The 57,671-nt window shown below is 39.5% G+C and carries 65 protein-coding genes and 1 pseudogene (2 of these 66 only partly in view); 59 read left to right on the top strand and 7 right to left on the bottom strand.

Translation table 11 applies throughout. From position 1 onward, the window contains the following. The 8 genes in view from paaA to FILTAD_RS11085 are tightly spaced (at most 53 nt apart) and all read left to right on the top strand, a layout consistent with a single transcriptional unit that may run on beyond the window. On the top strand, positions 1-414 hold the 3' portion of the coding sequence (gene paaA / locus FILTAD_RS11120; RefSeq protein ID WP_124070832.1) for a 1,2-phenylacetyl-CoA epoxidase subunit PaaA. 540 nt of this gene lie to the left of the window's left edge; 414 of the gene's 954 nt are visible here — the last part of the coding sequence; its start codon lies beyond the left edge, outside the window; it ends in the stop codon at positions 412-414. 16 nt (positions 415-430) lie between these two features. After that, positions 431-778 (top strand): 1,2-phenylacetyl-CoA epoxidase subunit PaaB, encoded by a 348-nt coding sequence (gene paaB / locus FILTAD_RS11115; protein WP_124070831.1) that lies wholly within the window; start codon positions 431-433, stop codon positions 776-778. Continuing rightward, complete coding sequence (gene paaC, locus FILTAD_RS11110; protein ID WP_415579182.1) at positions 775-1,587, top strand: 1,2-phenylacetyl-CoA epoxidase subunit PaaC; 813 nt, start codon at positions 775-777, stop codon at positions 1,585-1,587. The genes paaB and paaC overlap by 4 nt, the downstream gene beginning before the upstream one ends. Positions 1,588-1,606: 19 nt before the next feature. Continuing rightward, a complete protein-coding gene (gene paaD / locus FILTAD_RS11105) occupies positions 1,607-2,107 on the top strand; it encodes a 1,2-phenylacetyl-CoA epoxidase subunit PaaD (RefSeq protein ID WP_124070830.1) in 501 nt (166 codons plus the stop codon). 17 nt (positions 2,108-2,124) lie between these two features. Further along, positions 2,125-2,427, top strand: coding sequence for an EthD family reductase (locus tag FILTAD_RS11100; protein ID WP_124070829.1), 303 nt, complete (start codon positions 2,125-2,127; stop codon positions 2,425-2,427). Continuing rightward, the gene (locus FILTAD_RS11095; RefSeq protein WP_124070828.1) at positions 2,427-3,203 is read left to right on the top strand and encodes an enoyl-CoA hydratase/isomerase family protein; all 777 of its coding nucleotides are present in this window, start codon (positions 2,427-2,429) and stop codon (positions 3,201-3,203) included. The genes FILTAD_RS11100 and FILTAD_RS11095 overlap by 1 nt, the downstream gene beginning before the upstream one ends. 12 nt (positions 3,204-3,215) lie before the next feature. After that, positions 3,216-3,989 (top strand): enoyl-CoA hydratase-related protein, encoded by a 774-nt coding sequence (locus FILTAD_RS11090; RefSeq protein WP_124070827.1) that lies wholly within the window; start codon positions 3,216-3,218, stop codon positions 3,987-3,989. Positions 3,990-4,042: 53 nt separating this feature from the next. Continuing rightward, positions 4,043-5,521 carry an aldehyde dehydrogenase family protein gene (locus tag FILTAD_RS11085; protein ID WP_415579214.1) on the top strand — a complete coding sequence of 493 codons (1,479 nt, stop codon included), beginning with the start codon at positions 4,043-4,045 and terminating at the stop codon, positions 5,519-5,521. Between the two features lie 79 nt (positions 5,522-5,600). Here the strand turns inward: FILTAD_RS11085 and FILTAD_RS11080 are convergent, their stop codons facing one another. Further along, positions 5,601-6,128: a gamma carbonic anhydrase family protein gene (locus FILTAD_RS11080; protein WP_124070825.1), complete on the bottom strand. Its 528-nt coding sequence runs from the start codon at positions 6,126-6,128 to the stop codon at positions 5,601-5,603. Between the two features lie 82 nt (positions 6,129-6,210). Between FILTAD_RS11080 and FILTAD_RS11075 the strand changes: the two genes are divergently transcribed. Then, a complete protein-coding gene (locus tag FILTAD_RS11075; RefSeq protein ID WP_124070824.1) occupies positions 6,211-7,185 on the top strand; it encodes an NAD(P)H-dependent flavin oxidoreductase in 975 nt (324 codons plus the stop codon). Positions 7,186-7,285: 100 nt separating this feature from the next. Here the strand turns inward: FILTAD_RS11075 and FILTAD_RS11070 are convergent, their stop codons facing one another. Then, on the bottom strand, positions 7,286-7,558 hold the full coding sequence (locus FILTAD_RS11070; RefSeq protein WP_124070823.1) for an alpha/beta-type small acid-soluble spore protein: 273 nt from the start codon (positions 7,556-7,558) through the stop codon (positions 7,286-7,288). A 290-nt stretch (positions 7,559-7,848) separates the two neighbouring features. On the opposite strand from FILTAD_RS11070, the gene FILTAD_RS11065 reads away from it, so the two are divergent. From FILTAD_RS11065 to FILTAD_RS10955, 23 genes are all read left to right on the top strand, one after another. Then, the gene (locus FILTAD_RS11065) at positions 7,849-8,607 is read left to right on the top strand and encodes a cytochrome c biogenesis CcdA family protein (protein WP_124070822.1); all 759 of its coding nucleotides are present in this window, start codon (positions 7,849-7,851) and stop codon (positions 8,605-8,607) included. Between the two features lie 14 nt (positions 8,608-8,621). Continuing rightward, entirely contained in the window at positions 8,622-9,215 is a 594-nt protein-coding gene (locus FILTAD_RS11060) for a peroxiredoxin family protein (protein WP_124070821.1), read from the top strand. A gap of 61 nt (positions 9,216-9,276) precedes the next feature. Next, positions 9,277-9,960 carry a response regulator transcription factor gene (locus FILTAD_RS11055; RefSeq protein ID WP_124071213.1) on the top strand — a complete coding sequence of 228 codons (684 nt, stop codon included), beginning with the start codon at positions 9,277-9,279 and terminating at the stop codon, positions 9,958-9,960. Next, positions 9,947-11,053 (top strand): sensor histidine kinase, encoded by a 1,107-nt coding sequence (locus tag FILTAD_RS11050; protein ID WP_124070820.1) that lies wholly within the window; start codon positions 9,947-9,949, stop codon positions 11,051-11,053. Before FILTAD_RS11055 ends, FILTAD_RS11050 begins: the two co-directional genes overlap by 14 nt. 561 nt (positions 11,054-11,614) lie before the next feature. Beyond that, positions 11,615-12,010 carry a thioesterase family protein gene (locus tag FILTAD_RS11045; RefSeq protein ID WP_124070819.1) on the top strand — a complete coding sequence of 132 codons (396 nt, stop codon included), beginning with the start codon at positions 11,615-11,617 and terminating at the stop codon, positions 12,008-12,010. Positions 12,011-12,050: 40 nt separating this feature from the next. Next, entirely contained in the window at positions 12,051-13,196 is a 1,146-nt protein-coding gene (locus FILTAD_RS11040) for a Leu/Phe/Val dehydrogenase (RefSeq protein ID WP_124071211.1), read from the top strand. A gap of 15 nt (positions 13,197-13,211) precedes the next feature. After that, on the top strand, positions 13,212-14,267 hold the full coding sequence (pdhA, locus tag FILTAD_RS11035) for a pyruvate dehydrogenase (acetyl-transferring) E1 component subunit alpha (protein WP_124070818.1): 1,056 nt from the start codon (positions 13,212-13,214) through the stop codon (positions 14,265-14,267). Between the two features lie 2 nt (positions 14,268-14,269). Then, positions 14,270-15,286, top strand: coding sequence for an alpha-ketoacid dehydrogenase subunit beta (locus tag FILTAD_RS11030; RefSeq protein WP_124070817.1), 1,017 nt, complete (start codon positions 14,270-14,272; stop codon positions 15,284-15,286). Positions 15,287-15,298: 12 nt separating this feature from the next. After that, entirely contained in the window at positions 15,299-16,519 is a 1,221-nt protein-coding gene (locus tag FILTAD_RS11025; protein WP_124070816.1) for a dihydrolipoamide acetyltransferase family protein, read from the top strand. 1 nt (position 16,520) lies between these two features. Next, positions 16,521-17,954, top strand: a complete 1,434-nt coding sequence (locus FILTAD_RS11020; RefSeq protein WP_124070815.1) for a dihydrolipoyl dehydrogenase family protein — start codon at positions 16,521-16,523, stop codon at positions 17,952-17,954. A 185-nt stretch (positions 17,955-18,139) separates the two neighbouring features. Beyond that, a complete protein-coding gene (locus tag FILTAD_RS11015) occupies positions 18,140-19,138 on the top strand; it encodes an ABC transporter substrate-binding protein (protein WP_124070814.1) in 999 nt (332 codons plus the stop codon). A gap of 17 nt (positions 19,139-19,155) precedes the next feature. After that, positions 19,156-20,205 (top strand): ABC transporter permease, encoded by a 1,050-nt coding sequence (locus FILTAD_RS11010; protein WP_124070813.1) that lies wholly within the window; start codon positions 19,156-19,158, stop codon positions 20,203-20,205. Beyond that, positions 20,183-20,980, top strand: a complete 798-nt coding sequence (locus FILTAD_RS11005; protein WP_124070812.1) for an ABC transporter ATP-binding protein — start codon at positions 20,183-20,185, stop codon at positions 20,978-20,980. The genes FILTAD_RS11010 and FILTAD_RS11005 overlap by 23 nt, the downstream gene beginning before the upstream one ends. A gap of 190 nt (positions 20,981-21,170) precedes the next feature. Next, on the top strand, positions 21,171-21,962 hold the full coding sequence (locus FILTAD_RS11000; RefSeq protein ID WP_238988229.1) for a fumarylacetoacetate hydrolase family protein: 792 nt from the start codon (positions 21,171-21,173) through the stop codon (positions 21,960-21,962). Further along, positions 21,959-22,726: a fumarylacetoacetate hydrolase family protein gene (locus FILTAD_RS10995; RefSeq protein ID WP_124070811.1), complete on the top strand. Its 768-nt coding sequence runs from the start codon at positions 21,959-21,961 to the stop codon at positions 22,724-22,726. The genes FILTAD_RS11000 and FILTAD_RS10995 overlap by 4 nt, the downstream gene beginning before the upstream one ends. A 13-nt stretch (positions 22,727-22,739) precedes the next feature. Continuing rightward, on the top strand, positions 22,740-23,129 hold the full coding sequence (locus tag FILTAD_RS10990) for a 5-carboxymethyl-2-hydroxymuconate Delta-isomerase (RefSeq protein WP_124070810.1): 390 nt from the start codon (positions 22,740-22,742) through the stop codon (positions 23,127-23,129). A 175-nt stretch (positions 23,130-23,304) separates the two neighbouring features. Continuing rightward, a complete protein-coding gene (gene hpaB / locus FILTAD_RS10985; protein WP_124070809.1) occupies positions 23,305-24,789 on the top strand; it encodes a 4-hydroxyphenylacetate 3-monooxygenase, oxygenase component in 1,485 nt (494 codons plus the stop codon). A 40-nt stretch (positions 24,790-24,829) separates the two neighbouring features. Beyond that, positions 24,830-25,333: a flavin reductase family protein gene (locus FILTAD_RS10980; protein ID WP_415579179.1), complete on the top strand. Its 504-nt coding sequence runs from the start codon at positions 24,830-24,832 to the stop codon at positions 25,331-25,333. Between the two features lie 86 nt (positions 25,334-25,419). Then, entirely contained in the window at positions 25,420-26,343 is a 924-nt protein-coding gene (hpaI, locus tag FILTAD_RS10975) for a 2,4-dihydroxyhept-2-ene-1,7-dioic acid aldolase (RefSeq protein WP_124070808.1), read from the top strand. A 284-nt stretch (positions 26,344-26,627) separates the two neighbouring features. Then, positions 26,628-28,139: a 5-carboxymethyl-2-hydroxymuconate semialdehyde dehydrogenase gene (hpaE, locus tag FILTAD_RS10970; RefSeq protein WP_124071205.1), complete on the top strand. Its 1,512-nt coding sequence runs from the start codon at positions 26,628-26,630 to the stop codon at positions 28,137-28,139. Positions 28,140-28,159: 20 nt separating this feature from the next. After that, a complete protein-coding gene (gene hpaD, locus FILTAD_RS10965) occupies positions 28,160-29,143 on the top strand; it encodes a 3,4-dihydroxyphenylacetate 2,3-dioxygenase (protein ID WP_124071203.1) in 984 nt (327 codons plus the stop codon). A gap of 255 nt (positions 29,144-29,398) precedes the next feature. After that, positions 29,399-30,166: a SurA N-terminal domain-containing protein gene (locus FILTAD_RS10960; protein WP_124070807.1), complete on the top strand. Its 768-nt coding sequence runs from the start codon at positions 29,399-29,401 to the stop codon at positions 30,164-30,166. 232 nt (positions 30,167-30,398) lie between these two features. Further along, on the top strand, positions 30,399-32,072 hold the full coding sequence (locus tag FILTAD_RS10955) for a ribonuclease J (protein WP_124070806.1): 1,674 nt from the start codon (positions 30,399-30,401) through the stop codon (positions 32,070-32,072). Between the two features lie 129 nt (positions 32,073-32,201). Here the strand turns inward: FILTAD_RS10955 and FILTAD_RS10950 are convergent, their stop codons facing one another. Then, positions 32,202-33,017 carry a S1C family serine protease gene (locus FILTAD_RS10950; protein ID WP_124070805.1) on the bottom strand — a complete coding sequence of 272 codons (816 nt, stop codon included), beginning with the start codon at positions 33,015-33,017 and terminating at the stop codon, positions 32,202-32,204. Positions 33,018-33,270: 253 nt separating this feature from the next. On the opposite strand from FILTAD_RS10950, the gene FILTAD_RS10945 reads away from it, so the two are divergent. From FILTAD_RS10945 to FILTAD_RS10935, 3 genes are read left to right on the top strand one after another with little or no spacing between them, the layout of a single operon-like run. Further along, positions 33,271-34,047, top strand: a complete 777-nt coding sequence (locus tag FILTAD_RS10945) for an amino acid ABC transporter substrate-binding protein (RefSeq protein ID WP_124070804.1) — start codon at positions 33,271-33,273, stop codon at positions 34,045-34,047. Positions 34,048-34,093: 46 nt separating this feature from the next. Beyond that, positions 34,094-34,753 (top strand): amino acid ABC transporter permease, encoded by a 660-nt coding sequence (locus FILTAD_RS10940; protein ID WP_124070803.1) that lies wholly within the window; start codon positions 34,094-34,096, stop codon positions 34,751-34,753. A gap of 16 nt (positions 34,754-34,769) precedes the next feature. Further along, complete coding sequence (locus tag FILTAD_RS10935) at positions 34,770-35,537, top strand: amino acid ABC transporter ATP-binding protein (RefSeq protein WP_124070802.1); 768 nt, start codon at positions 34,770-34,772, stop codon at positions 35,535-35,537. Positions 35,538-35,694: 157 nt separating this feature from the next. Here FILTAD_RS10935 and FILTAD_RS10930 read toward each other — a convergent pair whose 3' ends face one another. The 3 genes from FILTAD_RS10930 to FILTAD_RS16295 form a co-directional block, all read right to left on the bottom strand. Continuing rightward, positions 35,695-36,516, bottom strand: a complete 822-nt coding sequence (locus tag FILTAD_RS10930; protein ID WP_124070801.1) for a squalene/phytoene synthase family protein — start codon at positions 36,514-36,516, stop codon at positions 35,695-35,697. 378 nt (positions 36,517-36,894) lie between these two features. Continuing rightward, entirely contained in the window at positions 36,895-37,848 is a 954-nt protein-coding gene (locus FILTAD_RS10925; RefSeq protein WP_124070800.1) for a nucleoside hydrolase, read from the bottom strand. 222 nt (positions 37,849-38,070) lie between these two features. Continuing rightward, entirely contained in the window at positions 38,071-38,211 is a 141-nt protein-coding gene (locus FILTAD_RS16295; RefSeq protein WP_415579178.1) for a hypothetical protein, read from the bottom strand. Positions 38,212-38,433: 222 nt separating this feature from the next. Here FILTAD_RS16295 and FILTAD_RS10915 point away from each other — a divergent pair, with 222 nt between their 5' ends. From FILTAD_RS10915 to FILTAD_RS10890, 6 genes are all read left to right on the top strand, one after another. Beyond that, on the top strand, positions 38,434-38,763 hold the full coding sequence (locus tag FILTAD_RS10915; protein ID WP_124070799.1) for a hypothetical protein: 330 nt from the start codon (positions 38,434-38,436) through the stop codon (positions 38,761-38,763). A gap of 423 nt (positions 38,764-39,186) precedes the next feature. Further along, positions 39,187-40,989 carry a glutamine--fructose-6-phosphate transaminase (isomerizing) gene (gene glmS, locus FILTAD_RS10910; protein WP_124070798.1) on the top strand — a complete coding sequence of 601 codons (1,803 nt, stop codon included), beginning with the start codon at positions 39,187-39,189 and terminating at the stop codon, positions 40,987-40,989. Between the two features lie 353 nt (positions 40,990-41,342). Next, a complete protein-coding gene (locus tag FILTAD_RS10905) occupies positions 41,343-41,786 on the top strand; it encodes a GNAT family N-acetyltransferase (protein WP_238988243.1) in 444 nt (147 codons plus the stop codon). Positions 41,787-42,067: 281 nt separating this feature from the next. Beyond that, on the top strand, positions 42,068-42,385 hold the full coding sequence (locus FILTAD_RS10900) for a PadR family transcriptional regulator (protein WP_124070797.1): 318 nt from the start codon (positions 42,068-42,070) through the stop codon (positions 42,383-42,385). Continuing rightward, the gene (locus tag FILTAD_RS10895) at positions 42,372-42,941 is read left to right on the top strand and encodes a DUF2812 domain-containing protein (protein WP_124070796.1); all 570 of its coding nucleotides are present in this window, start codon (positions 42,372-42,374) and stop codon (positions 42,939-42,941) included. Before FILTAD_RS10900 ends, FILTAD_RS10895 begins: the two co-directional genes overlap by 14 nt. Positions 42,942-43,125: 184 nt before the next feature. Then, positions 43,126-43,443 carry a hypothetical protein gene (locus FILTAD_RS10890; protein ID WP_124070795.1) on the top strand — a complete coding sequence of 106 codons (318 nt, stop codon included), beginning with the start codon at positions 43,126-43,128 and terminating at the stop codon, positions 43,441-43,443. Positions 43,444-43,570: 127 nt separating this feature from the next. Here FILTAD_RS10890 and FILTAD_RS10885 read toward each other — a convergent pair whose 3' ends face one another. After that, a complete protein-coding gene (locus FILTAD_RS10885; RefSeq protein ID WP_160117606.1) occupies positions 43,571-44,446 on the bottom strand; it encodes a helix-turn-helix domain-containing protein in 876 nt (291 codons plus the stop codon). 149 nt (positions 44,447-44,595) lie between these two features. Here FILTAD_RS10885 and FILTAD_RS10880 point away from each other — a divergent pair, with 149 nt between their 5' ends. The 18 genes and pseudogenes from FILTAD_RS10880 to FILTAD_RS10795 form a co-directional block, all read left to right on the top strand. After that, entirely contained in the window at positions 44,596-45,948 is a 1,353-nt protein-coding gene (locus FILTAD_RS10880; RefSeq protein WP_124070793.1) for an amidohydrolase family protein, read from the top strand. Between the two features lie 235 nt (positions 45,949-46,183). Then, positions 46,184-46,573, top strand: a complete 390-nt coding sequence (locus FILTAD_RS10875; protein WP_124070792.1) for a hypothetical protein — start codon at positions 46,184-46,186, stop codon at positions 46,571-46,573. A 117-nt stretch (positions 46,574-46,690) separates the two neighbouring features. Further along, a complete protein-coding gene (locus FILTAD_RS10870) occupies positions 46,691-47,011 on the top strand; it encodes a hypothetical protein (protein ID WP_124070791.1) in 321 nt (106 codons plus the stop codon). A gap of 488 nt (positions 47,012-47,499) precedes the next feature. Next, entirely contained in the window at positions 47,500-47,829 is a 330-nt protein-coding gene (locus FILTAD_RS10865; protein WP_238988228.1) for a hypothetical protein, read from the top strand. 132 nt (positions 47,830-47,961) lie between these two features. After that, the gene (locus FILTAD_RS10860; protein WP_124070790.1) at positions 47,962-48,447 is read left to right on the top strand and encodes an NUDIX hydrolase; all 486 of its coding nucleotides are present in this window, start codon (positions 47,962-47,964) and stop codon (positions 48,445-48,447) included. A gap of 81 nt (positions 48,448-48,528) precedes the next feature. Continuing rightward, positions 48,529-49,311 (top strand): MBL fold metallo-hydrolase, encoded by a 783-nt coding sequence (locus tag FILTAD_RS10855; RefSeq protein ID WP_124070789.1) that lies wholly within the window; start codon positions 48,529-48,531, stop codon positions 49,309-49,311. Positions 49,312-49,539: 228 nt separating this feature from the next. After that, the gene (locus FILTAD_RS10850; protein WP_124070788.1) at positions 49,540-49,923 is read left to right on the top strand and encodes a hypothetical protein; all 384 of its coding nucleotides are present in this window, start codon (positions 49,540-49,542) and stop codon (positions 49,921-49,923) included. Positions 49,924-50,195: 272 nt separating this feature from the next. Beyond that, entirely contained in the window at positions 50,196-50,741 is a 546-nt protein-coding gene (locus FILTAD_RS10845) for a GNAT family N-acetyltransferase (RefSeq protein WP_124071197.1), read from the top strand. A gap of 132 nt (positions 50,742-50,873) precedes the next feature. Continuing rightward, a complete protein-coding gene (locus tag FILTAD_RS10840; RefSeq protein ID WP_124070787.1) occupies positions 50,874-51,326 on the top strand; it encodes a GNAT family N-acetyltransferase in 453 nt (150 codons plus the stop codon). A 132-nt stretch (positions 51,327-51,458) separates the two neighbouring features. Beyond that, entirely contained in the window at positions 51,459-51,821 is a 363-nt protein-coding gene (locus tag FILTAD_RS10835) for a VOC family protein (RefSeq protein ID WP_124070786.1), read from the top strand. Positions 51,822-51,916: 95 nt separating this feature from the next. Then, positions 51,917-52,327 carry a nucleoside 2-deoxyribosyltransferase gene (locus FILTAD_RS10830; RefSeq protein WP_124070785.1) on the top strand — a complete coding sequence of 137 codons (411 nt, stop codon included), beginning with the start codon at positions 51,917-51,919 and terminating at the stop codon, positions 52,325-52,327. Positions 52,328-52,425: 98 nt separating this feature from the next. Further along, on the top strand, positions 52,426-52,821 hold the full coding sequence (locus FILTAD_RS10825) for a VOC family protein (protein WP_124070784.1): 396 nt from the start codon (positions 52,426-52,428) through the stop codon (positions 52,819-52,821). Between the two features lie 95 nt (positions 52,822-52,916). Further along, positions 52,917-53,348, top strand: coding sequence for an NUDIX hydrolase (locus tag FILTAD_RS10820; RefSeq protein WP_203229696.1), 432 nt, complete (start codon positions 52,917-52,919; stop codon positions 53,346-53,348). A gap of 302 nt (positions 53,349-53,650) precedes the next feature. Continuing rightward, a complete protein-coding gene (locus FILTAD_RS10815) occupies positions 53,651-54,088 on the top strand; it encodes a GNAT family N-acetyltransferase (protein WP_345788900.1) in 438 nt (145 codons plus the stop codon). Between the two features lie 496 nt (positions 54,089-54,584). Then, entirely contained in the window at positions 54,585-55,811 is a 1,227-nt protein-coding gene (locus FILTAD_RS10810) for an MFS transporter (RefSeq protein ID WP_238988227.1), read from the top strand. Between the two features lie 337 nt (positions 55,812-56,148). Next, entirely contained in the window at positions 56,149-56,559 is a 411-nt protein-coding gene (locus FILTAD_RS10805) for a GNAT family N-acetyltransferase (RefSeq protein ID WP_124070781.1), read from the top strand. 177 nt (positions 56,560-56,736) lie between these two features. Further along, positions 56,737-57,282: a GNAT family N-acetyltransferase gene (locus FILTAD_RS10800; RefSeq protein ID WP_124070780.1), complete on the top strand. Its 546-nt coding sequence runs from the start codon at positions 56,737-56,739 to the stop codon at positions 57,280-57,282. A 44-nt stretch (positions 57,283-57,326) separates the two neighbouring features. Next, a pseudogene (locus FILTAD_RS10795) lies at positions 57,327-57,671 on the top strand (DUF2332 domain-containing protein) (it continues 694 nt past the right edge of the window).

Raw genomic sequence — 57,671 nt, 5'->3', positions numbered from 1 at the left:
GCATTAGCTGAAGGAACAGACGAACAGAAAGCAATGATTCAAGAAGCGCTAAATCGTTGGTGGGAATCACTTCTTATGTTTTTCGGACCTGCGAGCAAAGAAACGACAGGTTCATCAAAACAGGATTTAACGATTAAATACAAGATCCGTACAAAAACAAATGAAGACTTCAGACAGATATTTTTCGACAAATACATTCCGCGTATTCTAGCGCTTGGATTGACAATTCCAGACCCTACAATCCGCTTTGATGAAGAGAGCAGATTATGGACGTACCAACAACCCGATTGGGAGGAATTCAAGAAAATTATTAAAAACAAAGGCCCTCGTTCTCAAGCAAGATTGAATTTACGTAAGACTTCTTATGAATATAATGCATGGGTGCGCGATGCGCTAAGTGCAACGGTTACGTAAAGGAAGGAGGATATCAATGGCCGGAGAGAAAACGTTCTATCAGGAATATGAAGTTTTCAGCAAGCGAACGCAGAACTCAGCGTTTCAACATCAATTCAGCTTACTGGCTCCAAATGAAGACATGGCACTCATTATGGCACAAGAGAATTTCATGCGTCGTGAACCGGTTGCGGATATTTGGATCGTCAACCGTAGAGATGTAAGGAAGATGGATAGAGAGGAAAAAAAGACGCTCGCAAGGCTAGATAACAAAGAGTATCGTTTGACAAAAGGATATGGCTACTTAAAGAAAAAGTGGCGTCACTACGAACAGCAAGTCTTGGATGAAAAAGAAATCCTGTCGTGGGGAGGGGATCGTAAATGAACATGACAGAATCCACCTTGGATAAAGATTACAAGGAAGCGGTCATAAGTTTGTTATTCCAACTGGCGGATGACGATTTTTTGTATGCGTATCGAGGATCTGAATGGCTCGGTCTTGCACCTCACATCGAAGCAGACGTTGCTTCCTCTTCGATTAGTCAGGATAGTATGGGGCATGCGGCTATGTACTATAAACTGCTTGAAGAGTTAGGGGCTGGAAAAGCGGACGACCTTGCACATATACGTCCTTCATCCGAAAGGAAAAACAGTATTTTGACCGAGCGGGCGAACGGAGAAGGCTTTTACATGGAAACACCACTTTATGACTGGGCATACGAAGTGGTCAGAAGTTACTTCTATACGCAAGCGAAAAAGGTGAAAATCGATTCATTATGCCAAAGCTCGTATAGACCCATTGCAGAAGCGGCGGTAAAAGTGAAAATGGAACTTTATTATCACAAATTGCACTGGGAAACATGGTTTAAGCAACTATTGAATTCAACTGATGTTGCAAAACAGAAAATGACTGAAGCAATTGCACGCGTGATGGTAGACTTCGGCGATGTATTTTCATATGGAAACCAAAAACAGTTGATCGAAAAATGTGCGCTTATAGATACCGAAGAAGAACTAAAGAGTAACTGGAAGATGAATCTGGATCCTGTGTTTGCCGTTCTTCACGTGGAAGTTCCGGCGATTCCTGAAAAAGCTGTGAGAAATGGAAGAAACGGCGAGCATACAAAAGATTTGGATGAAGCACTACTCACACTTTCTGAAGTGTATAACGAAGACCCAGTGGCTATTTGGTAACTGGAAAGGGGTGATGGGGATGAATACATCAGTCTATGTTTCTACCAAACGTGTAAATGAAATTTTAAAGAATGTTAAAGATCCGGAAATCGATTCGGTCAGCATTATTGACCTAGGCATGGTAGAAAAAGTCACAACCATCGGCGGTAACGTGAAAATAGTGCTACTTCCCACGTTTCTAGGTTGTCCCGCCCTCGAAATCATAAAAAAGAACACGATGAATGCTGTAAAAGAACTTGCGGATGTAAAAGCAGTAGAAGTGGAATTCGTCTATCACCCGCCCTGGACATCGGACCGAATCACGCAACAAGGGCATAAGGATCTACGGGCGTTCGGAATCGCGCCACCGCCCCGCCATATGAAAGAGGACGGCTCCTGGCATGTGGACTGTGCATATTGTGGATCTACCTACGTCACAATGGAGAATATTTTCGGACCCACCGCCTGCAGAAGTATTTTGTATTGCAAGAGCTGTAAAAATGTATTTGAGGCAATGAAACCCGTATCTACACTACTATAGAGTGAGGAGAATGCTAAATGGCCAAGCTAATCGCATTATACAAACACCCTGAAAATAAAGAGGAATTTGATGAACATTACTTCAATGTGCACGGACCGATTACGGCAAAAATACCAGGTCTCCGTGAAATGAAAGTAACAAAAATGACAGGATCACCAATGGGAGGAGAAGGAAAGTACTATCTCATGTGTGAAATGATTTATGACAATATGGAATCGTTAAACGCTGGATTACGCTCGCCAGAAGGGAAAGCGTCGGGAAAGGACTTAATGGGCTTTGCGGCCGATCTCGTCACAATGATGATTGGCGAGGAGGCATAATGTCCGGTTATGAATTCATTGAAACGTCCATAAAAGAAAACATAGCGGTTATCGAGTTGAACCGTCCGCGCCAATTGAATTCATTGAATCGGAAAATGATTGGTGAATTAGTTGTTGCGATGGAAGCGTTTGAACGGAATGATGACGTACGTGTCATTGTATTAACTGGCAAAGGACGCGCATTTTCGGCTGGAGCTGACATTGATGAAATGACAAACACGGATCCCATTAGCCTAGAGCTGATGAATCAATTTGCTGATTGGGATCGCCTGGCGCTCATAAAAAAGCCGATTATCGGTGCGGTGAAAGGGTTCGTATTTGGCGGAGGATTCGAACTGGCCCTTTGCTGCGACATTTTAATAACTGCGTCAGGTACTGAATTCTCATTTCCTGAAGTAGGCCTTGGTGTGATGCCGGGTGCTGGGGGTACGCAGCGCCTGACGAAACTTGTAGGACGTACGAAAGCGTTGGAATGGTTATGGACAGGAGAGAGAATTTCAGCAGAAACAGCACTCGAACATGGGATTGTTAATCGGATTGTTTTGGCGGAACTACTGATGGAAGAAACGATGAAATTTGCAAGTAAACTGGCTAAGCAACCCCCATTATCCGTACGGCTTATTAAAGACTCGGTTAACAAGGCGGTCGATTATCCTTTGTATGAAGGCATGCAATACGAACGGAAGAATTTCTATTTATTATTCGCCACGGAAGATCAAAAAGAAGGCATGAACGCGTTTCTTGAAAAGAGAAAACCCGATTATCAAGGGAAATAGGGGGGGAGCCACATGTTTGAAACGATTCGTTATGATGTCTCGGACGGTGTCGCGTACCTGTATTTAAATCGACCTGACAAATTGAATGCATTTATCGCTCAGATGAATAAGGAAGTGAAAGAAGCTGTTAAAGCCGCTTCATCTGATGAGCAAGTTCGGTGCCTTGTCATATCGGGTGAAGGACGGGCATTTTGTTCCGGACAAGATTTAGCGGAAGTCGATGAAAAAATGGACCATGGACAGGTGTTAAGAAATCATTATGGTCCAATGATTAAGCAAATCAGACAATGTGAAAAACCAATTATCGCCGCGGTGAATGGTGTTGCAGCTGGAGCCGGGTTCAGTCTCGCACTTGCATGTGACTTCAGACTTGTATCAGAAAGAGCAAGTTTCATAAATGCCTTCATACATGTAGGGCTTATTCCGGATTCAGGAAATCTCTATTATTTAACACAATTGGTTGGTCAAGCTAAAGCTGCAGAACTATCCATTCTCGGTGAAAAGGTGTCGGCAGCTTCAGCTGTGGAAATAGGTCTTGCCAACCAATTGATTGGCGAAGACAACTGGGGAAAAGGGGTAAATGATTTCGCTACTCGTATTGCTTGTTTGCCAACAAAAGCAATTGGATTGATCAAACGCTCATTGAAGGCGGCTTCAACACTTTCATTCGAAGAGTATTTGGAACAAGAAGCGCAAGGGCAACGAATAGCGGGCCTGACAAAAGATCACCGTGAGGGTGTCACAGCATTTATGGAGAAAAGAAAACCTGTTTATTCAGGCCGATAGGGAGAGTGAAGCAATTGACTAGTATTAAGGAAAATGAACTTCAACAAGAATCGATGAAACGGAAATTCTACCATCTGATTATTAATGGTGAAAAGATGAAAGGTAGTACAGATGGGACGATTAAAACCTATAATCCGGCAACGGGCGAGCTCGTGGCGGAAGTTGCAAAAGCTTCAATTGAAGATGCAGAAAAAGCAGTGGCAGCAGCTCGTGAGGCGTTTGACAATGGAAAGTGGAAGAAGTATCCGGTTGGACGACGTGCACAAGTGTTAAACAAAATTGCTGCAATCATGCGCTCACGCTTCAACGAATTAGTAGAGCTGGAGATCTTAGACACAGGTAAAACAATTCATGCAGCGCAGGGTCAAATCATGCAAGCAATTGAGGACTTTGAATTCTATGCTGGTGCAATCGTTGGTCATCGTGGTGCTGTAAACAATGTTCCGGGCCAATTTCACAATTATACGGAGAAAGGGCCGGTTGGTGTTTGTGCACAGATTATTCCGTGGAACTATCCATTGATGATGGCGGCCTGGAAAGTTGCCCCTGCCATTGCGGTTGGCTGTTCGGTTATTTTAAAACCTGCTTCATTTACACCGCTGACAGCGATTATTCTGGGAGAAATTTGTCTTGAAGCGGGCGTTCCTGCCGGTGTAGTAAACGTTGTTCCAGGTTCAGGGACAGAGATTGGAAATCATTTAGTGGAGAATCCGAAAGTGGATAAAGTGGCGTTTACAGGCTCAACACCTATCGGTAAAGATATCATGGGTAAAGCGTCTCAGACGTTGAAACGGGTCACCCTTGAACTTGGCGGGAAATCACCAAGCCTTGTATTTGGAGATGCAGATATTGACGCAGCGGTTGATGGTTCTTTGTTTGGTATTTTTTATAATTCGGGTCAATCTTGTGAGGCGCGTTCCCGTTTATACGTACATGAAGCAATTTATGATGACTTTATGAATAAGTTTGTAGAAAAAACAAAAAAACTTCAACTTGGCGATCCGTTTAACAAAGCAACCCATGTTGGTGCAATCATCAATCAAGAGCAACTAGATACAATCGACGGTTATGTACAATCCGCCCGGACAGACGGTGCGGAAATCCTGACGGGTGGTAAGGTAGCTACTCCAGAAGGATGCGAAAACGGTTTCTGGTATGAACCTACCGTACTCGCAAATGTTACGCACGACATGAAGGTAGTCAATGAAGAAATTTTTGGACCCGTAGTCGTAGTAATGAAATTTAAAGACGAAAAAGAAGCAATCCGACTTGCAAATGATTCCGATTTCGGACTCGGATCAGCTGTATGGTCGAAGGATGGTGCGCGGGCAACGCGGGTTGCTAATCAGATCCAAGCAGGAATCGTAATGATTAACTGCCCATTCTCGGCATTCCCTGGAACACCTTTCGGCGGCTATAAACAATCCGGCTTTGGACGTGAGCTTTGCATCGAAACTCTAGATCTTTATACAGAAATGAAAAGTATCCTGTCCTATTACGGCAGTCGCCCGTTGAATCCTTTGGGCATATAAAACTATATCCAACAATGTGGAAAGGGGTTCTTATGCCCATTAAAAAACTGGATGCCTATGAGGCAATCCAGTTTTTTGATCATTCATCCGTTTCATTCGCATAGATTTCTCGATAGTCGTATCCTTTTTGGACGTACGTATCAATCGATAGTTGGATAATTTCAAAGTCTTTATCCGTTAACTCCCGTACGACTTTACCCGGAGAGCCGACAACAAGTGAACGAGGCGGTATTTTCTTACCGGGCGGGATTAATGTGTTGGCGCCTATAATACATTCTTCCCCGATTTCAGCATGATCAAGAATTGTCGAACCCATACCTATAATGGAACGTTTACCCACTTTGCAGCCATGAAGGATGACGTTATGCCCGACAGTTACCTCATCTTCTATCAGGACAGGTGCATCTTCATATAAATGGATGGTAGAGTTGTCTTGAATACTGCATCGATTCCCGATTTTAATCAGACCTTCATCTCCGCGTAAAACCGCATTAAACCAAATCGTAGACTCTTCCCCTATCTGAACCTCTCCAATAATCTTAGCACCAGGTGCAACAAAAACCGTTGGAGCAAGCTCAGGTTTTTTTCCTTTAAACATTGTGATCATCCGATTACCCCCATTATCGAAATTGACGTAATTGTTTTTCTACTCTATTTATCATAACATATTTAAAGAGGGGTGTGAAAAGATGATATACCTTTGTGAACGTCTGCAAATCGACTACCCAATTATTCAAGGTGGGATGGGAAATATAAGTAATGCACAGCTCACAGCAGCAGTATCAGAAGCGGGCGGGCTAGGCACCATCGGGTGTGGAACAATGACACCCAGTGAAGTGGAAACGATTATTCTCGAGACGAAAAAACGGACGCGTAAAAACTTTGCGGTCAACATCGCCATCAATGTTTCACCCTATACGGAAGAACTGATTAACCTTGTCGTCAAACATAGCATTTCAGTCGTTTCTCTATCAGCGGGAAATCCAACACCGTATATTCCTAGATTGCACGAACAGGGTGTAACAGTCATCGCGCTTGTTGCTTCGGTAAGACATGCACGTAAGGCGGAGGCAGCAGGTGCGGATATTGTTGTAGCGGAAGGATTCGAAGCGGCTGGCATTAACTCGAATCTTGAATTGACGACATTTGCGCTGATTCCACAAATTGTCGAGGCGGTAAACATTCCAGTCGTTGCTGCAGGTGGTATCGGTGATGGTAAAGGGCTGGCGGCGGCACTTATGCTTGGTGCAAAAGGTGTACAAATTGGGACCCGACTTATTGCAACAATAGAGGCACCATTCCATGAGGCATATAAAAACAATCTAGTAAGAGCAAGCGACACGGAGACAATCCTTATCGGACGCAGCGTAGGACGTCTAAGAAGAGTATTGAAAAATCCGTATGCAGTGAAACTAGATGAATTGGAAAAGTTAGGATTGACGTTACAACAATACGGTGAAATGACGTCGGAAAAGCAACATGTCAAAGGTGCGATTGAAGGCGATATGGATAATGGTTTTATCAATAGTGGTCAAATTGCAGGCTTGATAGAAAATATTCCAACTGTAAACGAATTACTCGATGGCATGATGGAAGAGGCTGGGAATCAAATGGATATGAAACGTAAAGAGTTTAGCGGATTACAAAATAAAAAGAGGAATTGAAAAGCGCATCCCAACAGTTAGGGCTTTGTAATTTCAACAATCAGTGAGTGGCGATAATAGTAGAAAAATGCCGATCCATTTACCCGGATCGGCATTTTTTCTATTTCTTCAACATTTGCTCCTGCGCTAATCTCACCATTTCTTTGACCATATTCCCACCGATTGGACCGCCAATTTTTCCTGCCTGTTCCGAAGTCAATTCTCCGTTGTACCCTTTGGAAAGAGGAATACCAAGCTCATCTGCAATTTCAAATTTCACGTTACTTGGTTTGGCAGGATCCACCGTATAGCCTTGTGCCTTCATAACATCCGCTTTTAATTGGTCCATTGCTACTCTGGCACCAGGTACTTGGATTTTGTTGTTGCGAGCCATTTTATCGCCTCCTTAAGCCAGTAGTATTCCCCGAATGTAAAAAATTACTGCAACGATTTGGAAAGCTTGGTTCATCAAAAAATAATCCCGAATCGCCGTCCGGCTGTCTAATTCTTACCTCCGACCATTCTAGATAAAGGAATAAGAGAAAAAATGGCATGCACTTTTTCGTTGTATTCATCATACTTTCACATTGTTCATGTAACCTATATGTAAACGAGTGAGGGAGACTACTTTATAGTCCGATTTAGTCAAATTTCGTTTAGTAAAAAAAAGGTTGGTGTCATTGAATGGGTGGAATTGAAACAGATACAATGTTGTTGGTAGGCATGTTTTTGGCGATGGGAGCGGGAGCATTATCGTTTTTATCACCATGTGTATTGCCAATTTTCCCTGCCTACTTATCGTATATTACGGGAATCAGTGTGCGCGAGTTGAAAGGGAAACAGGATATCAAAATAAGAAGAAAACTGCTTAGTCATTCTGTGTACTTTTTACTTGGCGTTTCACTCATTTTCATTAGTTTAGGGGTAGGAGCTTCATTTTTGGGGCAATGGATCCAGGGATTGTTATCAGGGAGTACTGGATTGCTCATTCAGCGGCTCGCAGGTATTTTCATCATAATAATGGGGCTTTTCGTTGCGGGTTGGATCAATTTCAAATGGTTGATGTCTGAAAAACGTTTCCAGTTTTCCGAAAAACCTGTTGGTTATTTGGGAACTTTCTTTGTCGGGATGGGATTCGCAGCAGGATGGACGCCGTGTATTGGCCCAATATTCGGTTCGATTTTATTTTTGGCAGCATCGAATCCTACACAGGGTGTCATTTATACAATTATGTACGTAATCGGTTTCGCATTGCCTTTTCTCGTTTTGACTTTTTTCCTTGGTTCGACAAAGTGGATTGTCAGACATACTGGGATCATCATGAAAATCGGTGGCATCGTGATGATTGTCATGGGCTTGGTATTATTTTCAGGTGAAATGACCCGAATCACTGCATTTTTATCTCAGCTTGCTGAGGGTACATGGCTTGAGAAACTTGGATAGAGGGGAAGAGGGATATGAAGAAAACGATACTGGCTGTGCTCTTGATTATCGGAATGCTGACATGGGTAGTATACGACTTTGTGGATAAACCCAATATGGAAGCCTCATCCGATACACAGGATAACAAGGTAGGGGATGAACTAGATGATACTGAAGAAAGTGCGACCTTGCAAGAAAGTGATAAAATCGGTCTTGCCCAAGGAAACAAAGCACCGGATTTCGAATTATCTACACTAGACGGTAAAACTGTTAGACTTTCAGATTTCAAAGGCCAAAAGGTGATGCTGAATTTCTGGGCGACATGGTGTCCCCCTTGTCGTGCGGAAATGCCGGATATGCAAAAGTTGCATGAAAATGAAAATGTCGTTGTATTAGCTGTAAATTTAACTGAAACAGAAAGCAGTATGGAAAACATATCGGGATTTGTCGAAGAACTAGCGTTAACCTTCCCAATTTTGTTAGATGAAAAGATAGAGGTTGCGGGTCTATATAAGATACAACCAATCCCGACTTCTTATTTAATAGACACAACTGGGCATATTTATAATGTTGCATTCGGAGCCTTGCATTATAAGACAATGGTTGAAGAATTTGAAAAGATGAAATGAAATCGACGTATGGCGTACAATGAAAAAAGAAGAAAGGCAAAGTTGCAGACGGGGTGATCAAGTGAAACAGATGATATTAATCGTGGAAGATGATCCAATGATTCGTGGACTTATTCATATCTATCTTAAAAGAGACAATTATGATGTTGTTGAGGCGGTTGATGGTGAAGAGGCAAAGACCGCCTTTTTGGCCAATCATCCGTGTCTGGTCATCCTTGATTTAATGTTACCGAAGGTGAGCGGGGAAGAATTCTGTCTCTGGGTTCGCGAACAGGGTCATAACGAAGTACCTATTATCATGTTATCTGCAAAAGCACGTATTGACGATAAGATTGCGGGATTGAAAATGGGTGCGGATAATTACGTGACAAAACCTTTTGATCCGGATGAATTGATGGCCCATGTGGAAGCTGCCTTGCGCCGCGGGGGACAATTTTGTCAGAAAGTTTCCTATGACGGGCTAACTATAATGCCACGAAAAGGCCAAGTCCTACTTTACGATAAACCTGTCAACTTAACGAGTCATGAGTTTTCCCTTCTATATTGTTTGATGCAAAATCCGGATATCGTATTTTCCCGTGAAGAGTTAATTGAACAACTTTATCCCTTTAACGAACAAACCATATTAGATAGAACCATTGATGCACATATAAAAAAGTTGCGCGAAAAGATTGAAGATACCCCTTCCAGTCCGAAACGTATCCAAACTGTGCGGGGAATGGGGTATAAGTTTGCAACTGCCTGAACGACTCAAACACTTGCTTCCTAAGGGGTTCTTATGGCGACTGACATTCTTGAATATTGCAGTCATTGCAATTGCAATCGGCGTGAGCGGATGGGCAGTATATAATACAGCCTGTTTTCTCGTTGAAGGCATGGGACATTTGGATGGTCAGCGGCAACGTCGGTTCAATGCCACTTTGCGTCAGTATTTTTGGGTCTTTAGCCTAACAGGAGTCGTAGCCGGGAGTTTTCTACATTATTACTTTACAAAAAAACTCATCAATCCTGTTCGGCAACTAATCGAGTCCACAAAGCGGCTGCAAAAAGGAGAGTATCCAGATCCAGTCGAAAGTCCTTCACATGATGAAGTAGGGCGGTTGGTTCAACAATTCAACAATCTCATTCATCAACTGCAATCAAATGAGGAACATCGACACAAGCTTGTTTCGGATTTATCCCATGAATTCAGAACGCCGTTATCAAATTTAAATGGTTATTTAAGGGCTCTGCAAGGAGGCGTAATCGAAGGGAATCCAAAATTGTACGAATCCCTTTATCTTGAATCCAAAAGATTGACACAGATGATTGAACAACTTGACCAATTAAAAGAATGGGACTATGCTGCATCCCAAACAATCGCACGTAAGGAAACTGTAAATATAGGGGGTGAAATCGATAATTGTGTTGCGATGTTTGAATGGAAGCTTTCGCAAGCCGATATTCAAATAAATGTTGAATTGGATGAAAAAGAGATGACTATTCAGATACAGGGCATCCAGCAAGTTGTTAGTAACTTGTTGGATAATGCCATTCAATACTATGAAGGATTTGGACCCATCAGTATACAGGGTGAAGCACATGCTACGGAATATCTATTTTCGATAACCGGACCGGGTACGCCGATTGTCTCTACCGAAAAGAATAGAATTTTTGAACGTTTTTACCGGGTCGATGCCTCGCGTAGCCGTGAAACAGGTGGTTCCGGCCTTGGGCTTGCCATCGCGAAAGAGATCATTGAACGGCACCATGGTAGGATTGGTGTTGAGCCGATGGAAGGGGCGAACCGTTTTTGGTTTGTGCTCCCTTTTATACAGGTGGGGGACCGACCAATGTAAGGCGCCTTTGCTGGTTTTCATACGGATTCATTAATACAACATACATAATAAGCCCATGTTAATTCCGATAGGAATTCGCATGGGCTTATTAGTCTATTCATATGTTCGAGTTCAATTGTCAATTTAATAAAAGAAGATAAAGACAACATCATGACCGTCAATTCCGGCTTTTAAATGCTTCCAGTGTGATTAACTTATGTTTACGCGCAAATCTCTCAGTTTTCGTACTATCTGCATGATTCTTCAATAGCGTGATTAGTATGGAGTGTTCTTTGATAGATTGAGGTGTTCGGTTCGGATAGAATGTGAAACCCGCATGTCTAACAATATCGAGACGACCCCATGTTTCTTTAATATTTCTATTGTCGCTTATTCATTTTAGTTTTCATAGTACCTATACTATATAGGAATTCATATATGATTGTAAGACTACAAAACTTGAAAGTGTCATATAGTAGGACTATATAGGTTGACGTAAAGACTTCATCTAACACCGCTCAGCGCATTCGCTGTAGGTTATATTGAATTATCGAAATTTAAATAATAAGTAGGGGACGGAAAATGAAACCAGGTTTGCATGTCGGCAGGGAAGAACGTATTGAAATTACTGTGACTGAGGAAATGTTTGCTGCATTTGAAGGTGAGGTTATACATCCGGTCTATTCTACAGTAGCGATGACGTATCATATGGAGTGGGTTTCGCGAAAAATCATTCTTCCATTTTTGGAGGACTATGAAGAAGGAATGGGAGCTTCGGTTAAGTTGAAGCATCTAGCCGCTTCTCCACTTGGGTCAATTGTTACTGTAAAAGCGATTTTAATTGAAATCCGTGAAAATGTCGTTTTGACCGAAGTGACCGCCGAAAATAGCTTGGGCCTTATTGGAAGAGGCGAAGTGATGCAAGTTATATTGCCGAAAGAAAAGATTATGGAAAAACTAAAACAGGCTTCATCTTAACCATTCTTTGCGTACACATTAAAGGGGGGCATAATGCGTGATGCTAGCTGAAAAAGAATCAATGACGAAGGACTTTGAACTTTTTAATCGGATGAGTGAACACGAACAAGTTGTTTTTTGTAATGATCCTTCGACAGGTCTACGTGCAATTATTGCAATCCATGACACAACACTCGGGCCCGCACTGGGAGGCTGTCGCATGCAACCATATAGTAGTTTGGATGAGGCATTGGAAGATGTTCTTCGTCTGTCGAAAGGGATGACTTATAAATGTGCAGCTGCCGATGTCGATTTCGGTGGAGGGAAAGCAGTTATAATTGGTAACCCGAAAACAGACAAAACACCTGAATTATTCCGCGCGTTCGGTCAATTTGTGAATTCCCTTGGAGGCCGATTTTACACAGGAACAGATATGGGAACGACGATGGATGATTTTGTGCAAGCGATGAAAGAGACGAACTTCGTCAACGGATTGCCTGAAGTATATGGCGGTGGCGGTGATTCTTCAATTCCGACGGCAGCAGGAGTACTGTACGGGATTAAAGCGACCAATCAAATGCTCTATGGAAATGATGAGTTAGGCAGTCATATATATGCTATTCAAGGGTTAGGAAAAGTCGGCTTCAAAGTTGCGAGCGGGTTGCTTGAAGCGGGTGCTCAAATTTATGTAACGGATATTAATAAAGATAGTCTGCAGGCAATTGATGAAGTAGCAAAAAAAACAACGGGAAAAGTGCAAGTTGTAGCAAATGAAGATATTTATTCACAGGAAGCTGATATATTCGTTCCGTGTGCGTTTGGCGGGATTATTAATGACACTACAATTCCCCAGCTTAAAGTCAGAGCGATTGTGGGTTCAGCCAACAACCAGTTACTAGATGATAGACATGGGAAATTACTGCAAGATAAAGGGATTTTATATGCCCCCGATTATATTGTGAATTCTGGTGGACTTATTCAAGTGGCAGATGAATTATACGGCATCAATCATGAACGGGTGCTTGCTAAAACAAAGCATATCTATGATGCCGTTTTGGAAGTCTATAAGGAAGCTGCTACTAGTGGTAAAACTACTGGGGAATCAGCAAATGAAATGTGTGAAAAACGCATCACGGACAGAGGGAAACGTAATAATTTTTACTCAGCACCAGTAAAACCGAAATGGGCGATTCGTAATTTATCTTGAAGGGAGGTAATTTAAATGACAGATAACTATCCCGTGAAAAGAGTAATAGATGATAAGGGCAATCTTATTGATGAACGTTTTAAAGAACATATTAGTGAACGATTAGTGAAAGAACTCTATTATCATATGGCACGCATTCGTGCATTTGATAGAAAAGCGATTAACTTGCAACGACAAGGACGCCTCGGAACTTACGCACCTTTTGAAGGACAGGAAGCTGCACAAGTTGGGAGTGCACTTGCACTACAAGCTGATGACTGGGTTTTCCCGACATATCGTGATCACGGTGCCACGATAACTTTCGGGAAAAGTATGACGAGAACATTTTTGTACTGGAATGGCAGGGTAGAAGGTTGTGTTGCGCCTGCAAATCGGAATATCTTCCCACCAGCCGTTCCGATTGCGACCCAACTTCCCCATGCTGCCGGCGCCGCGTGGGCGGAAAAAAGAAGAGGGAGTAAAAATGCGGCTATTGCTTATTTTGGCGATGGTGCCACATCCGAAGGTGACTTCCATGAAGGCTTGAATTTCGCAAGTGTTTTTAAAGTTCCCGTTGTCTTTTTCAATCAGAATAATGGCTATGCTATATCAGTGCCAATTGAAAAGCAGATGAATTCTGAAACAATCGCACAAAAATCAGTAGCTTACGGAATGCCGGGTATACGGATTGATGGTAACGATTGCTTTGCCGTCTATTTTGAAACGAAAAAAGCATTTGATTATGCAAAAGGTGGAAATGGCCCGACGTTAATAGAAGCGGTAACATGGCGAAGAGGTGCTCATACAACCGCAGATGATCCATCTAAATATCGTTCAGATGAACTAGGTAAAAAAATCGTTGATCCACTAACACGGATTGAACTGTTTATGAAAACCTACGGCTATTGGGATGAGGAATGGATTCGAGCAACATCTGAAAAGCTGACGAATGAAATAGATAGAGCAGTAGAAGAAATGGAAACCTTTCCACCGCCTAAAGTAGAAGACGTTTTCAATCACGTATATGCAGAAATGCCAGCTCAACTTGCTGAACAGAAAGACGCATACTTTGCGCATTTAGGGAGGCAATAATTATGACGCAAATGAAAGAGGTAATCGGGGAAACTGAAACAACAAAACAAATGACGCTCATTCAAGCGATCAATGATGCCATGCGTATATTGTTAAAAGAAGATGAACGAACAATCATTCTGGGAGAAGATATCGGTAAAAATGGGGGCGTATTTCGTGCCACGGAAGGTCTCCAAGAAGCGTTTGGGGATGATCGTGTAGTCGACACACCCCTTTCAGAAGCTGGAATTATCGGTACGTCGATTGGCCTAGCGGTAAATGGTTTTAGACCGGTTGCAGAAATTCAGTTCCTCGGTTTTATCTATCCTGCATATGAACAAATCATGACACATGTATCACGTATTCGAATGCGTTCAATGTCCCGCTTTACAGTGCCAATGGTCATTCGGGCACCATACGGGGCAGGAATTCGCGCGCCGGAAATACATTCTGACAGTACAGAAATTTTATTCACACATATGCCTGGCATAAAAGTTGTTTGTCCTTCCAATCCTTACGACGCAAAAGGGTTACTAATTGCAGCGATGGAAGATCCGGATCCCGTTCTCGTGTTAGAGCCGATGAAAAACTATCGTTCAAAAAGAGCAGAAGTTCCTGTTGGAAAATATTCTGTGGAAATCGGTAAAGGAAAAATAGTACGTGAAGGTTCGGACGTGACCCTTATTGCTTGGGGAGCAATGATAACAATTGCGGAAAAAGCGGCTGAACAGGCTGCTGAAAAAGGAATCAGCTGTGAAATTATAGATCTTCGAACGCTTTATCCAATTGACCGGGATATTATTTCCCAATCTATTCAAAAGACGACAAGAGCAGTTATCATTCATGAAGCGCATAGTACCGGGGGCCTTGGCAACGATATTGTTTCGATTATAAACGATACATCGTTTCTTTATCTGCGTGCTCCAATCGAACGTATTACAGGCTTTGATGTACCGGTCCCATTCTTTACTTTAGAAGAACATTACCTTCCGACACCGGCACGCGTAGTTGAAGGAATCGAAAAAGTAGTTCATTTTTAAGGGGGGGATGGAATGCTTGAAGTAAAGCTACATGATATAGGCGAAGGAATGACCGAAGGAGAAGTGATCCATTACTTAGTCAAAATTGGCGATTCGGTTAAGACGGATCAGCCGCTTGTCGAAGTACAAACGGACAAAATGGTCGCTGAACTTACTTCCCCCTGTACGGGAATTGTAAAGGAAATTTGCATTGCAGTGGGAGAAACGATTCAAGTTGGAACAAGTCTGCTTGTCATTGAGAAAATGGGTGTTGCAAATACTGAACAACGTGTGAAAGTAAACACAAAACAAACAGCTGAGCAAAAAGCAGTGTCCTTAATCGGGCAGGAAGGAAAATTACTCCTGAACCCTTACAAACGAGTGCTTGCTGCTCCATACACACGTAAAATCGCACGTGACAACAATATTAAAATTGAAGACGTCCCTGCATCAGATCCATCCGGAAAAGTGACCGAAGAAGACGTTTACAGTTTTTTGAATGAAAACCAGCAAAGTGAAAAATCCATTAACGAAGTTTACCTAGAACCTTCCAGCCAAAAGAATCCCGATGAAATTCCGTTTAAAGGTATTCGAAAAAAAATTGCGGAGAAAATGACAAAATCACTTTTCACTATTCCGCATGTTACTCATTTTGACGAAGTCAATATGACGAACTTATTTAAAATGAGGGAGGAATTGAAAGACTCAAGTGAATCAGTCAGTGTTCCCGCTTTCCTTATTAAAGCACTGGTTATTTCATTGAAGGAATTTCCGATATTCAATGCCGAACTCGATGAAAAAAACAGTCGGATACTGCTTAAGAAAAACTATCATATAGGTATCGCAACAAATACGGAAAGCGGACTAATTGTCCCTGTTATCCATGATGTTGATATGAAATCAATCAAACAGATTAACAAAGACGTAAAAGAATTAACAGCAAAGGCGATTGCCGGTACATTACAACCATTTGAAATGAAAAATAGTACCTTTACGGTGAGTAATGTTGGACCTCTTGGAAGTACGGGTGCAACGCCTATCATCAATTACCCGGAAACAGCCCTTATCGCTTTCCACAAAACGAAAAAACAACCAATTATAAATGAACGAGATGAAATTGTCATCGGTCATATCATGACATTATCCATGGCGTTCGACCATCGTGTTGCTGACGGTGCAACAGCTGTTGCATTTACGAACCGCTTTGCAAGCCTAATTGAACAACCCCACAAACTGATAATGGAGATGATATAAAATGGTTGTTGGGGAAATTAGCCAGGAAAGAGATCTAATTATCATCGGCGGAGGACCAGGCGGCTATTCCGCTGCTATACGTGGTGCACAACTAGGTCTTGCCGTGACATTAATTGAACAGAGTGAAATGGGTGGTGTTTGCCTAAATGTTGGCTGTATCCCCTCCAAAGTTTTTACCCATGCAGCAGCTAAATGTGCGGAAACAGCTCATTTGCAAGAACTTGGTATCGGTAGTTCCACTGATATATTCGATTTTAAAAAGCTACTTTCCTATAAAGCCAAGGTCATCAATCAGCTCAGAACAGGCGTAGAAAGCCTTTGCAATGCAAACAAAATTGAAATAATTCGTGGAAAAGCAACATTCCTTGGTGTAGATCGAATCGGTGTAGAGAATGGACATCAATTCGATATTTTTGAATTTGAACAAGTCATCATTGCAACTGGAAGTTCTCCAATTATGCCGCCTGCTTTGAAAAGAAAAGGAAAAAGGACTTTATTGCCGTATGAATTATTTATGCTTGAAGAGATGCCAGAACACCTTATTGTTAGGGGCCAGGATTATATTGCGCTTGAAGCTGCATCGAGTTTTGCAGCGCTAGGTACAAAAGTCAGTATTGTGATAGATGAAAAAATTAGTTTTCCTTTTGATGAATCAATAAACAAGGAACTAAATCGATTATTTAAAAAAAGGAAAGTCAGTGTCCATAAAGAAAATGAATTCATTTCAACGAGTGAAACGGAAGATGAAATTACAATCACTTTTAAAACAGGTAAACATGTAGAAAATTCAATACAAGGAACACATTTAGTTGTTTCAGGAACGAGTACACCAAACTTGGATTCCCTAGGCATAAACCGATTCGGAATTGAACAAACAAGTGAGGGTTTTATAAAAGTAGGCGAGAACATGCAATCATCGATACCTTCAATCTATGCAATTGGTGATGTTACAGAAGGTCCGATGCTTGCAGTGAAGGCGATCAAACAAGGTAAAACTGCTGTTGCCTCCATTGCAGGAGAAAAAGTGGCAATGAGTCTTACATTTTACCCGGTGATAGCTCATACAATACCACCAGCTGTTTCTGTGGGCCTCACTGAAGAAAATGCACGTGATTTCGGGCTGGATGTTCGTATAAGTCAATTTGCACTTGGTGGCAATGGTTATGCAACCATTACTGGCAAAAAGGATGGCTTTATTAAAGTTATATCCAACTCCGCCACCGAAATCATTGAAGGTCTTCATATGATTGGAGAAGGAGCTATTGAAATGGCGGGTTCCTTTGTACAATTGCTGGAAATGGCTGCAAAAGAAGAAGATATAAAGTTTCCACTCTATGCACATCCGGGATTCAATGAGGGATTACTTGAAGCAATAGAAGGGTTAATCGGACAAGCAATTCATGCAATACCGGTGAAAAATAATAGCTTATTATAAATTGATTAAAAGAATTATCATATTCCCCCCAAAAACTTTAAAAAAGCTGTATAATAAACGAATTAACTAACTGAACATTATAAATTTTTTAATTCTATTATCAGTTTAACGCATCATTTTAGGTTATCACTCATTGGTTTTAAATAAATACAAAATAAAAGCACTGTAAAGAGAGGGGAAATGGTATGAAAATCAGTTGGAGGAAAATGGCGGTTGTTATTTTTAGTACTGCGTTAATTCTTGGGGCATGTGGCAGTGGCGAAGGGGATAATCAAGGGAAAAGTCAAGGGAAAGATGCTTCTTCAAAGAAATATAAAATTGGAGTCAGCCAAATTGTGGAACACCCATCTTTAAATGCAGCTTATGACGGTTTTAAAAAGGCCCTGGAAGATGCAGGGATAGACGCAGAATACGACGTGCAAATTGCACAGGGAGATAACAGCGCCAATACGACAATCGCGACCAACCTTGTCAGTTCAGGTGTGGACCTTATATTTGCCAATTCAACACCTAGCGCGCAGGCAGCAGCAAGCGCAACCACTGAAATTCCAATCATTTTCACTTCAGTGACCGATGCAGTAGGTGCGGAGCTCGTTGAATCCATGGAAAGTCCGGGCGGCAATATAACAGGCACAATAGATGCTCATCCAGATGCAATCTCCAATACAATGAAGTTCCTTAAAGAAGAATTAGATGCAAAAAGTGTTGGAATGGTGTTTAACGCAGGTGAACAAAATTCTCGTGCTCAAGTGGATTCTGTTAAAGAGATGTTGAAAGACATGGATATGACTGTTGAAGAAGCTTCTGTTTCAACTTCTGCAGATGTAAAACAAGCGACTGAATCACTTCTCGGTAAAGTAGATTCAATGTATATCATTACTGATAATACGGTTGTTTCAGCACTTGAATCTGTTATTTCTGTTGCAAACGAAAATAAAATTCCGATGATGGTCGGTGAGTTCGACTCTGTAAAACGTGGTGGCTTAGCCGCATATGGATTCGAATACTTTGATATTGGATACGAAGCAGGAGAAATGGCAGTAAAGATTTTAAAAGGTGAAAAGAAGCCCGCTGATTTACCTGTTCAAATACCACAAAAATTAAAGCTTATTATGAACAAAGACACGGCTGATACGCTTGGTCTTGACATTAAAGACGCATGGAATGCTGAATTCAGTGATTAACTAGGAGGTGGTTCTACATGTTTGCATCTATATTCGGATCTGTAGAGCAAGGAATCATCTATGCAATTATGGCACTCGGCGTGTATATTTCATTTCGAGTGCTAGATTTCCCCGATTTAACAGTTGATGGGAGTTTTGTAACAGGGGCTGGAGTTGCTGCCACAATGATAATCTTTGGATATCATCCGGTAGCAGCTACAGCAGTAGCCATTGTCATCGGTTTTCTTGCCGGGTGTGTTACCGGCCTCCTACATACAAAAGGAAAAATCAACGCACTTTTAGCCGGGATTCTGATGATGATCGCTCTATATTCAATAAATCTACGCATTATGGGCCTGACATCTCCTAACTCAATTGGTCGACCGAATATTCCTTTGTTGAATGCTGAAACGATGTTTATTCAATTTCAATCATTTTGGGGTTCTTTAGGAATCGATACAGCGATAAATAACTTTTTTAGTCTGCTAGGTGTTCAATTTTTGCCTTCCACATGGGGTACTTTGTTCATCATGACAATTATCGTTTTTATTATTAAATTCATTGTCGATTGGTTCTTGAGAACCGAAGTGGGTCTTGCGATAAGAGCTACCGGTGATAATAAAAAAATGATTCGCAGTTTATCAGCGAATACAGATACATTGGTCATTGTAGGTCTTGGCTTTTCAAATGCACTTGTAGCCTTTTCAGGAGCTCTAATTGCGCAGTATAGCAGGTTTGCTGATATTGGAATGGGAATTGGAATGATTATTATTGGTTTAGCTTCGGTTATTATCGGTGAGGCCATTTTCGGTACAAAAACGATTGTCAGAACAACTATTGCTGTTATTGCAGGGGCTGTCATTTATCGAATCGTACTCGGTCTTGCACTTCGAGTGGAATTTCTTGACACGGGGGATATGAAGTTGATCACCGCTGTAATTGTAATCGGAGCATTGATCTTACCGCAATACTTTGAAAAGAAAAGGGAGAAAACTAGAAAAGCCAAACGTCATGCAGAACGACTAGCAGAACAACGAATTTCACCTTTGAAAGGAGGAAATGGTGTTGCTGAAACTCAATCAGATTAATAAATTATTCAATGAAGCAACACCGGACGAAAAAATTGCGTTAGATCAAATTAACCTGCATTTAAGTCCAGGGGATTTCGTAACGGTAATAGGCAGTAACGGTGCTGGTAAATCGACAATGTTAAATATGATTTCTGGGGCCCTTTCTCCAGACTTTGGTGAAATAGAAATTGCAGAAAGAAATGTTACAAAATTACCGGAATATAAACGGTCCCAAATGATTGGTAGGGTTTTCCAAGACCCGATGGCAGGTACAGCACCATCAATGACAATCGAAGAAAACCTTGCCATGGCTTACTCCCGTAACAAAAAGAGGCGCTTTAGGAAAGGTGTAGATAGGAAGAGGCGAGAGTTTTTCCGTACTTCACTTGAAACGCTGCATTTAAATTTAGAAAACCGTTTGAATGCAAAAGTCGGTATGCTTTCGGGTGGTGAAAGGCAAGCGTTGTCTCTCTTGATGGCTACCTTCACACAACCGTCCATTTTACTATTGGATGAGCATACCGCAGCACTCGATCCTTCCAGAGCAGAACTCATCACGAATTTAACGAAACTACTAGTTGAAAAAGATCAGTTAACCACACTAATGATTACACACAATATGCAACAAGCATTGGATTTGGGGAATCGCCTAATTATGATGGATAAAGGGCAGATCATTTTGGAAATTGGATTTGAAGAGAAACAACAATTGACAATCCCTGCATTGATGGATGAATTTCAACGAATTCGTGGTGAAAAACTAACAAGTGACAAAGCATTATTATCCGTTTAGATGGAAACGATGCAATATAAAAAAAGACAACCATACGACTAGTTAAGCGTACAGGGCGTCTTTTTTTATGGGTGATAATTTGTTTCACTCTATAGGAATGGCGTTTTTTGCACGATACAGTCGGTATTTCTCGGGAAATATAGGTAGTTGACAGTTGAAATATCGACCGATAATCAGAGGGGTGAAATGAGTGACTAAGGCAAAGATTAAAGCCGTTGGATCAAATGAATTACAAACAGTGGAAGTCAACATAAAAACAAATACAATTTTTATGAATGATAATGCAATCCATGCAAGTGACTTGCAACTTTTTAATCCCATCAATGGAACAGTTTTCGGTACATTACTAAATTATAAAGGAGAACTTGAATTATTAGGAGGCGCAGTCCACGAAAAACCTTATCAATCTCCACCTATTGCTCCAGTACTCTATATTAAACCAGCAAATACATTCAATCATTTCGGGGCGGAAATCCTAATGCCGACAGGGATGGATAAGCTTAAAATAGGTGCAGCGCTTGGCCTTGTGATTGGCAAACGAGCAAGCGAAATAGATGAGGCTACAGCTATGGATTATATAGCGGGTTATACGATTGTGAATGATGTAAGCGTGCCGCATGAAAGTATATTTCGTCCAGCTGTTCAACATAATGCACGCGACGGATTTTGTTCGATGGGTCCTTGGATCATCGATTATCACGAAGTGGAAGACCCGGATGATTTAACAATCCGTGTATTCATTAATGAAAAACTCCAACAGGAAAACTCAACATCGAACCTAATTCGTCCCATCTCCCGTTTACTGGCGGATGTAACGGAGTTCATGACATTGAGCCCAGGTGACGTGCTTCTTGTTGGGGTCCCTGAGCACGCACCACTCGCGTATGTGGAAGATACAATCCGGATTGAAATCGAAGGTATCGGCAGTTTAGAAAACATTGTTGTTGCGGAAATGGATATAGGGCGGAGGAATGTGATATGAAAAAGGCTCGAGTAGCCTATGGCGGTGCTATCCACGAAGCAATCGACTGGGATGGCCGGCTTAAATTAGATGATGGCCGAATTATTGAAGAAGGAAAGGCACAATGGCTGACGCCAATTGAACCGCGAACCGTTTTTGCATTAGGGCTGAATTATGCAGATCATGCAGCAGAACTTGCATTTACACCGCCATCGGAACCGCTTGTTTTTTTAAAAGGGCCGAATACATTTATTGGTCATCAAGCTTTTACGCGGCGCCCAGCAGATGTTACGTATATGCACTACGAATGTGAGTTAGCTGTAATTATAGGCGAAACAGCAAAAAATGTTAATAAAGAAGAAGCCTACAACTATGTGAAAGGGTACAGTATCGCCAACGACTACGCGATTAGAGACTATCTGGAAAACTATTATCGGCCAAATTTACGCGTGAAAAACCGGGATACGTGTACACCAATGGGTCCGTGGATTGTTGATGCTGAAGATATTCCTGACCCTATGAATTTAACAGTAAAAACCTATGTGAATGGCAAACTTGTTCAAGAAGGAACGACAGCGGATATGATTTTTGATATTCCGGCTCTTATTTCGTATTTAAGCAGCTTTATGACACTGAGTGAAAATGATGTCATTCTTACGGGGACACCTAAAGGTTCTGTTGATACGATTGTCGGGGATGTTGTTGTCACAGAAATCGAAGGGGTTGGTAGGTTAGTCAATACAATCATTGGAGATGAAGCTTTTTCAATTAGCAACCAAATGTAGGAGGGATATCTTTTTGCCGCATTTTATTGTTGAATACACGGATAATATTAAAGATGAAATGAACATTGTGGAATTATTTGAAAAGGTTCATGAAATACTGATTGCCCGACACACAATTTTTCCGATAGGTGGTATACGTTCAAGGGCAATCGAACTAAAGGATTATCGTATGGCTGATGGTGCAGAAAACGACGCATTCGTCCACGCAGTATTGAAAATTGGTGCAGGACGCTCGGAAGAAGTAAAAAAAGAAGTTTGTGAAGCACTTTTTGAAGTAATTAAAGACCACTTTTCAATAATCATGTCAAAGCGCTATTTAGCACTCTCTATGGAATTATACGAATTTAGTGAGTCAGGTTCGTATAAGCAAAATAATATTCATGCCCGGTTTAAAAAAGAGTAGCGAATGCCAGGACAGCTTAAACGAACGCTTATAATCATATATGATTCATCATATGATTATATATAAGGAATTTGCAACATTTCAAATGTTATAGACCTTTCTATAGGATTAGAGATTGAAAGCAATAACATTAATACAAATAGCTTTCGTTTAGCAAAAATGAGGAGGGAATGGAATGGGCGCACGAACGGGGAAAGAGTACATTGAAGGTATTAAAGCACGGAATACGGAGGTATGGATTCATGGAGAAAAAGTGGATAATGTCACAACGCATCCTGCATTTAAAAATGTAGTGGAAAGTGTCGCTGGCCTTTATGATCTGCAACACGAGAAGCCTGAGAAAATGCTCTATACATCACCGACATCCGGAAAAAAAGTGGGCCTTTCATTTATTGCACCAAAAACGAAAGAAGATTTATTCAAAAGACGTGAAATGCATACTGAATGGGCCTCCTTTTCCGGTGGAATGATGGGGCGTTCCCCTGACTATTTGAATACTAGTATTATGGCATTTGGTACAGCAAGTCAATTTTTTGCCCAAGAAGGCGGTGGTAGCGATCAATTTGCCAAAAACGCTGCAAACTACTATGAATATGCACGTGAAAATGATATCAGCTTAACGCATACATTAATTCATCCACAGGTGAACAGGTCGATGCTAACGCAAGCGGAACAAAAAGATCCCTTTCTATCTGCGCGCATTACGAAAAAGACAACCGATGGTATTACCGTGAATGGCTGTCGTCTCTTAGCGACACTCGGTGGTATTACTGATGAACTCGTTGTTTTTCCTTCAACTATTAATAGAACACCGGGAACTACGGATGATCCATTTGCGTTTGCATTTGCTATTCCGAATAACACACCCGGTTTAAAGTTCCTATCCCGTGAATCTTTCGACTATGGAAAAAGTAAATGGGATCATCCATTAGGAGCTCGCTTTGATGAAAGTGATGCAATCATTTCTTTCGAAGATGTATTTGTTCCATGGGAAAGAGTGTTTGTTAGTGAAAGTACCGATATATGCAATCGTACGTATAGTGAGACTAATGCGGTTATACATATGACGCATCAGGTCATCGCTAAAAACGTAGTGAAAACGGAGTTCATTTTAGGCGTTGTCGTCAGTATGATGGAAGCAATCGGTATTGATAAATTCATGCATGTTAAGGAAAAGGCAAGTGAAATAATGGTTATTTTGGAAGTGATGCGTTCACACCTATATAAATCGGAACACAATGCCAAGATTGATCAATATGGCAATATGACACCCGATTTTGAACCATTAAACGCAGCACGGAACTGGTTCCCTAAAATGTACCAACGAATGAATGAAATCATTAAAATCTTGGGTGCATCGGGATTAATGGCACTACCAACTGAAGCAGACTTCAGCAATACAGATGTCGGTCCATTAGTTCATCGTTATACGCAAGGGGCAAATATAAACGGCGAAGAAAAGGTACAATTATTCCGCTTAGCCTGGGATATTTCCATCAGTGCATTCGGTAATCGCCAGGCCCTTTATGAATATTACTTCTTTGGGGATCCAGTAAGAATGTCGAATGCCTATTACGATGGATTCGATAAGCAACCTTATAAAGATATGGTGACGAATTTCTTAAACCGGACAAAGAAAGAGGCAGGCATATTAACATGAAGGATAGGTAAGAACGAATCAAAAGTAGAAAGGGGAATAAATGATGCGGCTAGTAGATCATGGGATTGATGATCGCTTATTCCGAAATGCGATGGGAAGTTTTGCAACTGGCGTAACAGTTATAACAACAGAAAATGCCGAAGAGGTACATGGCATGACTGCGAATGCGTTTATGTCCGTCTCTTTAAAACCAAAACTTATCGCCATTAGCATCGGTGAAAATGCAAGAATGCATCAGCATATAAAAGAGGCCAAACAATTTGCTGTTAATATCCTTTCATCTGACCAACTAACTGAGTCGAAACAGTTTTCTGGGCAGCTTAATTTGGAATCTGAATTTACATTCCTAAACTATAAGGGATTGCCAACACTTGAGGAATCATTGGCAGTTGTAACGTGTGAATTGCACAGTGATTATGTAGTGGGCGACCATACAATTTTCATCGGTCATGTAACGGGCGTGAAGCTTCAACAAAAGGATCCATTAGTATTTAGCAAGGGGAAGTATCGTGAACTAAAGGAACTAGAGGACCTAAAGGAATAATAGAATGAACCGCATTTAGGAAAATACGTTTCGAAAACTAGATTCAATACAATAATTTTGTTAGTACTAGGAAGGAGTCGATTCGATTGGCATACGAAAAAGCTAAAAAGAAGTTGAGGGGCTCAATTTGCCCTGTCATCACCCCCTTCACAGAAGATGGTGCAATTGACGAAAAAACATTTGTGGAATTAATCAATTGGCAAATTGACAGTGGAAGTCATGGGATTTCTGTTACAGGGACGAGTGGGGAACCAAGCTCCCTAACACTAGATGAGAGAAAAAAAGTAATGGAGCTGGCAAAAGAAACAATCGGTGATCGTGTTTTTTTTGCACCAGGAACAGGCTCAACAAATCATGATGAAACAATGGAACTTACAAAGTTCGCAGAGGAACTTGGTGCGGATGCTGCAATGGTTATCGTTCCCTATTACAATAGACCGAATCAGGAAGCCCTATATCAACACTTTAAAACAGTAGCGGATTCAGTAACAACGCCAATCATAATTTACAATATCCCGGGTCGCTCCGCTGTCAATATGGAAGTTAGCACAATGAAACGTCTTGTGGAAGATTGTCCGAACATAATCGGTGTAAAAGAAGCCAATAAAGACTTTGAACATGTAAATCGAGTCCTCTTGAATTGTGGTAGGGACTTCCTGCTCTATTCAGGAATTGAGCTACTTTGTTACCCGATGCTTGCAATTGGGGGCGCTGGATTCATTAGTGCAACAGCAAATGTTGAGCCGGCAAAAGTAGCGGAACTGTACAATGCGTGGGAAGCAGGAGACGTTACAAGGGCACAAGATTTGCATTTCGAATTAATGCCCTTAAACGATGCCCTTTTCAGGGATACGAACCCAGCGCCGGTTAAAGTCGCACTCGGCATGATGGGGAAAATCACGCCGAAACTACGTTTACCTTTGGGATTGCCCTCAGCGGCCATTCAAGAAGAGGTACGCGAATCATTGATCGAACTTAATATATTAACCAAAGAAGCTATTGTAAAATAAAAAACTATATAGTATGTACTAAAGAATTGCACGTTTAACTTGGCTATTTTTTTGAAAAACTTTCGTATGTATACTATTTGAGTAGCTGCAGTTTTTTGGAGTGGAGAGCGGCGACTCCTGCGGGAACAGCGCGAGCTGAAGACCCTGGACTGAGTGTAGCGAGGGATGCGGCTGAAGCCGCGCCCGCGGAAAGCGTCCGCTCGGAACGGAAAGCAACTGCCTTTTTCTAGTGTTATAAACAACCTTTTGTTCTATATACAATATAAAGAAAATAGGTGAAGTGTATGGTATCTTCCCATGAGTTGGTGTCCTTAAAACATGAAATACAAAAGAATATATCACTTTATATTAATGGTGAATTCACTAAGGCGGTAATTGGGACGACGATAAAAAACATGAATCCATTTACAAATGAACGGATCAATGAAGTGGCTGAAGGTCAATCCGAAGATATCAATAAAGCGGTTGCAGCTGCACGGGAAGCCTTCGATCATGGACCTTGGAAAACGATGAAACTGAAAAAAAGAATGGAATATATTTACCGGATTGCAAATCTAATAGATGAAGATATAGAAAGGATCGCTTATTTAGAAGCGCTTGATACAGGGCTTCCAATTAGCCAGACAAGAAATATGGTAAGCCGTGCTTCAGAAAACTTTCGATTCTATGCCCGAATGGTAGAGAGTCGATTAGTTGGAGATGCCTATCAAGTAGATGATGAATTTATCAATTACACAATAAATGCCCCTGTAGGTGTTGCAGGATTAATAACACCATGGAATGCCCCTTTCATGTTAGAAACATGGAAACTAGCACCAGCACTTGCGACCGGAAATACGGTTGTTCTAAAGCCTGCAGAACTATCACCCCTTTCAGCAAACCTTCTTGCTGAAATCATTCATAAGGCAGATCTTCCAAAAGGTGTCTTCAATGTTGTTCACGGTTATGGTGAAACAGCTGGAGATGCTCTCGTCAAACATCCTGATGTCCAGCTTATCTCCTTCACCGGAGAAACGACTACCGGTACAACGATTATCAAAAATAGTGCGGATACATTAAAGAGTTGCTCAATGGAATTAGGTGGAAAATCACCCATTATCGTTTTTGAGGATGCTGATTTTGATCGGGCTTTGGATGCGTGTGTTTGGGGGATTTATTCCTTTAACGGAGAGCGGTGTACTGCCAATTCACGTCTGTTTATACAGGAGAGTATTCAAGCGGAATTTATTAAGGCACTTAAACAACGTGTTGAGAATATTAAACTAGGAGATCCACTGAATGCAAGCACGGAAGTGGGACCTCTTATCGATAAAGGACATTACAATAAAGTGAAGAGCTACTTGGCTATTGCGCATGAGGAAGGAGCCGAAGTCGTTAGTGGCGACATCCCCAATGAGTTTGAAAAAGGGAATTTTGTCGCACCGACGCTGATTCTAAATGCTTCCAATAACATGCGTATTGCACAGGAAGAAATCTTTGGTCCGGTGTTAACGGTGATGACATTCAAAGATGAAGATGAAGTGATTAAGTTGGCAAATGATGTGGATTACGGACTTGCCGGTTATGTATGGACGAATGACATTAAACGTGGTCACCGCGTTGCACATAAGGTTGAAGCGGGAATGCTATGGGTGAATGCGCAAAATGTCCGTGACTTGCGAACGCCTTTTGGTGGCTCCAAGTCTTCTGGAATCGGGCGTGAGGGCGGACATTACGGTTTCGATTTCTATACGGAACAGAAAATCATTCATGTTTCAATTGCTGATCATCGAATTCAGCAGTTCGGAAAAAACTAGGGGAAAGTATGGTGAACCGGGTGGATTTTTCAATCATACGAATTGCAAGAACCGTTCTACATGTAGTGGATTTGCAGGTGTCCCGTGAGTTCTATGTTGATGGGTTAGGCATGATTGAAACAGAAAGCGATGAAAACCATATATACTTAAGAGGTTTGGAAGAACATTCACATCATAGTTTATTATTGAAAAAAGCGGATAACGCCGTAGTTGAGGTGCTTAGCTATAAAGTGGAAAAAGAAGAGGACCTTGATGAGATTGAAAAACTTTTTACATCACTTGGCCTGCAAACGAAATGGATGGCTAAAGGGCAACAACATGCCATTGGTAGAACACTTAGAGCACATGATATCTCGGGAATCCCACTAGAGTTTTTTGCGGAAATGACTACTGTCGATCGGATGTTGCAACGATATGATCATTATCGTGGCGCGAAAATTCAACGGATTGACCACGTAAACTGTTCGGTGCCCAATGTGCAAAAGGCATATGACTTCTATGTGGATTATCTAGGCTTCTCGTGTTCAGAGTACACGGATACGGAAGATGGCGACCTATGGGCGGCTTGGCTTTATCGAAAACCGACCGTTCATGACCAAGCGTTTATGAATGGACCGGGTCCAAACCTACACCATTTTGCATACTCATTAACAGATCGATTGAGCGTACTAGATTGTTGTGACATTCTTGCCAGTATGGGGTATGCAGAGTCAATTGAAAGAGGACCTGGTCGTCATGGGTTATCCAATGCATTCTTTCTCTATTTAAGGGATCCTGATGGTCACCGTATTGAACTTTATACGGGCGATTATTTAACAAGCGATCCTGACTTGAAGCCGAAACGCTGGGATTTAAATGACCCGCTTCGTCAAACATTCTGGGGACACGAAGCGCCAGATCGCTGGTTCAATGAAACAAGTACTTTCATTGATATTGAAACAAATGAAGAAATCGGAATTTGTAATCCGATATTGGAACAAAGAAAACCGGAAATTTTGGCTTGAAACTAAATAAGAGAAATAAAAAAGACACCTGTAAAAAATGTGATTTTCACATTTTCGCAGGTGTCTTTTTTAACTCCTTATTCTTAGGTTTCACATAACGGTAAAAATACGGTTCTTGATTTAAATAGATAGGTTACGGAAAATCACAATTTTTTGTTCTGAAGGGCTAAGTGTTTAAATTTCAACAAAATTCCGTTATGATTCAATCTAGGGTTAAGAAATTAATGGGCAAGATTCGAAAGGGGCTTACAGTACATGAATTGGAAAAAGATTATGCTTCCTTTTATCGCGGCTGCGCTAGTGGTAAGTTTAGCTGCTTGTAGTGAAGAGGATAAAGCGGAAAAAGACGGAACACCCAAAAGTGAAACGAAACAAGAAGGTACTAAGTCAGAAAAAGCTACTGCAGAAGAAATGCAGGCAAAACTAGCTAAACAGCAAATAGACAAAAGTAAGATTGTGGCCGTTGTAAATGATGAAGAACTAAATGGCGAGAAATATAACGAAGTATTGACGTCAATTCAAGTCCAAATGCAAAAAATGGGACAAGACCCATCAACCAAAGAATCAGCCGAACAAGTAAAAACACAAGCCCTAGATACGCTTATTAGCCAAACACTAATTTTTCAAAAAGCAAAAGAGGCAAATATAAAAGCATCTAAAACTGAAGTCGATGAACAATATTCAACATTTGAAGAGCAATTTGGCGGCGAAAAAGAATTGAAAAAAGCGCTAGAAATCCAAAACATGGATGTTAAGGTATTGAAAGAACAAATTGCTGATTCCATCATATTTGACAAGTACCAAGACAAGGTAGCTCCAGCTAATAAAGTTTCGGATAAAGAAATTCAGGATTACTACGATCAGGTTGCAGCCCAATCAAAAGAAGCCGGACAAGAACTTCCGCCACTTAAAGAGGTAAGTAAGGAAATCCAAGAAATTCTTAAACAGCAACAACAGCAAAAATTACTTGCAACACATGTTGAAGAATTGAAAGCAAATGCTGAAATTGAGTTGAAAATATAAATGAATAATACAAAAACAGGATAAACATTTCTTCATATTTGTAAGGAAACTAAGATTCATCAGTAAACGGCTGATGGATCTTTTGTTGTAAAAAAAGAGCGATTTTCCCATTTCCGAAAAACAGTAAGCAAATAATTCTTGGAAATAGTGCGAGCGATAATGAGTCCAAACATAAAGAAGTTCTTTTTGGGCATACTTTGTTTACTATAATAAATGTGGGAGGATTTTAAAGTTGAATACTGCTGAAAACACATTATCGATATTCGCATTAGGCGGCATTAATGAAATCGGAAAAAATATGTACGTTATAAAATATGCAGATGATATCGTCGTCATAGATTGCGGCTCAAAGTTTCCGGATGAAAGTTTGTTAGGAATTGACTTGATTATTCAGGATATTTCATACCTACGGGAGAACCAGGATAAAATCCGGGCTTTAGTCGTTACCCATGGGCATGAAGATCATATCGGAGGTATTCCGTATTTACTAAAACAAATAAATGTACCGATTTATGCATCACGATTAACGCTGGGTCTGATTGAGCTACGGTTAAAAGAACATGGCCTTCTTAGGCAAACTGAACTGAATTTGATAAATGCTGATTCGAAATTGGATTTAGGAACGGTTAGTTTATCCTTTTTTCAAACAAACCATAGTATTCCCGATTGTCTCGGTGTTGTATTTGATACACCCGAGGGCCCGGTAGTACATACAGGTGATTTCAAATTTGACTTGACGCCTGTGAATAATGAAAATGCAGATATTCATAAAATGGCTGAAATCGGTAAAAACGGTGTATTAGTTCTACTATCGGAAAGTACAAATGCGGAACGTCCTGGTTTCAATCCCTCTGAAAGTCTTGTCGGTGGTCATATAGAGGAAGCGTTTCGTAAAGCGTCACGAAAGATATTTATCTCCACTTTTGCTTCCAACGTTCATCGTGTGCAGCAAATAGTAGATGCAGCACAGAAAACGAACCGGAAACTTGCATTGCTCGGTAGGAGCATGGTGAATGTAGTAACAGTTGCATCAGAACTGGGTTATTTAACAATCCCTGAAGGTATGCTAATTGAGGCAAGCGAAATCAGACAAATGGACTCTCAAAGGGTGGCAATCCTCTGTACGGGAAGTCAGGGGGAGCCTATGGCCGCACTGTCCCGTTTGTCCAGTTCAAATTTCCGCCAAGTGGAGATTCAACCGAAAGATACAGTTATTTTTGCCTCAGGTCCGATTCCGGGTAATGAAAAGAGTATTTCCCGTATTATTGATAATTTGTATTTATTGGGAGCCAACGTTATCTACGGATCGGGAAGTGCGACCGGTATGCACGTGTCAGGGCACGCCTGTCAGGAAGAATTAAAATTAATGATTACATTAATGAAACCGAAATACTTCATTCCCATCCATGGCGAATATAGAATGCTCCATCATCACAGCTTATTAGCGGAATCCGTTGGAGTGGAGAAAGAAAATATTTTCATTATAAACAACGGAGATGTTGTTGACGTTAGCGATCAACATGCCAGTCAAACACGTGAAGTAAGATCAGGGGACATCTTCGTAGATGGTATGGGCATAGGAGATGTTGGAAACATTGTGTTGCGAGATCGAAAACTGTTGGCCGAGGAAGGTATGCTAGTCATCGTTTTGACTATAGGTAAAACGGACGGTCAGCTTGTTTCTAATCCAGATACAATTTCTCGTGGATTCGTGTATAGTCGTGATTCGGAAAAACTGTTGAATGAAGTTAATGAGTTAGTCGCGAAGACCATTGGCAAATCGGAAGGCCCAAATGGGAACCGACGAAATAGTTTGAGGCAGACCGTGAAAAAATCGGTCGAAACATTTTTGTTTACCCAAACCAAGAGAAGGCCGATGATTCTTCCTATTATTATTGAAATTTAGTCAATGGTTCGGCATTTGCAGATGACAGTGGGTATAACAAAGAAATTATAAAAAAAAGTACGAGGTTCTAAACGACTCTAGGTTGTTTAGAACCTCGTTTATTTTCTGAGTAGTTTTTTTGGTTGCAGCTCATATCGGATTTTTCAAAGCCTCATAATACAAATGAATCGGTATTAGCAGACCGACATTCCCATACACTTCGTGATCCAGGGTAGCAAACACCACTCCTATTACCATTCCATCTTCGTTAAATACAGGACTACCGCTATTCCCCCGATAGACAGGCGCCTTCATCATAACGACTTCTTCTTCCCAATCGCTTAATTTAATCGTATCGATGATTGTTCCCTCGTTCGCAATACCATGGAAGTTCAATGGGTTGCCGATGAAATGAATGGGTTCGTCTTTAACAAACGGTACATGCTTCGCTAAATCTAAATAGGGTAAATTGGTGCCATTTATTTTTAGAACTGCGAGATCAATGGATGGAAAGGTACGTACGACTTTTGCCGTGAAACGTCCGGCATCTGGAAAAGCTACTGTAACTCGTGTATGGCCCTCAATAACGTGATAATTGGTGAGTAGCGTTCCATCATTTGACACTGAAAAGCCAGTGCCTTTGCTGTCACCGGTTGTAATCGTCACCACTGACTTTTTATATAGCTGTATGTCTTTATCGGCCGATAGTTTAGCAGAGGTTTTTAAAAATTCAATGGCTGGGATGGGATAGATTTGAAGTGAAAAGGAAAATGTGTTGAAAATCATAAAAATAGAGATTAGCCAGAAAATCCATTTGGGAAAACGGGGCTTTGATTTCTGGTTGGGTTTTTCTTTTGCAGCATCAGAAAGTGCTTCTCGTTGAGCCTCTAAAACAAGCTCAATCAATTCCTCTTCATCTAGCTCTTCATCTGCTGGACTCGGATTGCTTTCCTTCCAGCCATCCATATGTTTTACCCCCCAACGCATTACCTAATGAGTACGTATATATACATTTAGTATAGCCGATTTTGATAGAAGAGGGTTAATGGGTTGTGTAAATTGAAACAACACATAGCGTTTCTTTTATGATAGTGAAATTAATGTATTCTGATTTTAAAAATAGGGCTTTTATTTTTCTTTCATTCATGGTATCTTATAATACATTAGCACGGTGAAGTACTGAAGTGAGATACCAAAATCGAGAGGGGATTAAATCAATATGAAACGTTTATCAACTATTGTTCTATCGTCCATTGCAGTATTTGCACTTTTAACTGGATGCTACAGTTCCAAAGTAAGTGAAGACGAGAATACGCTCGTCATTGGTGTTGATGATAAATTTGCGCCGCTTGGATTTAGGGATGAAAAGAACGAACTTACTGGATTTGATATTGACTACGCGACTGCGACTGCAGAAAAAATGGGTCGTACAGTTACATTTCAACCAATAGATTGGAAGACAAAAGAAACTGAACTTAGTAGTGGTCGCATCGATTTAATATGGAATGGTTATACAATCACAGAAGACCGTAAGAAGAAAGTTCTTTTTACAAAACCGTATCTTAGCAATGCGCAGGTCATCGCTACACTAGCAGAGTCAGACATTAAAAAGCTTGATGATTTAGATGGAAAGATAGTAGGTCTACAAGCACTTTCATCTGCATCAGATGCACTTAGTGCGAATCCGATAGAAAAGAAGGTCAAGACTGTTTCGGAGTACGCGGATAACGTTCTAGCATTAACTGATTTGAAAATTGGGCGTGTGGATGCAGTTGTCATTGACGAAGTTGTTATTGATTATTATATGTCGCAAGAAAAGGGTACTTATAAAGTTATTGATGAAGAATTAGCGCCTGAAGAATATGGTGTTGGTGTGAAAAAAGGAAACGAGGAACTTCTAAAGGAGCTTCAAAAAGCACTTGACGAGTTAAGTGCAGATGGGACTGCTGCCCAAATATCAAAAAAATGGTTTAACGAAGATAAAATTCTTAAATAAGTGTGCTCATAGTATTACCGTGTTGCATGTTGGGGGGGAATAAGCTATGTCAATTGAAAATGTTGCTAACATCATAAAGCCCATGCTGGAAGGGGCTCAAGTAACTGTCCTTTTATTTTTAATAGCCATTGTGGCAGCAATTCCATTAGGCTTTTTACTGACTCTCGCTATCAGGAGTAAACTGAAGGTTATTGCGTGGTTCGGTCATGCTTATATCTATTTAATGCGCGGTACACCGCTGTTATTGCAGCTCCTTTTTATCGTTTTCGGATTACCATTACTTCCGATTATCGGCGAATATATGGTGCTCGATCGTTTTACCGCCGCATGCTTAGGCTTTATTTTGAATTACGCAGCTTACTTTGCAGAAATTTTCCGTGGCGGATTGCTTGCGATTGACAAGGGGCAGTATGAAGCATCACAAGTACTGGGTTTGAATAAATGGCAGACAACAACGCGGGTCATTCTACCCCAAATGTTCCGTATTGCACTGCCTGCCATTGCAAATGAATCGGTAACATTAGTAAAAGATACCGCATTGCTCTACGCTGTTGCTGTACCAGAGTTATTGCACTTTGCTCAAACAGCTGTTAACCGTGATTTCACAATCATGCCATTCGTTATCGCAGGAATTATCTATTTGCTTATTACAATGACTCTAACACTATTCTTTAAATGGCTCGAACGTCGTTTTACATTTGACTGATAAGGAGAGAAGAGATATGGCCATCCTAGAAATCACAGATTTAAAAAAATCATTTGGACCGCTAGAGGTACTGAAAAATATAACATTTGACGTAACAAAAAATGATGTAGTTGCCGTAATCGGTCCTTCTGGATCAGGGAAAAGTACAATGCTTCGTAGCCTAGTACATCTTGAAACGATAGACGGCGGCAGTATCCGTGTCGCTGATCGCTATCTCGTCAAAAATGGTGCGTATGCAAAACCGAAAGAACTCAGTAGTATTACAGCAAGGATGGGAATGGTATTTCAGCAATTCGATCTTTTTCCACATCTTACAGTCATTGAAAACCTAGAGCTTGCACCACGCCTAACGAAAAGAGAACCATTGGATGCGATAAAACGGCGTAGTTCTGAACTATTGGCCAAAGTTGGGTTATCCGACAAATCAAATGCATACCCAAACAAGCTATCAGGCGGACAGAAACAGCGTGTTGCCATTGCACGGGCGCTAATGATGAACCCCGATGTCCTTTTATTCGATGAACCGACATCTGCTTTGGATCCGGAACTTACTGGTGAAGTGTTGGAGGTTATGAAAAGTCTAGCTGAAGAACATATGACAATGATTGTAGTCACGCATGAGATGGAGTTCGCAAAAGAGGTGGCAAATCAGGTTATTTTCATGGATAATGGTCACATCATTGAAACGGGTCATCCTGATCAGCTGTTCGGGAATCCACAATTTGATCGTACGAAAGCATTTTTGAATCGAAGCAATTCAAAAAAAATCAAAAGAAAGCCATAGAAACGAAAAACTGATTTTATTTACTCTTAGAAGTCTTAACTTCTATGGTGCTGAAACTGAAGCGGCTGCTGTTGTGAGGTTGAACGCACGGATCATAGAGCCAATCCGAATAGCGGTAAGAAAAAAAGGCAAACTCGACTAAACGAGTTTGCCTTTTTCAGCTTTCAGTTTGAACTTCTACTACTGTTGCTTCTACTTCAGTCCTAGTCATTTTTTCTTTACCACTCTTTAGGGCATTCAATGTTTTATATGCAAGTGCAAGTGGAATCTTGCAAAATAACAATATTTTTTTATGATGAATACTTTTTATATATTCATCAGCTTTTGCTAAATTTTCTTCCGCATAATTGAACATATCATCTCTTGTCCATTCATTAGGGAAGAATTGGACACCCCGTACGCTATCCTCATCTTTATTTCGCAAAATATTAACCGCTTGTAGTCCACGGCCGTAACCAATGGCAAGTTCTCGATTTGTTTCAATACCCGCATTCTCTTTCCATAAATCGGAAAGCATGACACCAACTAGCCCCGCTACGTAGTATGTATAGTCATCCAAATCTTCTTTTGTTACTACTTGGAAGTTCTTACCGACCCATTTTGCCATTCCTTCTGCCATTTCACTGGTGGATTCTTTTACTAATTCAAGTGAACCCCTTGGACAAAAGTCTAGCCAGTCCCCAAGTCGTATAGAAACCGTAGCTAAAGAAGCGTGATACGGTTCTAAAAGTCCAGCATATGCTTCTTTGTCAAATTCACCTTTCAACATCTTGCTTGTTTCATGGAGTAAGCGCTGCTTAACTTTCACATCCAATGTTTCATGATCTTCAATTTCATCAATAGCACGCATGCATAAGTAAGCAGATGCAACCGCCTTTTTCATGGTTGACTCTAAGAAAGTAATTGGAATATAAAAGGTTCTGCTTGTTTTTTTTAGCATGTCCATTGCTTCTTTGTATAATAGTTTATCAGGCATCATAATTACATCTCCAGTTCTGTCAGAAACGTTTCTTCTATTTTATATAATTTCCGCTTGGAATGATAGTGAAAGCATCTCAATTGGTCAGGTATTTTGTCGGAATAATGAATTGCACTGGAATATTATCAGGCGGAATGGAAAATCGCATTCTATCCGCTACGGCGCTCGGGGGATGCCTCCCGCCACAAGCCAGACAGCTTCGCCGTCAGTCTTGTGGCTTCGGCTACCCCTTTTAAGGCGCCTACGCTGGTTCCACCAAAGTAGGACATGAACAAAGAAATAACTAGTTTCCACTGTGGGTGTCTTTTTTAATGGGATTTTTGGTGAACAATAGACTAGGGAGATTACAACTTCTTGTATCCATTGTGTTGATAAAAACTATCCATTTTTATAGTGTTCGCCTATCATGACAGATATAAAGTTATGGAAAAAGCGCTCATAATTCATGTCAAAAGCGATGCGGTGTTTTTTTTGTTTTTTATTAACTTGGATATAGGGTCTTATATCGGCAATACTTTGTCCCCTCGTAATCCCTTCTAACTGTTGGCTGATTTTAACGGGGTAGGACTTATATGTGAATATTTCGGGGTGTATTGGAGCCAATAGAGTAAGTGCATCATGTACTGGGCCTCCTTGGATAGCGGAATCCCGTTCTTTATAAAAGTTATAATAATAATCCATTAAAGGTTTCAAGATTTTAGTCTTGCCATAGTAGTCTATATAGTCGACCATTTCAGGTGTGACAATTGCTTTTTGTGTTGCGTTTAAAGGGATTATTGTAACATTATGAGCATAGGAAAGCACGATTTTTACAGCAACGGGATCGGCATGAAAGTTTGCTTCTGCAACAGCGGTAACATTTCCGGGAACCCAAAAAGCGCCCCCCATAATATAGAATTCCTTCACAGTCTTCATTAAATCCTTATAAAGAATAAACATCGTGGCAAGGGAAGTCAGTCGACCCACATTTACGATGATCAATTCATCTTTATACTTTTTAATTATTTCCACGATCTGAAAGAAATTTTCTATAACCAATTCATGATCATTGGGTACGATTGGGCCAAGACCGTGAATACCATGAATTTCCGGGTAGTACGTTGGTTGCTCCGCCGTCAAAGGCACCTCTGCCCCCCATATGATGGGGATTTCTTTGGGAAAGTCAAACGTTTCAAATAAATAATGAATATTATCGATTGCATCTTCCCTAGAAACATTCCCATAGTCTGCAACAACACCAACAATATCAATTTCATTATTCAGGTGGGCGTAAATTAAGGCTACTGTATCATCGATTCCTATATCCCCGAATAAAAGCACTTTCTTTGTCAAAAGAATCACTCCTCTGGAAATAGATTAAAATGCTGTCTGGATTAAAATTCCCTGCGATTCCTTTGCGTAACGCAGAAATACAAATGAGTACCACTATAATATACATTCTACTAATATGTGGATTACAAGTTTTCATATAATATGGTGAAAGTGCCCTTTACGCCACAGTAGAGCTAATCCACACATTGAAAATATACAGGCACTTACTTTTAAAGGATTCAACTAGTTCGTTTGAAGTAGTAGTAATAATTCCCGCAATATTTTGCAGGCGACTGCTGTAGAGACACCGCTTTGGTCATAAATAGGGGATAACTCATTAACGTCACCAACCCCTACAATGTTGGGCTCACTAAGATCTAGCATGGCCTACAGCAGTTCATGGAAGACAGGACACGCAGTGTATGTTCTTCTGTATACCAAACGTTCATTGTCAGCACTCCTTTACGACTTTAAACATTTCGATTGCGTACATTCAAAAAGCAAGAACTACTTTTTCAACTGTTGGGATCAAAACAGCAAAATACGGTTATTTTGCGCATCTTTTAGGGAACAGATGGATAGGGCATGAATTGAGGAGGAATTCAGTTGAAACAAGCTGCATCTATAATAGAGCTTCAAGAGTTTGCACAGTCAGTCTATTCTGAGGACAATACCGGTATTGTATTTGTGAATCAGGCAAATCAAGTCCCTGAAGAAACACTACTATCTGACGAGGATACAGTTGGAACAAATAAACTTCAAGTGTTGACGATACTAGTGGAAACTGAACAAGGTTCAATCTATTATAAGTATCCGTTCTACGGGGCCTCCGAATTAGAAGAGCTAACACTTCAATTGGAGGATTTGTATCAGCTTTATCCAAAAAAAGTGATTGACGCTGGGAATATTGCAACCCTTATTGAATCAGGAAAGTAGTGAATTGCTGAATACTTATGGGAAGGACTGGTAAACAATCCGGTCCTTTTAAATTGTCCACCATCATTTATACATTGACAAAAAAACTACAGATTCTGTATGATAACAAGGTTGGCTACTAGTCACCGTGTAATAAGGAGGAAAAATCGCACGTAAAAAAACGGAAAACAATTAAAGCGCCAGTACTGAAGAAATTGACGTCGTTCATCTTCAGTAGACGAGGTGGAGGAGTATCGAATTTTCGGCGGATGCCTCCCGATCGACATTGCCCGATTGTATTTTTTGCTTGTAAAACGTTTAAGTGATTGAACGGACAAAGAAGCAAAAAGGCGAAATTCAACAAGCATTCTAAACGAGCACTTCACAAGTATTGGTGAAGTGCGGTTAAGTGTTGCTTATTTTGCAAACAACGGAGGAAAAAATATGTGTGGAATTGTAGGATATATCGGGGAAAATGATTCAAAAGAGATTCTTTTAAAAGGATTGGAAAGGCTGGAATACCGCGGCTATGATTCAGCAGGAATTGCACTTCATACAGATGAAGGCGTTACTGTTTTGAAAGAAAAAGGACGAATTGCTGATCTTCGAAAAGTCGTCGATTCATCTCTACTATCGAAGGCAGGAATAGGTCATACACGTTGGGCAACTCATGGCATACCAGATCAAAAAAATGCACATCCACATCAAAGTACATCCGGTCGTTTTTCGCTTGTACACAATGGTGTCATCGAGAATTATCATCACTTACAACGAGATTATTTACAGAACGTTTCAATGAAATCCGACACGGATACAGAAGTCATTGTCCAACTTGTTGAGAAATTTGTAGAAGATGGATTGACTACTGAAATGGCTTTCAGCCATACGCTGTCATTACTTCATGGCTCATATGCGATTGCAATGTTGGATGCAGAGGAAGCAGACATTATTTTCGTAGCGAAAAATAAAAGTCCGTTACTACTAGGTGTTGGTGAAAACTTTAATGTGGTTGTTTCCGATGCGATGGCAATGCTACAGGTAACAAACCAATTCGTGGAATTGCATGATAAAGAAATGGTACTTGTTCGGAAAGAAGCAGTTACCATTAAAACATTGGATGGTACGCAGATTGAACGCGCGCCCTATACAGCTGAGCTCGATATGAGCGATATTGAAAAAGGGATGTATCCGCATTATATGTTGAAGGAAATTGAGGAACAGCCAAATGTCGTTCGCAAAATTCTTCAAGCATATGAAAATGAGAAAGGTGAACTAGCGATAGACGCAGAAATTTTACAAGCCGTCAATTATGCAGATCGTCTTTATATTATCGCGGCAGGCACAAGCTATCACGCAGGTCTTGTCGGCAAATACTATTTCGAGAAAATCACTGGAATTCCAGTCGAAGTGCATATTTCAAGTGAATTTGGGTACAACATGCCATTACTTTCAAAAAAACCGTTATTTTTATTCATCACGCAGTCCGGTGAGACCGCGGATAGCCGACAGGTTTTAGTGAAAACAAAGGCATTGGGCTATCCGACTATAACAGTTACTAACGTTGCAGGATCTACACTTTCCCGTGAAGCAGATTACACATTACTTTTACATGCTGGCCCAGAAATAGCTGTAGCGTCAACGAAAGCATACACTGCGCAAGTTGCTGTTCTTGCACTATTCGCATACGTTGCAGCAAAAGACAGTGGGAAAACAGTTGATTTTGATTTGAAGAAAGAGCTTGGAATCGTTGCAAATGCAATTCAAACGCTAGTGGATTCGAAAGAAGAAATGGAGAAAATTGCGCATGAATTCCTGGAAGTTTCACGAAACGCATTCTACATCGGGCGCAATCTTGATTTCTACGTTAGCTTGGAAGGGGCATTAAAGCTCAAGGAAATCTCATATATTCAAGCAGAAGGTTTCGCAGGCGGGGAATTAAAACACGGTACCATTGCTTTAATAGAAGAAGGGACACCTGTCTTCTCGCTTGTTACGCAAAAAGCGGTGAGCTTAAACATCCGTGGAAACGTAAAAGAAGTTGTTGCACGAGGAGCCAACCCTTGCATACTTTCAATGGAAGGAATGGAAGAAGAGGGCGATCGATACGTGTTACCAAAAGTGCATCCATACCTAACACCACTTGTAGCCATCATCCCTTTACAATTGATAAGCTACTATGCAGCGCTTCAGCGAGATTGCGACGTCGACAAACCAAGGAATCTCGCGAAATCTGTTACAGTGGAATAAACTGTGGCTTAAAAATTTAGATGCGATGTTTAAAACAAAGTCAAGATGTTTATAAGAATGTTGCAACGTCTTACCCCTTTAGATGTAATTTGTCTAAAGGGGTTTTTTATGGTAAAAGTAATATAGGGTAATACCGCAATCGGGCGATTATGTGGCATAGAGCTATAATAATAAAGTGGTGCAATGCGACTATATGAATGACTATTATCATGGAGAACTGATTCAAAATCAATTGGAGCATTAAGTTCTAGGATTTCTAGGTTGTATTAAGATTTATTTGCTAATTCCATTTTAAAAGTTGAATTATTTACATTAAACATCCTTAACTATGTTTGGAAGGTGATATTTCTTTGGTGGAGTTAAGAAAAATTAATAGGGACAATTATGAAGAATGTTTAAACTTGCATACAACTGATACCAATGTGGACTTTGTAGACCCTGTAGCGTGGTCTTTAGCCGAAGCGTGGGTGCTTTATGATGATTCACGCCCCTTTGCAATTTATGCTGATAATGTGATGGTGGGCTATGTTTTAATGTATATTGGCGAAAATAACCCCCAAATCATAAATTTTATGATAGATAGCCGTTTTCAAAAAAGAGGCTATGGATCAGCAGCGGCTAGGCTTTGTGTTGAATATTTGTGGAAAGAATACAATGCAAGTAGGATTTCCTTACCAGTTAATCTAGAAAATATAACCGCACAAAAGTTTTGGAGCAACATAGGCTTTGAAATAACAGACGATATGGAGGATGGTTATCTTTATATGCGGTTGTACATACCAGAAAAATATGTCTGAGCATATGGAAATGGAACCCATTTCCATAAACGGGTGCTTTTCCCTAACAAGGATTAGCGCCAGTATTGTATTAATCGGGCCATTTAATTGAACAAGATTAATACAAAAAGTCGATTTTCCTACATAAAGGAAATCGACTTTTTCGGATAAAAATTTTGCCTAAAGGCTTTACTTTATGTTCTCTCGAAGAATTTAAAAAAATGCAGTTGACTATTCAGTTGAACTGTATTAATCTGTTATAAAGTCGAACTATATAGTTGAACTGGATAGAGGGTGAGAATATGAAACATAAATTATTGCCGTTGTCTGAAACCATGCATTATATTTTATTAGCCCTACGTGAACCACTTCATGGCTATGCCGTAATGCAGAAGATAGAAAAAATAAGTAATGGTACTGCTATTTTAGCGGCTGGTACATTATATGGTGCAATTGAAAACTTGAATAAACATGGTTGGATCGTACCTGTTGGAAATTCAGGTCGGAGAAAAATTTATATGATAACGACAGAAGGAAGCGCCATTTTGAAAATGGAACAAGAAAGGCTATTGCATATTTTATCATTGTACGAAGGGAGTGAATCAAATGAAGAAGTTTAACATGTATTTTAATATGGAAAAAGAAGAGCAATGGCTGAACGAGCAATTACAAAAAGGCTATCGCTGTACAAATATTAGTGGATTAGGAATATACACTTTCAAAAAAACTGACAAAAGACATGTTATGCGACTTGATTATCAAGATTATTTACCTAAGAAAAAGTTCGAGGAATACAAAGGGATATATGAAGATTTTGGTTGGATCTATATAAAGGGGTACTGGCTGGGTGGAATACGGTATTGGCAAAAAGAAGATGATGATCAAAATGAAATCTTCTCGGACCGCCAATCAAAGGGTAATTATTATAAAAGATTAATGGGTTATTCATTTGGGCTGGGTATGCTGTGTTTATTTTTTTCTTATATGCTTTACAAGAATCATTCAGGATTATATTTTGAAGGTCTTTGGAGTATGAAAGGTGCATTATTTTGGAAAGCATTTCTATTTGAAACCCCATTTGTCCTTTTGAAGTTGTTTCCCGCACTTCTGGTTATTGTTCTTGGTAACAGTTTCTATAAAGCCTATCGGAAGTATTCAATGTTAAAAGAAAAGTAATATGCTAGGGTGTTAAGTATGAATTTTTTTAATTCAAAGAAGTAATTGAGGATAATATATCTACCATAATCAGGCGCGATTCTTGAAAAAGGATTTGCGCCTGTTCAGTAAAAGGGCCATTTAACGGAATAAACTATGTTGAAATTGAACCAACTAAAAAAGCGAAAGGAAGGAGGGTTATAATATGGGTTTATCTTTGGAAATTGCGCGTATTGTACTGCCAGTTGCAATAGTGGGTGGGATTGCAGTATTTGTAATTCTAAGAATGAAACATAAGTATAAGAAAGGAACTCTGGGTAAGAAAAAAACAAAAAGTGCTCAAAATTTATTAGATAGTTTAATACCATCCGGAATGATGATTGGTTTGGCTGTTGCTATACTTCTTAGCATACTTACCCCCTTTTCCTTTCTATCTGCAATTGCTTGGGGACCTGGAATGGGTATGTTATTTGGTTATTTTGCTTATGAAATTTATAGCAAGAAGGAAGATAGTTATTCATAATAACTGTTTTCCAGAAACGGGTGCACTTCTTGAAAGTGAATAGCGCCCTATCGTGCAGCTCCGGATGGTAGAAAGACTTTTTTAAAAAAGAAGGAGTTTGAAATTGAAACCCTCAGTTACGCAATCATTATTTCTTTTCATCCAACACAATATTTAAATAATTTTCTGCAGTAGCTGCGAGCTCATTTGATCCCAGGTCGGTAAAAATAGAAATAGTTTTTTGGACCATATCAATACCTTTTACCCGATTACCGATTTTTATTTCATAAATTCCTTTTATTTGCAGTTGTGTATTTCTGATATAAAGGTCATCTTCCGGGATATCCAGACTTTCCAAATAACCAAGGAAGACCTTGTATTGTTCCACGTAAGGTACCGCTCCTCCCATCATGTACGTAAGTGTATTCATGAGAATTGCAATGATAGTTTTGTCGGTCTTTTTCAGCTTTCCAAAACGGGAGCTTTTTTCAAAGGCATTTTTTGAAAGCGTTATAACCATTTCCGGCGGCATAAGGAACATCGTGGAATTATACAATCTTAGTTCATAATATCCCCAAATCTCCACCTCAAAAAGATACGCATACAAAAATTCAAGACTATCGCCAGTAGAAGTTGTCTTTTCACCGCGTATAATACATTCGTAAACACCTAACATTACTAAATTACAACGAAATGTTTCCAAGCCATGTATCTCCCACTTATCAAGAGCTATTTTCCTTAACTGCGTTAATTGCTCCAAGTCACGATTGACATACGCCTCGTTCGCCTTATCAAAGAAATGTTCAAGTTCTCCAGGACCAACACTATCATGTAGATAAAAGAATTCTTCAAAAGTGAGAGAGAGCCTTTCTAATAGACGTATGATGTAACTAAGTGAAATATCCGATTCACCACGTTCAAATTTCGATAAAAATGATACAGATAAGATACCTTCAGCCAACTGTTGCATCGTATATCCTTTTTGCTCCCTGATCCTTCTTACCGTTTCCCCGTATTTTTTCATGTCCGTCTTCCTTCCTATAAATTTATCACGTTTATATTCAGTTATGTCCATTCGACGACCAAATTCCACTATATGAGAAAAAAATAACATGCCTCAATTTATCTATTATACTAAAGTTTCAACATTCTAAAAAGGGAGGAAATTTAATTATGAACTTATCAAAGAATTTTATCTTGAAGAATGCAACAATCATTGACGTAGAGAGTGAAATCATTTTTAAGGGAGCGATTGAGGTTGATCATGGAACCATTAAGACTATCTTTTCCGAAGACAGTGACTTACCACCGGAAATAGAATCCGTTGATGTGGAAGGGAAATACGTTATTCCTGGTTTAATCGACATGCACTGTCACATCAAGGAAGATTTTGCGGTGCAATTTGTCGCTTCGGGTGTGACAACCGTTCGTAACACGGCGGGTAATGTATTTCAATTAAAAAAATTGATTGAATCGCCTATTGATGCACCAACACCGAGAGTATACTCCGCGGATCGAATGATTGATGGGTCGCCTGGATTGTGGGGGCCTACGAGCTACGGGAATTTTGTCACAGATGACCCAATGGAAGGGAGAAAGGAAGTGAGAAGGCAAAAAGATACGGGCGCTAAATTCATTAAAATTTATGGATGGATATCCAAAGAGGTTATGGAAGCGGTCGTGTCAGAAGCAGACAAGTTTGGTCTCGAAGTAAGCTGTGATTTGATTCATGCCTCACAAGTAAACGCACTGGATGCCGCCAAAGTCGGAGTAAAATGGTTTGAGCATGCATCCGGTTTCATCCAGACCATTTACCCGGATTGGTATCCGTCGGCTGAACAAGCGGAATGGGATAAAATTGACTGGGAACATCCGGACAAGGACAAAATTAAAGAATTATGTATGCAAATGATCAAGTATGATTTGTACCTATGTCCGACTTTAGTAATATTCGACCAAATCAATCTATGGCCTGATTACTGGCATCCAGCAAACGCTGTAGCTGAGACATTTGAAAGAGCAGGTGGTCTTAAAGATTTTTGGGTGACAACGGCGGAAGAGTACGGTGATGCATTGAAAAAACAGTTAGGCACCCAATCTCAATTTATCAAAGATATAGCAAAAACGTATGCTGACTTAGGCGGGACTGTTGTAGCGGGAACAGACACACCGGGTGGCGTTTGGACACTGCCAGGGATGGGGCTCCACCGTGAGTTAGAGCTGTTCGTAGAAATTGGATTCACAGAAATGGAAGCACTTCAGGCAGCAACGATCAAAGCAGCGAACTCCATTAAAATAAAGGATATCGGCACGATCAAAGAAGGTAACATTGCCGACATGATCATTTTGAATAAAAATCCTTTGGAGGATATTCAACATACAAAAGATATTGATAAGATCATTAAAGGAGGGCGCATTTACACCCAAGAAGAAATTCTAAAGGAAATCCCGAGTAGAGAGTATTTGGACAGGGAGCAGGAGAAATTCTTGGCGGAGTTTGAAAAAATAATGTCGACCAATTCCTAAAAATGTTTTGGAGGGCGTGCCCACTTATTAAAGTGAATTACAAAGGAAATCAATAAGGGACTTAGGGGAGTATAACTAAATTTCGGTTTATGGCCCTCGACTTTTGAAGTTTGATGCAACATAGTAGATCACAATGAAACAATCAGGCGCTTTTGCTGCATAGCAATGTACCAAAATCGGGCCAGATTGTAGAAAAGGAACTATATAATTTGATTTAATACGCAGGGGGTAATGTATGAAACAGGTTGGAATTATCTTGGGCATTGTAGTAGTGGCTGTAGCGGTGTTTATATTTGTAAATAAATCATACTATCCTTCTTTACCGATAGATAATCTATCAGCAAAGGAAGCAATTGAAAAACTAAAAAACTCCGATGCGAAGATAGTAGAGGTCGCAACAGACAATGATTCCCTTTGGTATATCACGAAAATTGAAAATAAGGATATTTCGATAGCTGACGATAATATCAAACAAATGATTGGTTCAAGAGGATGGGAATTTAAAGATAAAGATGGTGCTGGTCTGTTCTTTGAAAAAGACGGAGAAAGATTAATTGTGACTACTCAAATGTGGACTAAGAAATATGTGCTTGTTCAGGTACAAAAAAAATTCAAAGAACTTTAAAGCATTCATCAATCGGTCGCATTTCCCGAAGAAGCGATTGCAAACAGGAAGAACTTTTGAAGTAGTCCAAAGAAACTTATTTATATCTAGAAATATCTAATTGTCGGAGTAGTCGAAATGAAATTCAAAGGGGATTTTACAGTGGGCAAATTCTACAAATGGCTTATAGCCTCTACTGCATTGGCGTGCTTAGGAATAATAGTGGTGTTGAATATTGAAAGTTGGTCGTTATTTGCCGAAAAGGAAAATAGAGATGTATTGTTAACGGGTATCTTATCTACCTTTGTTTTAGTAGGTTTTTCGATCTTCTGTTTGTTTAAAGCAAATGGAGAACGTAAGAAAAACCATCTGATCATATCATTGTTTACCTCATTAATTCCACTTTCATTATTCGTAATGAATGGCTTACTTTTTACTGTTTACTTTGTGGGGAAATGAAAAGATGGACGGCAATTTAGTCATATTTATTGTTCACAAATCGGGCGCAGTTGTTGAAGAAGCATTGTGCCAGAATAGGGCCATTTAATTAAATATGAAAGGGTGGAGCATATGAGTGAACGATTTGAACTGAGTTTTAAAAACAAGGTAGTGAGAATGTTGTTGATTATTATCGTGCCAACTTTATTCGTACAAATGTTCCTCAGGCTATTTACTGAGTTACCGAGAATAATTCCTGCAGTAATACCCGTAATATCTTTGATTGTTTTTTCACTTGGCTTTATTTTTATAAACGGGAACAGAAGAAAGAGCACTCAGTTACCTATTGTTTTTTAAATAATTAATTATTTGCAGTTCTTAATAAAACAATTGGGCGCTTTTCCCTAACAAGGATTAGCGCCAGTATTGCATCAAACAGGGCAGTTTTGTTGAATATGAAATGCATTGGATAGTTGTGGTAAGTTATGATTTAAGGAGAGATAGATATTGTGAACTTATTGCTACTTTTTGGGTTAATAATATTAGTATTAGTTAGCTTATTGAGCCCCAAAAATAAAATGAACTCCACTAAAAAGAAGTTATATCTTTTAAGTCTTATTTCAACTGTTATTTTTGCTCTCATTCCTACAATTGGCTATCAAGTTGATAGTAACGGGAATCATTTCTTTGGTTTTCCTGCTAAGGGTGTTGTCTATCGTGGTGGATGGGTTTTTACCTTTAGTTCTTTGGGATTATTGCTTAATTTTTTTCTGTTTTATTGGTTTTTTAAGCTATTACTATATCTATGGAAAGTGTTAACGGTACGAATAAAGAAGTAATTTTAGACTAATATTTGTAAATCGCCTTATTATAAGCTAAAGGGGCGCTTTTCTGAAGCAAGGATCTGCGCCTGTTCATTAATCGGGCCATAGATTGTGGGATAGAGTCATATTTTAATGGAGGGATAGACAATGCAAATGCCAGTACATATTGTTGCTGCGGGGGGCTTTGTTGAAAATACCAAAGGTGAAATATTATTAGTAAAAACCCGTCGAGATGGTCATTGGGTATTTCCTGGAGGTCACGTGGAGGTCGGGGAAAATTTAATAGATGGCGTAATCAGAGAAGTTAAAGAGGAAAGTGGAATTGACGTTAAAGTATCCCATTTGGTGGGGATTTCCTCTAATACAGCAACATATGAGGGACATAGCGGTGTAAAGACAGTACCCACAAAAGTTATGTTTGATTTTGTATGTGAACCCGTAGGTGGTAAATTGACAATATCGGATGAAACATCAGACAGTCGCTGGGTTAGTAAAGGGGAGGTTCTAGATATGGTCTCAGCCCCCGCACTACGTACACGTTATCAAGCATATTTGGCATATAACGGAAGTGTCCATTATATGGACAATATAACTAAGCCACAGTTTGAATTAAAACTTGAGAGAAACATATAAGAAATATGAATTGGTAGTACATTTATTTAATAGCCAGTATTAAATAAAAGGACAACTTTGTGGAATAAAGGGGGGGTTAAAATGTTTAGGGATTCATGGTTTACCATTCAGGAAATTGATAATATTACATTCGCAATAAGCGAATATGGTCATTGGGAGAAAGTGCATTCATTTTTATTGATTGGGGAAGAACGGGCAGTGTTAATTGATACAGGTCTTGGTATTGATAATATAAAAAGAATTACCGATCATCTCACAGACCTACCCATCACTGTTATTACCACTCATGTTCATGCAGACCATATTGGAAGCCATGGTGAATTTGACACAATCTATGTCCATGAGAAGGATTCAGACTGGCTAATGAACGGTATTAAAGGGTTACCTATTGAGCAAATAAGAATAGATGTTGGTCGGGACATTACAATACCTACTCCTAAAACATTTGATCCCGATACATATACACCGTATCAAGGAGCACCGACGAGGCTTGTGGCTGATGGTGATGTCATTGAGATGGGTAATAGAAAATTAATTATATACCACACTCCAGGGCATTCACCGGGCCATATATGCATTTTTGATAATACGAATGGGTATTTGTTTACAGGGGATTTACTTTATGATGAGACCCCTATATATGCTTTTTATCCTTCAACCAATCCTGTTGATTTAGTTAGTTCTCTTGAAAGAATATCAGGGATAAGACATGTTTCAAAGGTTTATGGTTCCCATAATACCTTAGGACTTGATCCGGAAATTTTGGAGGAAGTAAAACTGGCAGTTAAGTTTTTAAAAGAAAAAGAACTTGTTAAATTCGGCACAGGGATTCATAAATTTAATGGTTTTAGTGTACAGTTCTAACTTTGTTCCAGAAACGGGCGCTTTTCTCAAAGAAAGATCAACGCTCAATTTTCATAAACGATCCATTTAGCAGAACAGGGCTGTCAGTAGATAGCCTTATTGTTGTTCAACCGAAGGGCAGTTTAGTTCAATAAAATTATGTTATAATTTGAAACCTTCACCAACCGATATCGTCAAACTTACGCATGGACAATAGTGTGAATATTAAAAACCGTCGGAGGGATTGAGTTGAGACAGATTCTACTATTGGTTACTTTAGTGTTTTTAATGAGTGGCTGTGTGGATGGGAACAGTTATAGTTTTTCAGGAAGTGGAGATAACTGGGATATTCTTTATGAAGTAGTAGTTACAAACGAAGTTGAGCAACAAACGGCTGGGAAAATCAAGTATATAGGAGATAACAAAGCTCCGGAAACGATAGACTATAAAATCGAATATAACAATAAAGGACAAGGAAGTAGCGGAGAAGAAAGCACATTGAAATATGGAGCTTTTAAATTTAAAGATGTAACTTGTGGAAACTGCGAAATCATACAAAAGGATGATGAAATTGAAGTGGAAATAATGTGGGGGGGACAAACAGAAAAATTAATATTAACAACCGACATATGATGGCGCTTTAAATAGAAAACACTCCAACCGAAGTAACTCTTTATTACCGAATATCATCACGAATTGGTGTTTATACCATTACCAAAACTTGTAATAGAATTCGTTGAACCTGAATTAATAACCATTGCTTAATAACGGAGCGTTCCTGATGGATACGTATTTTCACTAACGGGTGCTTTAACGGAATAAAGTTTGTGCTTCAATCGGGCCATTTAGCTGAACAACAGTATCTAAAGGTAAATAATAATTAGGGGAGATTTATTGTGACAAAGATAGCCGTGTTTCCCATACTTGAAACTGAACGATTGATTTTAAGGCAAGTAACCCAGGAGGATGCGGGCAATCTTCTAACGTATCTGTCTGATGAGGACGTAATGAAATACTATGGATTAGAACCATTTAAGTCTATTAACGATGCATTGGATGAGATTTCTTGGTATAAGTCAATATTTGAGAAAGGAACAGGAATAAGATGGGGAATTTCTTTAAAGGGCCAAGGAAAGATCATCGGTAGTTGCGGTTTTCTTGATTGTGCTTCACAGCATTATCGTGCCGCAGTCGGGATTGAGTTAAGTAAAGAACACTGGGGAGAAAGAATTGCAAATGAGGCTTTTGAGGCTGTTATTAGTTATGGATTTGAACAGATGAATTTACAACGGATTGAAGCACTAATAGAACCACCCAATATACCTTCACAAAAATTAGTTGAAAGACAGGGGTTTATAAGAGAGGGACTTTTGAGAAGTTATGAGTTTACTTGCGGTAAGTTTGATGATTTATATATGTATTCATTGTTAAAGCAAGACTATTCAAATTAATGGATGGCGTTAGTTAAGCGTCTTAAGCAATCGGGTGCCTTCCCAGAATAAGCATTGCGCCCATTTTTGCTTGATCGGACCAGATTGTGAAGCAACATATAAGAAAACTGGAAGGGATTTAAAGAGATGAAAATGGATATTAGGAAACTTAATGAAGACGAAAAACTTCCATTGGAATTGTTGTTATTGGCTGATCCTTCAAGAGAAATTGTTGAAGAGTATGTCAGTAGGGGCGAATGTTTTATAGCTGAAATCGAACAGCAGACTATTGGAGTCTATGTATTACTTCCGACAAGACCTGAGACAGTGGAGCTTGTGACTGTTGCGGTCGTCGAAGATCAACATGGTAAAGGTATAGGCAAACGGTTGGTGTTGGATGCAATAAGGGTAGCTAAGACAAAAGGTTTCAAAACAATTGAAATTGGAACTGGGAATTCAAGCGTAGGACAACTGGCTCTCTACCAAAAATGTGGATTTAGAATAATTGGCGTGGATATGGACTTTTTCGTTAGGCATTATTCCGAGGAAATCTTTGAAAACGGTATTCAGTGTAGGGATATGGTTCGTTTATCTCAAGATTTATAGATTAAAAAAGCTTTCAGCAATCGGGCGTACTTCTGAAGCCAGGAACTGTGACTGTTCAGTAATCGGATGATTTTGTTAGGGAGATTTTTTAAACATTATGGTAAAGCTATTAAAAAATAGGGGGAGATTTACATGGTTCTTGGATTGCATCATGCGCAGATTACTATTCCGAAGGGTGCAGAAGAGGAAGGTAAGAAATTTTACTGTAATGTATTAGGATTAGGAGAAATAGAAAAGCCAGATTCGCTTAAAGGACGTGGAGGGTTTTGGTTGAAAGTTGGAGATAGGGACGTTCACGTAGGCACAGAAGATGGTTTTGATAGACTAACAACAAAAGCACATTTAGCTTATCTGGTAAATGACATTTCACACTGGAGAAGTGTGTTAGAGCAAAATGATATTCAAGTCATTGAAGGAGTTCCAATCCCAGGTTTTGAACGATTTGAATTCAGAGACCCCTTTGGGAACAGAATGGAAATGATTCAAGAAGTATAAATTCAAGATTAAGCAATAGGGCCATTTTGCAGAAGAACTTGTAATGATATTTGAATATATATAGCTTAATAGGTGAAAAGGGAGTGACCTTCAAATTGGAGAAATTTTATGTAGCATCGAGTTTTAGAAACCTGGAATCTGTTCGATACGTTGCGGATCACTTAAAGAATAAAGGTTATATTCAAACCTATGACTGGACGCAAAACGCAAAAGCAAAAAGAGAACAAACATTTACAGTTGAAGACCTAAGAGATATAGGTGAAAAAGAGAAGAATGCGGTATTGGAATCTGATTTCATTGTGATTTTATTACCGGGAGGAAAAGGTACTCATATTGAATTAGGGATTGCATTGGGTCAGGGGAAAAGGACCTTTCTTTATTCGCCAAATGAAGAAGTAAAAAATTTTGAAACAACAAGTACATTTTACCATCTTGCAGAAGTTGAAAAGTGTTATGGAACCCTTGATGAGTTGTTAGAACTGGTTACTGCGGTAAACGTTTCTTAAATTAACGTGCGCTTTAGCTGAATAAAAGTTGGGCCAGAATCGGGCCAATTTGTTGAAGAATGTGCTTTTTAGGATGGAATACAAAGGGGGATTATTCTTTGGGTAAGGGATTACTACATCATATAGAAATATACGTTTCAGATTTAAAAAGGTCAGCTAAGTTTTGGGGATGGTTGCTTGAAGAACTCGGATATAATGTTTTTCAGAAATGGGAAAGAGGGCAAAGTTGGAAATTGGGGGATACCTATATCGTCTTTGTACAAACTGAAGAAAGATTTCTTGATGTTCCGTATCATAGGTCTCGAGTCGGTTTAAATCATTTAGCATTTCAAGCTGATTCCCGTGAACAAGTCGATAATATGACTGATGAATTGAAAAGTAAAGGAATTACTCTACTCTATACAAGGCAGCATCCATTCGCTGGAGGAGATAACCATTATGCTGTTTACTTTGAGGATCCAGACAGAATAAAGGTGGAACTTGTTGCACCTTAACAATGCCATAATCGGGCGCAGTTGTAGAAGATGCACTGTGCCTGAATCGGGCCATATAATGGAGTAAGCTTTACATAAAAAAGGGGGCAATGACTTTGGGACAAAACACATCACATATTTACACACCTTCTAAACACTTTGTTTCTGCTGCAACTATTGTACTCAACGACCAAAAGGAACTTTTGCTAATTAAAGGTCCTATGAGAGGTTGGGAAATGCCAGGTGGAATAGTTGAGGAAGGTGAGTCTCTGAAAGACGCTGCAATAAGGGAAACTAAAGAGGAGTCAGGTATTGATATTGAAGTTCTTAAATTCTGTGGGGTATTTCAAAATGTGAATAAGTCAATTTGTAATACTCTCTTTTTAGCTGAGCCAATTGGTGGCAAATTAACAACTTCACCAGAAAGTTTAGAAGTGGGTTTTTTCCCTATTGAGCAGGCTTTGAAAATGATAACTATTGATAATTTTAGAAAAAGAATAGAGTACTGTCTTGATAGCAGCAAACAACCATTTTATGTGGAATTTTAAGTCCAGTGGAAATTAGTTATAACGGTATTGTTATTTAATCAACCTATGGGTGTTAGTTGAACTAGACGAGTACTATGATATCCGCAAACGGGCGCACTAACGGAAGAAGTATTGCGTCCCTTTCAGGTTCCTCGAGACAGATTACAGAACAACACAGCTTTGGTATTATGTCGAAATAAAGGGAGAGAGATTATGTTTTACTTTAAGCTAAATGACGAATCTGAATTACGTTTGTTAGAACCAAGGCATGCTGAAAATCTATTTTTTTAACTGATAAATCAAGGATTCATCTTAGGGAATGGTTGCCGTGGGTTGGTTTCACAAAAAAGGTTAGCGATTCAATAGAATTTATTGAAGGTACATTAAAGCAATTTGATGATAATAACGGTTTTCAAGCTGGTATTTGGTACAGAGGGGAATTAGCAGGTGTTATCGGCTTACATGGTATAAACTGGGCTAATAAATCGACTTCAATAGGATATTGGTTAGGTGAAGGATTCCGGGGTAAAGGCTTAATGACCACTGCTTGTAAAGCTATTATTGATTATTGTTTTAATGAACTAGGATTAAAAAGAATTGAAATCCGTACAGCGACAGAAAACCACAAAAGCCAAGCTATCCCTGAAAGACTTGGTTTTCAAAAAGAAGGTTGTACTAGGAGTTCCGAATTTTTATATGACAGATACGTTGACCATTATGTATTTGGTTTAATAAAAGAAGATTATAATCGACTTGCTTAGCTAACTGGCACATTTCTGAAGCAAGAAATATGCTCTTCTTAATGAATTGGACCAGATTGATATAAACAGCGTTTGTGAATTGCACTTTGACTAAAACTCTATAGATTTTTCCCTATTCTAAATTTTATTGAATTGTGGTAGCATATATTTACATTAAAAAGCGATGAAGAGACAAGTATATGTGCTTAAGCATGACAGAGAACTCCGTTAGCTGCGAAGGAGGATGTAGAAGCACATAGAACCAAGCCTTGGAGCTGCGCATAGGATAATGTCTTCATGAGATTGATTATATGCCGGTTTCTCCCGTTATAGAGATAGAGTATATCCTACACTATATTCTGTAGGCGTACTTGAAAAGGTTTTTGTGGCGACACAGGAACAAACTGGGGTGGCACCGCGAACTTCTAAATTCAGGGAGTCTCGTCCTCAAGTCTAATGACTTGGGGGCGGGATTCCTTTTTGATGTCTACAAATAATGAATTTAGGAGTGGCTGCGATGTCGAAGTCTATTAAATGGAAAAACCCTTTATTACTTCTGTTAGGTATTGGTGTATCAAATCTGGGTGCCTGGATTTATTTGATTGCGCTTAACCTGATTGTTTTGGATATGACAGAATCATCATTCGCAGTATCCGTTCTTTATATCCTTATACCAGTCGCTACTTTATGTACAAATTTTTGGTCTGGAAGTTTTATCGACAGGTTAAATAAAAGGAATTTAATGATTTTCCTTGACTTAATCAGAGCGTTTTTTATATTTTTACTTCCATTTATGGATTCACTGATTTCAATTTATTTATGGGTATTTATCATTAATATTGCAAGTTCAATTTTCGGGCCCACATCTATGGTTTATATGACGAAGCTCATACCTAAGACAAATCGACAAAGATTTAATGCACTTAGAAATTTCATTAATTCAAGTGGCTTTATACTAGGACCTTCAATTGCAGGTTTTCTGTTTATTATTGGCTCTCCTTATCTAGCCATTCAATTAAATTCCCTGGCATTATGCATGTCGGCAATAATAATCTTTTTACTTCCCAATTTGGACTTGAGAGGGGAAATTGTTATTTCTGAAAAAGTGAGCCTTAAAGTGATCAGAAATGATTGGATCAAAATTCTCAGCTTTAGTAAATCAAATATGCATATTGCATTGGTTTATGTACTCTTTAGCGGAATTACTGTATTTATGACTGGGTTAGACTCTTTAGAAGCTGCATTTGCAACAAGGGTGCTTTCTTTATCCGAAAGCACTTACGGATTTCTCGTCAGTGTTGCCGGAATAGGAATTATAATAGGCTCATTGACAAATGCTTTATTCGCCAGTCGTTTGAAAACAAATATCCTGATTGGTTTTGGAGCAATCTTTACACCTTTTGGTTATTTGATCTTTGCATTTTCCCAGAACTTTATATGGGCATCTGTAGGTTTTTTCACATTGACATTTGCCTTGTCATTTGCAAATACTGGATTTTTTACTTTTTACCAAAATAATGTGCCAGTAAATATCATGGGGAGATTTTCAAGTGTTCTTGGCGTATTGGAGGCGTTGCTAATAATAATGTTTACAACAATAATTGGCGTTTTCGCAGAGTTATATGGGATTCGGTTTGTATATACTATAGGTTCTTTTACTTTTCTCACCTTGGGATTTATCATAAGTCTTGTCGTTTTGGATAAATCTAAAAAAATCTATTATTATCAAGAAAATAAGGGCTAAGAAAAAAACTATATCAAATACATTTAGTCGCCGCGCGGATTAATTTTCCGGAAAAAGACGCTTTTCCCTAACGAGAATTAGCGCCAGTATTGCATCAATCGGACCAGGTTGTGGAAAAAACTTTAAATGAAATTGGGAAAACAGCTTAAAATTCAGAAAACATCGTGATATACTAAAAGGTAACGAACAATAGATCGTTTTCTGGAGGCAAGTGGAAATAGATGAATAATGTTGGAATAGCAATATATCACAACAAAAAGTTTTAAGGGAGGCATAAGACAGTGGTTAAATTATGGATCAGCTCTTCAAAATAAACTATTTTGAGGAGGAAAAGTGAATGATGATAAATTTTAATAACAGTAAAAAGATAAATAGGGAACAATTAGAAAGATTATATAATGACGTAGAATGGTATGCCTATACACAAGATTTAGAAGGTCTTCGACAGGCAATAGAACAGTCATTAGAAGTTATATCTGTTTGGAATGATGAAGAATTAGTTGGGTTAATTCGGGTTGTTGGCGATGGATTAACAATTATCTATATTCAAGACGTTCTTGTGTTAAGTTCTTATCAAAATCAAGGAATTGCTACTCAGCTGATACAACAGATTCTGAAGAAATATAAAGATGTTCGTCAAAAAGTTTTATTGACCGAAGAAGCCCCCGATGTAAGACATTTTTACGAAAAGAATGGTTTCGAGTCTTGCGATAAGGGTTCTCTAGTATCGTTTGCTAAGTTGAATTAGAGAGTACTACCAAAAAACGAATGAATTGATACGTACAAATGATCGGGAGAGTTTCTTTTGAAACCTCCCGATTTATCTTATTTGAGAATTGGGACAGATTGTTGCAAAAATTAGATTTCTGTAGACGCTTAAGCTACGTGTGATAGGATACGGAATAAACCAATTGGAGGGGTCAGGTTGTTCATACATAAGATAAACGATGACTTATCGTTAAAATTAATAGAATTAAGAGATAGCGAAAGAGTATTTGAATTAACAGATAAGTCAAGAGGCCATTTAAGAGAATGGCTACCTTGGTTGGATTTTACAACAAAACTCGAAGATACCACAGAGTTTATCAAAGGATGCTTAAAAGGCTTTGCTGAAAATAAGAGCTTGAATTCAGTTATTTTGTTTAAAGGAGAAATTGTTGGAGTTGCAGGCTACAATAACGTTAATTGGTCAAATAAGACTGCATATATTGGTTATTGGCTTGGTGAAGGATTTCAAGGAAATGGAATAATGACTGCGGTGGCTAAAACATTGACCGATTATGCTTTTGATGAGTTGGGCTTAAATAAGGTTGAGATCAGAGCTGCTGTTGGCAATAAGAAAAGCAGGGGTATCCCCGAGAGATTGAACTTTGTAAACGAAGGATGTATTAGACAAGCAGAGTGGTTATATGACCATTATGTAGACCATGTTGTATATGGGGTTTTGGCGGAAGAATGGAATGAAAAATAGGTTACACAAAAATGGTCTCGCTAGCAAAAAAGGGGGAGAATGATATGAATATAAAATGGGTAGCTGAAAGGTTTGAGAATTTTGCCGTTTTGGAATGTGAAGGTTCAAGCGAGCTTTATAAAACCTTGTCATTACAGATTGCAAAGGATAATGATTTATTGAATCTATGCCTGCATGCCAAGGAAGGTCAACCTATACCAAATCTTCTCTTTGGAGCTGTTCATTATTTACTACTCCAAGGTACAGATCATGAGCTGAAAGAATTTTATCCGAGTGAATGAAGTGAAGAGGGGAAATAACCCTTTTCCATTATTTAAAGATTTTTGTATTACAAACGTTGAGAAAATAAAGTTTATCCTGGAAAACAAGCTTGTTCAAACAAATGAAGT

Origin of the sequence: Filibacter tadaridae, from assembly GCF_900609045.1 — a bacterium.
Classification (GTDB): Bacteria; Bacillota; Bacilli; order Bacillales_A; family Planococcaceae; genus Sporosarcina; species Sporosarcina tadaridae.
The sequence above is the reverse complement of the archived record's forward strand: the minus strand, read 5'-3'. Positions and strand labels throughout refer to the sequence as shown.

Coding starts and splice junctions, on each gene's coding strand:
- paaB (WP_124070831.1), top strand. CDS start 431: ATGGCCGGAGAGAAAACGTTCTATCAGGAATATGAAGTTTTCAGCAAG.
- paaC (WP_415579182.1), top strand. CDS start 775: ATGAACATGACAGAATCCACCTTGGATAAAGATTACAAGGAAGCGGTC.
- paaD (WP_124070830.1), top strand. CDS start 1,607: ATGAATACATCAGTCTATGTTTCTACCAAACGTGTAAATGAAATTTTA.
- FILTAD_RS11100 (WP_124070829.1), top strand. CDS start 2,125: ATGGCCAAGCTAATCGCATTATACAAACACCCTGAAAATAAAGAGGAA.
- FILTAD_RS11095 (WP_124070828.1), top strand. CDS start 2,427: ATGTCCGGTTATGAATTCATTGAAACGTCCATAAAAGAAAACATAGCG.
- FILTAD_RS11090 (WP_124070827.1), top strand. CDS start 3,216: ATGTTTGAAACGATTCGTTATGATGTCTCGGACGGTGTCGCGTACCTG.
- FILTAD_RS11085 (WP_415579214.1), top strand. CDS start 4,043: ATGAAACGGAAATTCTACCATCTGATTATTAATGGTGAAAAGATGAAA.
- FILTAD_RS11080 (WP_124070825.1), bottom strand. CDS start 6,128: ATGATCACAATGTTTAAAGGAAAAAAACCTGAGCTTGCTCCAACGGTT.
- FILTAD_RS11075 (WP_124070824.1), top strand. CDS start 6,211: ATGATATACCTTTGTGAACGTCTGCAAATCGACTACCCAATTATTCAA.
- FILTAD_RS11070 (WP_124070823.1), bottom strand. CDS start 7,558: ATGGCTCGCAACAACAAAATCCAAGTACCTGGTGCCAGAGTAGCAATG.
- FILTAD_RS11065 (WP_124070822.1), top strand. CDS start 7,849: ATGGGTGGAATTGAAACAGATACAATGTTGTTGGTAGGCATGTTTTTG.
- FILTAD_RS11060 (WP_124070821.1), top strand. CDS start 8,622: ATGAAGAAAACGATACTGGCTGTGCTCTTGATTATCGGAATGCTGACA.
- FILTAD_RS11045 (WP_124070819.1), top strand. CDS start 11,615: ATGAAACCAGGTTTGCATGTCGGCAGGGAAGAACGTATTGAAATTACT.
- FILTAD_RS11040 (WP_124071211.1), top strand. CDS start 12,051: ATGCTAGCTGAAAAAGAATCAATGACGAAGGACTTTGAACTTTTTAAT.
- pdhA (WP_124070818.1), top strand. CDS start 13,212: ATGACAGATAACTATCCCGTGAAAAGAGTAATAGATGATAAGGGCAAT.
- FILTAD_RS11030 (WP_124070817.1), top strand. CDS start 14,270: ATGACGCAAATGAAAGAGGTAATCGGGGAAACTGAAACAACAAAACAA.
- FILTAD_RS11025 (WP_124070816.1), top strand. CDS start 15,299: ATGCTTGAAGTAAAGCTACATGATATAGGCGAAGGAATGACCGAAGGA.
- FILTAD_RS11020 (WP_124070815.1), top strand. CDS start 16,521: ATGGTTGTTGGGGAAATTAGCCAGGAAAGAGATCTAATTATCATCGGC.
- FILTAD_RS11015 (WP_124070814.1), top strand. CDS start 18,140: ATGAAAATCAGTTGGAGGAAAATGGCGGTTGTTATTTTTAGTACTGCG.
- FILTAD_RS11010 (WP_124070813.1), top strand. CDS start 19,156: ATGTTTGCATCTATATTCGGATCTGTAGAGCAAGGAATCATCTATGCA.
- FILTAD_RS10995 (WP_124070811.1), top strand. CDS start 21,959: ATGAAAAAGGCTCGAGTAGCCTATGGCGGTGCTATCCACGAAGCAATC.
- hpaB (WP_124070809.1), top strand. CDS start 23,305: ATGGGCGCACGAACGGGGAAAGAGTACATTGAAGGTATTAAAGCACGG.
- FILTAD_RS10980 (WP_415579179.1), top strand. CDS start 24,830: ATGATGCGGCTAGTAGATCATGGGATTGATGATCGCTTATTCCGAAAT.
- hpaE (WP_124071205.1), top strand. CDS start 26,628: ATGGTATCTTCCCATGAGTTGGTGTCCTTAAAACATGAAATACAAAAG.
- FILTAD_RS10960 (WP_124070807.1), top strand. CDS start 29,399: ATGAATTGGAAAAAGATTATGCTTCCTTTTATCGCGGCTGCGCTAGTG.
- FILTAD_RS10950 (WP_124070805.1), bottom strand. CDS start 33,017: ATGGATGGCTGGAAGGAAAGCAATCCGAGTCCAGCAGATGAAGAGCTA.
- FILTAD_RS10945 (WP_124070804.1), top strand. CDS start 33,271: ATGAAACGTTTATCAACTATTGTTCTATCGTCCATTGCAGTATTTGCA.
- FILTAD_RS10940 (WP_124070803.1), top strand. CDS start 34,094: ATGTCAATTGAAAATGTTGCTAACATCATAAAGCCCATGCTGGAAGGG.
- FILTAD_RS10935 (WP_124070802.1), top strand. CDS start 34,770: ATGGCCATCCTAGAAATCACAGATTTAAAAAAATCATTTGGACCGCTA.
- FILTAD_RS10930 (WP_124070801.1), bottom strand. CDS start 36,516: ATGATGCCTGATAAACTATTATACAAAGAAGCAATGGACATGCTAAAA.
- FILTAD_RS16295 (WP_415579178.1), bottom strand. CDS start 38,211: ATGCTAGATCTTAGTGAGCCCAACATTGTAGGGGTTGGTGACGTTAAT.
- glmS (WP_124070798.1), top strand. CDS start 39,187: ATGTGTGGAATTGTAGGATATATCGGGGAAAATGATTCAAAAGAGATT.
- FILTAD_RS10900 (WP_124070797.1), top strand. CDS start 42,068: ATGAAACATAAATTATTGCCGTTGTCTGAAACCATGCATTATATTTTA.
- FILTAD_RS10895 (WP_124070796.1), top strand. CDS start 42,372: ATGAAGAAGTTTAACATGTATTTTAATATGGAAAAAGAAGAGCAATGG.
- FILTAD_RS10890 (WP_124070795.1), top strand. CDS start 43,126: ATGGGTTTATCTTTGGAAATTGCGCGTATTGTACTGCCAGTTGCAATA.
- FILTAD_RS10885 (WP_160117606.1), bottom strand. CDS start 44,446: ATGAAAAAATACGGGGAAACGGTAAGAAGGATCAGGGAGCAAAAAGGA.
- FILTAD_RS10880 (WP_124070793.1), top strand. CDS start 44,596: ATGAACTTATCAAAGAATTTTATCTTGAAGAATGCAACAATCATTGAC.
- FILTAD_RS10875 (WP_124070792.1), top strand. CDS start 46,184: ATGAAACAGGTTGGAATTATCTTGGGCATTGTAGTAGTGGCTGTAGCG.
- FILTAD_RS10870 (WP_124070791.1), top strand. CDS start 46,691: ATGAAATTCAAAGGGGATTTTACAGTGGGCAAATTCTACAAATGGCTT.
- FILTAD_RS10860 (WP_124070790.1), top strand. CDS start 47,962: ATGCAAATGCCAGTACATATTGTTGCTGCGGGGGGCTTTGTTGAAAAT.
- FILTAD_RS10855 (WP_124070789.1), top strand. CDS start 48,529: ATGTTTAGGGATTCATGGTTTACCATTCAGGAAATTGATAATATTACA.
- FILTAD_RS10840 (WP_124070787.1), top strand. CDS start 50,874: ATGGATATTAGGAAACTTAATGAAGACGAAAAACTTCCATTGGAATTG.
- FILTAD_RS10835 (WP_124070786.1), top strand. CDS start 51,459: ATGGTTCTTGGATTGCATCATGCGCAGATTACTATTCCGAAGGGTGCA.
- FILTAD_RS10810 (WP_238988227.1), top strand. CDS start 54,585: ATGTCGAAGTCTATTAAATGGAAAAACCCTTTATTACTTCTGTTAGGT.
- FILTAD_RS10805 (WP_124070781.1), top strand. CDS start 56,149: ATGATGATAAATTTTAATAACAGTAAAAAGATAAATAGGGAACAATTA.